The 57,671-nt window shown below is 60.1% G+C and carries 44 protein-coding genes, 3 tRNA genes, 2 other RNA genes and 2 pseudogenes (2 of these 51 cut by a window edge); 14 read left to right on the forward strand and 37 right to left on the reverse strand.

From position 1 onward, the window contains the following. From DES49_RS08290 to ffs, 5 genes are all read right to left on the reverse strand, one after another. Positions 1-87, reverse strand: the start of a protein-coding gene (locus DES49_RS08290) for a ribonuclease D (protein ID WP_133735940.1). The gene continues 1,056 nt to the left of window position 1, outside the view; the window shows 87 of its 1,143 coding nt (coding positions 1-87); it begins with the start codon at positions 85-87; its stop codon lies off the left edge, out of view. Further along, on the reverse strand, positions 87-698 hold the full coding sequence (recR, locus tag DES49_RS08295; RefSeq protein WP_133735941.1) for a recombination mediator RecR: 612 nt from the start codon (positions 696-698) through the stop codon (positions 87-89). The genes DES49_RS08290 and recR overlap by 1 nt, the downstream gene beginning before the upstream one ends. An 11-nt stretch (positions 699-709) precedes the next feature. Next, positions 710-1,033, reverse strand: coding sequence for a YbaB/EbfC family nucleoid-associated protein (locus tag DES49_RS08300; protein ID WP_133735942.1), 324 nt, complete (start codon positions 1,031-1,033; stop codon positions 710-712). After that, positions 1,030-2,838, reverse strand: coding sequence for a DNA polymerase III subunit gamma/tau (dnaX, locus tag DES49_RS08305; protein ID WP_133735943.1), 1,809 nt, complete (start codon positions 2,836-2,838; stop codon positions 1,030-1,032). Before dnaX ends, DES49_RS08300 begins: the two co-directional genes overlap by 4 nt. A 113-nt stretch (positions 2,839-2,951) precedes the next feature. Then, an RNA gene (gene ffs / locus DES49_RS08310) (signal recognition particle sRNA small type) lies at positions 2,952-3,048 on the reverse strand. Between the two features lie 174 nt (positions 3,049-3,222). On the opposite strand from ffs, the gene DES49_RS08315 reads away from it, so the two are divergent. From DES49_RS08315 to DES49_RS08325, 3 genes are read left to right on the forward strand one after another with little or no spacing between them, the layout of a single operon-like run. Further along, positions 3,223-4,095: an ATP-dependent zinc protease family protein gene (locus DES49_RS08315; RefSeq protein ID WP_133735944.1), complete on the forward strand. Its 873-nt coding sequence runs from the start codon at positions 3,223-3,225 to the stop codon at positions 4,093-4,095. A gap of 26 nt (positions 4,096-4,121) precedes the next feature. Beyond that, positions 4,122-5,612: an inactive transglutaminase family protein gene (locus DES49_RS08320; RefSeq protein WP_133736151.1), complete on the forward strand. Its 1,491-nt coding sequence runs from the start codon at positions 4,122-4,124 to the stop codon at positions 5,610-5,612. After that, positions 5,612-6,574 carry an alpha-L-glutamate ligase-like protein gene (locus DES49_RS08325; protein WP_133736152.1) on the forward strand — a complete coding sequence of 321 codons (963 nt, stop codon included), beginning with the start codon at positions 5,612-5,614 and terminating at the stop codon, positions 6,572-6,574. The genes DES49_RS08320 and DES49_RS08325 overlap by 1 nt, the downstream gene beginning before the upstream one ends. On the opposite strand, the gene mgtE is transcribed toward DES49_RS08325, so the two are convergent. The 6 genes from mgtE to DES49_RS08355 form a co-directional block, all read right to left on the reverse strand. Further along, on the reverse strand, positions 6,564-7,856 hold the full coding sequence (gene mgtE, locus DES49_RS08330) for a magnesium transporter (protein WP_133735945.1): 1,293 nt from the start codon (positions 7,854-7,856) through the stop codon (positions 6,564-6,566). The genes DES49_RS08325 and mgtE overlap by 11 nt on opposite strands. After that, positions 7,853-8,677: a magnesium transporter MgtE N-terminal domain-containing protein gene (locus DES49_RS08335; RefSeq protein WP_166646038.1), complete on the reverse strand. Its 825-nt coding sequence runs from the start codon at positions 8,675-8,677 to the stop codon at positions 7,853-7,855. The genes mgtE and DES49_RS08335 overlap by 4 nt, the downstream gene beginning before the upstream one ends. A 4-nt stretch (positions 8,678-8,681) precedes the next feature. Beyond that, positions 8,682-9,446, reverse strand: a complete 765-nt coding sequence (locus DES49_RS08340; protein ID WP_133735947.1) for a mechanosensitive ion channel family protein — start codon at positions 9,444-9,446, stop codon at positions 8,682-8,684. Positions 9,447-9,572: 126 nt separating this feature from the next. Then, positions 9,573-9,713: non-coding RNA, RtT sRNA (locus DES49_RS08345), on the reverse strand. A gap of 36 nt (positions 9,714-9,749) precedes the next feature. Further along, positions 9,750-9,838: transfer RNA gene (locus DES49_RS08350), tRNA-Ser, on the reverse strand. A 118-nt stretch (positions 9,839-9,956) separates the two neighbouring features. Then, entirely contained in the window at positions 9,957-10,697 is a 741-nt protein-coding gene (locus DES49_RS08355) for a cyclic di-GMP-binding domain-containing protein, MshE-related (RefSeq protein WP_133735948.1), read from the reverse strand. A 99-nt stretch (positions 10,698-10,796) separates the two neighbouring features. On the opposite strand from DES49_RS08355, the gene mnmC1 reads away from it, so the two are divergent. Beyond that, a complete protein-coding gene (mnmC1, locus tag DES49_RS08360) occupies positions 10,797-11,912 on the forward strand; it encodes an FAD-dependent 5-carboxymethylaminomethyl-2-thiouridine(34) oxidoreductase MnmC1 (RefSeq protein ID WP_133735949.1) in 1,116 nt (371 codons plus the stop codon). 42 nt (positions 11,913-11,954) lie between these two features. Here the strand turns inward: mnmC1 and DES49_RS08365 are convergent, their stop codons facing one another. From DES49_RS08365 to sdhC, 18 genes are all read right to left on the reverse strand, one after another. After that, the gene (locus tag DES49_RS08365) at positions 11,955-14,672 is read right to left on the reverse strand and encodes a hypothetical protein (protein WP_133735950.1); all 2,718 of its coding nucleotides are present in this window, start codon (positions 14,670-14,672) and stop codon (positions 11,955-11,957) included. Between the two features lie 158 nt (positions 14,673-14,830). Beyond that, entirely contained in the window at positions 14,831-16,852 is a 2,022-nt protein-coding gene (gene ligA, locus DES49_RS08370) for an NAD-dependent DNA ligase LigA (protein WP_133735951.1), read from the reverse strand. Between the two features lie 14 nt (positions 16,853-16,866). After that, positions 16,867-17,952, reverse strand: a complete 1,086-nt coding sequence (zipA, locus tag DES49_RS08375) for a cell division protein ZipA (protein ID WP_133735952.1) — start codon at positions 17,950-17,952, stop codon at positions 16,867-16,869. 115 nt (positions 17,953-18,067) lie between these two features. Beyond that, positions 18,068-21,562 (reverse strand): chromosome segregation protein SMC, encoded by a 3,495-nt coding sequence (gene smc, locus DES49_RS08380; protein ID WP_133735953.1) that lies wholly within the window; start codon positions 21,560-21,562, stop codon positions 18,068-18,070. Positions 21,563-21,578: 16 nt separating this feature from the next. Then, entirely contained in the window at positions 21,579-22,268 is a 690-nt protein-coding gene (locus tag DES49_RS08385) for a GntR family transcriptional regulator (RefSeq protein ID WP_133735954.1), read from the reverse strand. A 167-nt stretch (positions 22,269-22,435) separates the two neighbouring features. Then, entirely contained in the window at positions 22,436-23,314 is an 879-nt protein-coding gene (gene rluB / locus DES49_RS08390; protein ID WP_133735955.1) for a 23S rRNA pseudouridine(2605) synthase RluB, read from the reverse strand. After that, positions 23,311-23,943, reverse strand: coding sequence for an SMC-Scp complex subunit ScpB (gene scpB / locus DES49_RS08395; protein WP_133735956.1), 633 nt, complete (start codon positions 23,941-23,943; stop codon positions 23,311-23,313). Before scpB ends, rluB begins: the two co-directional genes overlap by 4 nt. 28 nt (positions 23,944-23,971) lie before the next feature. Beyond that, positions 23,972-24,787 (reverse strand): segregation and condensation protein A, encoded by an 816-nt coding sequence (locus DES49_RS08400; RefSeq protein ID WP_133735957.1) that lies wholly within the window; start codon positions 24,785-24,787, stop codon positions 23,972-23,974. Beyond that, positions 24,784-26,001, reverse strand: a complete 1,218-nt coding sequence (locus tag DES49_RS08405) for a tryptophan--tRNA ligase (RefSeq protein ID WP_133735958.1) — start codon at positions 25,999-26,001, stop codon at positions 24,784-24,786. Before DES49_RS08405 ends, DES49_RS08400 begins: the two co-directional genes overlap by 4 nt. A gap of 128 nt (positions 26,002-26,129) precedes the next feature. Then, entirely contained in the window at positions 26,130-27,002 is an 873-nt protein-coding gene (sucD, locus tag DES49_RS08410) for a succinate--CoA ligase subunit alpha (RefSeq protein WP_133735959.1), read from the reverse strand. Continuing rightward, positions 26,999-28,168: an ADP-forming succinate--CoA ligase subunit beta gene (gene sucC / locus DES49_RS08415; RefSeq protein WP_133735960.1), complete on the reverse strand. Its 1,170-nt coding sequence runs from the start codon at positions 28,166-28,168 to the stop codon at positions 26,999-27,001. The genes sucD and sucC overlap by 4 nt, the downstream gene beginning before the upstream one ends. Positions 28,169-28,202: 34 nt before the next feature. Continuing rightward, a complete protein-coding gene (gene lpdA, locus DES49_RS08420; RefSeq protein ID WP_133735961.1) occupies positions 28,203-29,648 on the reverse strand; it encodes a dihydrolipoyl dehydrogenase in 1,446 nt (481 codons plus the stop codon). Between the two features lie 29 nt (positions 29,649-29,677). Further along, positions 29,678-30,967 (reverse strand): 2-oxoglutarate dehydrogenase complex dihydrolipoyllysine-residue succinyltransferase, encoded by a 1,290-nt coding sequence (gene odhB, locus DES49_RS08425; RefSeq protein WP_133735962.1) that lies wholly within the window; start codon positions 30,965-30,967, stop codon positions 29,678-29,680. Positions 30,968-30,993: 26 nt separating this feature from the next. Then, the gene (locus tag DES49_RS08430; protein WP_133735963.1) at positions 30,994-33,831 is read right to left on the reverse strand and encodes a 2-oxoglutarate dehydrogenase E1 component; all 2,838 of its coding nucleotides are present in this window, start codon (positions 33,829-33,831) and stop codon (positions 30,994-30,996) included. Between the two features lie 168 nt (positions 33,832-33,999). After that, entirely contained in the window at positions 34,000-34,704 is a 705-nt protein-coding gene (locus tag DES49_RS08435; RefSeq protein ID WP_133735964.1) for a succinate dehydrogenase iron-sulfur subunit, read from the reverse strand. 15 nt (positions 34,705-34,719) lie between these two features. Continuing rightward, positions 34,720-36,492, reverse strand: coding sequence for a succinate dehydrogenase flavoprotein subunit (gene sdhA, locus DES49_RS08440; RefSeq protein ID WP_133735965.1), 1,773 nt, complete (start codon positions 36,490-36,492; stop codon positions 34,720-34,722). Positions 36,493-36,495: 3 nt separating this feature from the next. Continuing rightward, a complete protein-coding gene (gene sdhD / locus DES49_RS08445) occupies positions 36,496-36,843 on the reverse strand; it encodes a succinate dehydrogenase, hydrophobic membrane anchor protein (protein ID WP_133735966.1) in 348 nt (115 codons plus the stop codon). Beyond that, complete coding sequence (gene sdhC, locus DES49_RS08450; protein ID WP_133735967.1) at positions 36,837-37,211, reverse strand: succinate dehydrogenase, cytochrome b556 subunit; 375 nt, start codon at positions 37,209-37,211, stop codon at positions 36,837-36,839. Before sdhC ends, sdhD begins: the two co-directional genes overlap by 7 nt. A gap of 397 nt (positions 37,212-37,608) precedes the next feature. On the opposite strand from sdhC, the gene gltA reads away from it, so the two are divergent. After that, complete coding sequence (gltA, locus tag DES49_RS08455) at positions 37,609-38,883, forward strand: citrate synthase (protein WP_133735968.1); 1,275 nt, start codon at positions 37,609-37,611, stop codon at positions 38,881-38,883. A 63-nt stretch (positions 38,884-38,946) separates the two neighbouring features. Next, positions 38,947-39,822: an NAD(P)-dependent oxidoreductase gene (locus DES49_RS08460; protein ID WP_208297027.1), complete on the forward strand. Its 876-nt coding sequence runs from the start codon at positions 38,947-38,949 to the stop codon at positions 39,820-39,822. Between the two features lie 3 nt (positions 39,823-39,825). On the opposite strand, the gene topA is transcribed toward DES49_RS08460, so the two are convergent. From topA to fadB, 3 genes are all read right to left on the reverse strand, one after another. After that, on the reverse strand, positions 39,826-42,537 hold the full coding sequence (gene topA, locus DES49_RS08465; protein ID WP_133735970.1) for a type I DNA topoisomerase: 2,712 nt from the start codon (positions 42,535-42,537) through the stop codon (positions 39,826-39,828). Between the two features lie 154 nt (positions 42,538-42,691). Beyond that, complete coding sequence (gene fadA, locus DES49_RS08470; protein ID WP_133735971.1) at positions 42,692-43,867, reverse strand: acetyl-CoA C-acyltransferase FadA; 1,176 nt, start codon at positions 43,865-43,867, stop codon at positions 42,692-42,694. Between the two features lie 33 nt (positions 43,868-43,900). Next, positions 43,901-46,048, reverse strand: a complete 2,148-nt coding sequence (gene fadB, locus DES49_RS08475) for a fatty acid oxidation complex subunit alpha FadB (protein ID WP_133735972.1) — start codon at positions 46,046-46,048, stop codon at positions 43,901-43,903. Between the two features lie 249 nt (positions 46,049-46,297). On the opposite strand from fadB, the gene DES49_RS08480 reads away from it, so the two are divergent. Then, on the forward strand, positions 46,298-47,161 hold the full coding sequence (locus tag DES49_RS08480) for a hypothetical protein (protein WP_133735973.1): 864 nt from the start codon (positions 46,298-46,300) through the stop codon (positions 47,159-47,161). Between the two features lie 31 nt (positions 47,162-47,192). Beyond that, positions 47,193-47,627 carry a universal stress protein gene (locus DES49_RS08485; protein ID WP_133735974.1) on the forward strand — a complete coding sequence of 145 codons (435 nt, stop codon included), beginning with the start codon at positions 47,193-47,195 and terminating at the stop codon, positions 47,625-47,627. Here DES49_RS08485 and DES49_RS15815 read toward each other — a convergent pair whose 3' ends face one another. The 5 genes and pseudogenes from DES49_RS15815 to DES49_RS08500 all read right to left on the reverse strand — a co-directional run bounded on the left by DES49_RS15815 (position 47,628) and on the right by DES49_RS08500 (position 50,429). Then, entirely contained in the window at positions 47,628-48,131 is a 504-nt protein-coding gene (locus DES49_RS15815; protein ID WP_424955228.1) for an ATP-binding cassette domain-containing protein, read from the reverse strand. It lies immediately after the preceding gene. Between the two features lie 21 nt (positions 48,132-48,152). After that, positions 48,153-48,680: pseudogene (locus DES49_RS15820) on the reverse strand (ATP-binding cassette domain-containing protein); the annotation flags it as partial. Next, a pseudogene (locus tag DES49_RS15825) lies at positions 48,666-49,544 on the reverse strand (ATP-binding cassette domain-containing protein); the annotation flags it as partial. The pseudogenes DES49_RS15820 and DES49_RS15825, both read right to left, overlap by 15 nt. A gap of 116 nt (positions 49,545-49,660) precedes the next feature. Further along, positions 49,661-49,736 (reverse strand) — tRNA-Gly (locus tag DES49_RS08495). Between the two features lie 87 nt (positions 49,737-49,823). After that, positions 49,824-50,429, reverse strand: coding sequence for a DUF924 family protein (locus DES49_RS08500; RefSeq protein ID WP_133735975.1), 606 nt, complete (start codon positions 50,427-50,429; stop codon positions 49,824-49,826). A 137-nt stretch (positions 50,430-50,566) separates the two neighbouring features. Here DES49_RS08500 and DES49_RS08505 point away from each other — a divergent pair, with 137 nt between their 5' ends. From DES49_RS08505 to pta, 6 genes are all read left to right on the forward strand, one after another. Further along, positions 50,567-51,469, forward strand: coding sequence for a TIGR01777 family oxidoreductase (locus DES49_RS08505; protein WP_133735976.1), 903 nt, complete (start codon positions 50,567-50,569; stop codon positions 51,467-51,469). After that, entirely contained in the window at positions 51,466-52,047 is a 582-nt protein-coding gene (locus tag DES49_RS08510; protein WP_133735977.1) for a hypothetical protein, read from the forward strand. The genes DES49_RS08505 and DES49_RS08510 overlap by 4 nt, the downstream gene beginning before the upstream one ends. A gap of 72 nt (positions 52,048-52,119) precedes the next feature. Beyond that, positions 52,120-52,194 (forward strand) — tRNA-Glu (locus DES49_RS08515). 136 nt (positions 52,195-52,330) lie between these two features. After that, positions 52,331-54,742 (forward strand): bifunctional diguanylate cyclase/phosphodiesterase, encoded by a 2,412-nt coding sequence (locus DES49_RS08520; RefSeq protein WP_133735978.1) that lies wholly within the window; start codon positions 52,331-52,333, stop codon positions 54,740-54,742. 47 nt (positions 54,743-54,789) lie between these two features. Next, positions 54,790-55,983, forward strand: coding sequence for an acetate/propionate family kinase (locus tag DES49_RS08525; RefSeq protein WP_133735979.1), 1,194 nt, complete (start codon positions 54,790-54,792; stop codon positions 55,981-55,983). After that, positions 55,983-57,671, forward strand: partial view of a phosphate acetyltransferase gene (gene pta / locus DES49_RS08530; protein WP_133735980.1) — the 5' portion only. It continues 447 nt past the right edge of the window; the window shows 1,689 of its 2,136 coding nt (coding positions 1-1,689); it begins with the start codon at positions 55,983-55,985; its stop codon lies off the right edge, out of view. Before DES49_RS08525 ends, pta begins: the two co-directional genes overlap by 1 nt.

Consider the following 57,671-nt stretch of genomic DNA (forward strand, 5'->3'; position numbering starts at 1 on the left):
CGAAGAGAGAGTGTCAAGCCAGGAATCCAGGCTCTCGCCCGTATTCAGCCAGAAGGGATCGACCGGTGGCGCGTTGAAACCACCCATCACTCGAACTGCCCCGTCAGTGGCCGTCGACCACGAAGCGCGTGACTCAGGGTGCCGCCATCAACAACGCCGAGCTCGCCACCAACGGGCAATCCCTGGGCCGGGCGGGTGATGGTAACGACCGACTCATCCACCCGGTCGGCGATGTAATGGGCTGTGGCGTCGCCCTCAACCGTGGCATTGGTCGCCATGATCAGTTCGCGCACGCCGCGCTGACGGATCTGCTCAAGAAGCCGGTCCACGCCGATGTCCTCGGGGCCTATGCCATCAATTGGCGAAAGGTGGCCCAGGAGCACGAAATAGTAACCGCTGAAATCACCGGACTGCTCAATGGCGACCAGGTCCGCCGGGGACTCAACCACACACAACAGCTCCGGATTCCTGGTGTGGTCCTGGCAGACGGGGCAACGATCCGTTTCCGAGAACGTCTGGCACAGCTCGCAGCGCCCGATATGCTCCAGCGCATCGCCCAGCATAGCGGACAGGTGCGCCGCTCCGTCACGATCCCGCTCAAGCAGGTGAAACGCCATACGCTGCGCGGACTTGCGACCCACACCCGGGAGGCAGCAAAATGCGTCAATCAACGCTTCAAGCCGTGGGCTAAGACTCATCTCGCCTCCGCTCAGAACGGCATATTAAAGCCGGGAGGCATACCCATTCCTGAGGTCATACCCGACATTTTTTCCTTCTGGTACTCCTCGATCCGCCGTACCGCGTCATTCACCGCTGCCGCCAGCAGGTCCTCCAGTACTTCCTTTTCCTCCTGCATCAGCGACGGATCAATATCAACGTTGCTGACGTCATGCCGACCATTCATGGTCACTTTCACAAGGCCGGCCCCGGATTCACCGGTAACCTCGGCCTTGGCAATCTCCTCCTGCGCCTTCTGCAGGTCTTCCTGCATCTGCTGAGCCTGCTTCATGATGTCGTTCATGCCACCTTTCATCTCATCACCTCTCTCGATGCCCCTGCCCCCATTCCTGACGGGTCCAGCGGCTGTATGCTGTCTTCAATGACCTGGCCCTCGAACCGGTCCACAATCTGCTGTACCACCGGGTCGCCCCTGATCGCGGTAACGGCGGACTCGCGGCGAGCGGCCGTCTGTTGTTCCTGATAGGCCACCGGAGTCTGCGCTCCGGGGTTCCCTTCGCGGAACGTCACAGGGAAACTTGCTCCCATGACCGCCTGTATAGCCCCCCGAATTCGATCCTCATGACGTTTGTGCATGAGCTGGAAATGGCCACTCTCAAGGGTCAGGATCCAGCCCCCCTCTTCCGCGGCACAACTGGCGTTGGCCGCCAACGTCGCAGGCATTCCCTGCAGTCCAAGCTGTGCAAAATCGCGGCACCAGTCGAAGGCGGCCTCATCCGTGGCGGCTGCGGCGCTGACCGCCTCCTCCGGTTCTGCGGGAGCTTCCGCATCCGAAGGCGGGTCTTCCTCGACCTCGCCAGGTTGGCTCTGCTGCGGTGCCACGTCGTCCTGATGCGGCTCCGACGCCGTATCAGCTTCAGACTCCGTGATCGGATCCAGTGCCTCATCACCCGGTGCTGGCGGCTCCTCGGCTACTCCAGGCGGAACCGATACCTGTTCCGCGCGCGGCGCCTCCTCCTCCAACTCACGCTGCGGCACCTTCGCCTCCGTACCACCGTCCGGAGGCGTACCGCCGGTGCCGGGCCGGAAAGCCAGCATCCGCAGCAGGGCCATCTCAAAGCCCATGCGCGCATCGGGCGTCACTTCCAGGTCACGCCTTGCGATCAGTGCGGTCTGGTAGAATAGCTGCGCGTCCTCGGGACTGAGCCGGGCTGCAATATCACGGATGAAATCCCGGTCTCCCTGGGCATTGTCGGTACTCTCGGGCACCGCCTGCTCCATGGCGATCCGGTGAAACACATCAAGAAGATCGGCGAGTATCGCGCCATAATCCGGCGCAAACTCAGCGATGCGCTCTGTCTCGGCGAGCAATGTCTGACCACCGGACGCAACCAGCGCCTCCAGGAGCCGAAACACATCCGCCCGGTCAATGGTGCCGAGCATCTGGCTGACGCTGGTCCCACCCAGGTCCGCCCCGGTATAGGCAATGGCCTGATCGGTAAGACTGAGGGCATCACGCATGCTGCCATCCGCGGCCCGGGCCAGAAGCCAGAGCGCATTCATTTCATAGTGCACCCCCTCCTCATCAAGGACCTTGGCCAGGTGACCGGTGATGCGCTCCGCGCTCAGGCGCTTGAGATTGAACTGCAGGCAGCGTGAGAGAATGGTGACCGGCAGCTTCTGGGGATCCGTGGTCGCCAGGAGGAACTTGACGTGATCCGGCGGTTCCTCAAGGGTCTTCAGCAGGGCGTTGAAACTGTGCGCCGACAGCATGTGGACTTCGTCGATCAGGTAGATCCGGTAGCGTCCGCGCGTGGGTGAGTACTGGACGTTGTCGAGGAGCTCACGCATATCCTCGACCTTGGTCTGGGATGCGGCGTCAATCTCAATCAGATCAACAAAGCGCCCTTCAAAAATCTCCCGGCAACTGTCGCATTCACCGCAGGGCCTGGAACTGACCCCCTGTTCACAGCTCAGGCACCGGGCAAGGATGCGCCCAATGGTGGTCTTGCCGACACCGCGGGTTCCGGTAAACAGGAAAGCCTGATGCAGGCGATCATTATCGAGGCCGTGCACCAGCGCCTTGAGGACATGCTCCTGCCCAACGAGATCATTGAAGGTTGCGGGCCGCCACTTACGTGCGAGTACCTGGTACGTCATGCGAATGAATCCATAATCGGGTAACTCAGCTTAGCACGAGCCCTATTACGACTGACAAGCGACAATGCAACAGCTCTCTTGGGACAGCAACAGGAGGGATAATAATGGGGGTGGCCTGCTAGCAACACTCCGGCACACGAGGCCACCGCTACGGCTGCTCCCTTCCGGGCCTGACCGGGTTCACGGTTTATCGTTGCGAAGGCACCAGCAGGACCACCACAGCAAACGCAACCGGCGGGACCGCCCGTTGCGTGGCGCAAGTCTACCACTGGGAGAGAACTGGCTTCAATATCAGCGTCACAGTTCCTTTACCGGATCGTCAAAACGGTTCCGAAACCTCTATACTCTCGCGTTACAGTGTTTGACCCCGGGATTCCCAGAATAATGCGAACAACGTCCGCCCTTTTGATCTTCCTGCTGATGCCGCTGCTTGTACTCCCCGGTTGCAGCGCTTTCCAGCAACAGTCGCTTCGCACTGATCTCACGGTACTCAAGACCCAGCTGGCACGCCAGCAGAGCCAGATGGCGGAAGAGCAGGTTCTGCTCCAGGCGCTGATGACCGGCCAACAGCAACAGGAGGCAGAACGGAATCAGCGGCTGAGAGAAATGGAGAGCCAACTGGGCGAACTCGTTGAAGCGTCCCGCAGGGCCCGTGATGCAGATTCCAGCGCAGCAGAAAACCCATGCCCTGTTATTGATCCGGAATCCAACGGACAGCCCGGCACGAATCTCACCATCATCGGCCAGGTTGAGGTAATCCATCTTCAGCCACCGGGGCGCAACCTGGCCGCACGCATCGACACAGGCGCCAATACCTCCTCGCTCGATGCCAGGGATATAGAAATGTTCGAGAGCGATGGCGAAGACTATGTGCGTTTCACGCTTCCACAGTCTATTCTCGCCGAGGGCCAGAAACAGCAGTACGAGCTGCCGGTAAGCCGTTTTGTGCGAATCATCCAGGCCGGAAAGAAGGATGAGCGTCGTGCCGTGATCGAGCTCAAGATCCGCCTGGGCTCGGTTGAGCGGATGGCTGAGTTTACCCTGACGAATCGTGAACACCTCACCTATCGTGCCCTGATTGGTCGCAATATCCTGCGGGATTTCTTTGCCGTCGATGTTGCCAGCAGATTCATAGTTTCGGATAGGGATTCATCGGACGAAACGGCCGGGGAATCCGGGGACAGCGACGAGGACGCGACCGACGAGGAAGCAACCGACGACGAAGAAGCGGAAGACGGTAACGGAGCTGACGGGTGAAACAGAAGACGGTGTTCTACAGCTTTATGGCCCTCTTGATTATTGTCGGGCTCAGTCTGCTATGGCTGCGCTATGAACAGCTGGGTATCCCGTTGATGCCGGAAAAGCAGGTGCGGGTCTGGCTCGTCGAAGCCAGGATCGATTTCAATGCAACAGGGGATGAAACGCTGGTCAACCTTAGCCTCCCCGAGAACCCTCCGGGGTTCCAGCTGCTGTCCGAACAGGCTGCCTCGCCGGGCTACGGTTTTTCCAGGATCTCTTCGCCCGAAGGGCGCCGGGGGGAATGGTCAAAACGGGAAGCGGAAGGCCTCCAGAACCTCTACTACAAGGCTCAGTTCGCCCCCACCAAGGAACGGGATTCACGCCAGCCTGCCGCGGCAGAGTTGCCGGAACCCCAGCAGATTCTGTGGGAGGAACCCGAAGCCACGGCAGCGTCCGACCTGCTGTCCGCGGCATTTCAAAGCTCAAGCACCGAGGCCAGCCTGACCCGGGAGTTGATCAAGACCATCAACAAGGGCGAAGGGGACCAGAATGCCTCTCTGCTGCTGGACGACATGAGCCCGGAACAGCTGCTCGTCCGATTGCTCAATCAGGCGGATGTGCCGGCACGGCTCGCCATGGGGCTCGAGCTTGAGGACGCACGCCGCAACCAGTCCCTGACGCCATTGGTGGACGTTTTCGTGGATGGCCAGTGGCAGATCTTTGATATGGGGCCGGAAGGCGGTAACGGGGTTCCCGAGGATGTGCTCGTCTGGCACCGTTCCGACGGTCCCGTTCTGGAGGTGATGGGCGGCGTGAACTCGCAGGTCCGTTTCTCCATGATCCGCCAGACGGTGCCGGCACTGGGGCTCGCGCAAGGCCAGTCGGGCGGCCGGGGACTCAGTCGTTTCAGCCTCTACCAGCTCCCCATTGAGGAGCAGGGGATGCTCAAGCTTCTCCTGCTGCTTCCAATCGGGGCCCTGGTGGTTGCCTTTATGAGGATTATTGTCGGCATCCAGACATCGGGCACCTTCATGCCCGTTTTGATCGCCCTCGCCTTTATACAGACCACCCTGGTGCCCGGGCTTATTGCCTTCCTGACCATTGTTGGCCTGGGGCTTGTGCTGCGTGGTTACCTCTCACGGCTCAACCTCCTTCTGGTGGCGCGGATCGCCACCCTGATTGTGCTGGTGGTCCTTCTGACCGCGCTTCTCAGCGTATTCGGCCACGAGCTCGGTATCGACCTGGGCATGACCATCACCTTCTTCCCCATGATCATTATCGCCTGGACGATTGAGCGCATGTCCATTCTCTGGGAGGAGGAAGGTGCCTGGGAGGTACTGATTCAGGGCGGTGGCAGCCTTGTCGTCGCCATCATTGCCTATGCGGCCATGCAGCTGCCCCTGGTTACGCACCTGACGTTCAACTTCCCGGAGGTGCACCTGATCATCCTGGCCCTCATCCTCCTGACCGGCCAGTACACGGGCTACAAGGTATCCGAACTCTACCGTTTCCGGGTAATGGCGGACGACCGATGATGCTCATCAGGCCTTCCGAGCTCAAACGCCGGGGAATCCTCGGCATGAACCGGCGCAACCTTGATTACATCGGGCGCCACAACGCCCGGCATCTCTTCCCGCTGGTCGATAACAAGATCAAGACCAAGCGCCTTGCCCGAGAGTACGGAGTGCCCACCCCCACGCTTCGCCATGTCATTGATACACAGCATTCCATAAGGGATCTGGGTGAACAGCTCAGGGGGCTCGACGGCTTTGCGATCAAGCCCGCCAAGGGTGCAGGCGGCAAGGGAATCATGGTCATTCGAAAGGTAACGGACGGCCTGTTCGTCAAGGGATCGGGCCAGACCATCGACCTGGAGGGTCTGAAGCGCCATTGCTCCAACATCCTGGCTGGGCTCCATTCCCTGGCGGGCAGCCCGGATTCGGTGATAATCGAAGACCTGATCGACCCTGACCCCTACTTCAGGGACCTGTCCGTCGAGGGGGTTCCGGATATCCGCGTCATCATTTTCCGGGGCATCCCGGTCATGGCCATGCTCCGGCTCTCAACCCATGCCAGCGACGGCAAAGCGAACCTGCACCAGGGCGCGATCGGTGTCGGCCTGGACCTTGCGACGGGGCACTGCGTCCACGCGGTCCAGTACTCCAACCGCGTGCTCACCCATCCGGATACGGGCGTCACCCTTGACCGCATTGCGATTCCCGACTGGGAAAACCTGCTGACACTGGCGGCAAGCTGCCATGATCTTGCGGGGCTGGGTTATCTGGGAGCGGATCTGGTTGTTGACCAGACCAGGGGGCCCCTCCTCCTGGAACTCAACGCACGCCCGGGCCTGGCCATTCAGGTCGCCAATGGTGAAGGCCTGCTGCCGCGATTGCAGCGTGTTGAGAACCTCGAGCGTGTCTCTCCGGATGCAGCCGAGCGTGCTGGCTTTGCGATGACGCATTTTGCCCGCCAGCCAGCCCGGCCTACAGCATAAAGGCGAGTATCGTCGCTGTACCCAGGAACGAGAAGAAACCGGCCACGTCGGTAACCGTCGTGAGGATAATTGACGACGCCGTTGCCGGGTCCTGCCCCAGACGGGTAAGCACAATGGGCACCAGTGACCCCGAAATACCCGCGGCCAGCATGGACATGACCATGGCCACGGCAATCACCAGGGCAAGGCCGAAACTGGCACTCCAGAGGTAAACCGCGATACCGCAGGTTATGGCGAGCGCCACACCGTTGAAGAGTCCGACCATAACCTCCTTGCCCAGAACCAGGCGCCACTGGCGAATACCAATCTCCCTGAGCGCCAACCCGCGCATGGTGACGGCCAACGCCTGGGCACCGGCATTGCCGGACTGCCCTGCCACTACGGGTAGCAGTACCGCCAGCGCCGTGAATTGGGCGATAAGGCCTTCGAAAAGGCCAACAACCGATGCCGCCAGAAAGGCGGTAAGCAGGTTGATGTGCAACCAGGGAAGACGGCGCTTTATGGCGAACCCCGGCAACGAGAGGGCCCTCTCTTCCGGGCTGACACCAACCATCTTCTGGAGGTCGGCCGTGGCAACATCCTCGATGGCGTGGAACAGGCTCCGGTAACGCACCACACCAACCAGATGGCCCTCCAGGTCGACGACCGGCACCGAATCCAGGCGCGAGCGCTCAAGGAGCTCCACAAGCTCCTCACGATCGGTTTCAGTGGTTACCGCCTCATCAACGCGCTGAACGTGGTCCGCCAGAGACTCTTCCCCGCTTGCCAGAGCCAGGTCCTGGATATCGACACGACCTTCGAGGCGACGCTCAGTGCTGACCACGAATACCGAGCGCGCGCCCCTGAGGGGAGATTGCTGGAGCCGTTTCAGGGCCTGACCAACGGTCAGTTCCGCCTGGACAGCAAGATAGGACCGGTCCATCAGTCGGCCCGCGGAATTCTCCCGAAACGCCATCAGGCGCCTCAGATCCTCCCGGCTGACGGATCGCAACCCCTCCAGCAATTGTTCGCGCCGACTGTCGTCCAGCTGTGCCAGTAGTGTTACCGCAAGCCGTGGCGCGGCCCGCTCCAGAATCTCGAGCTGCGCTTCCCGGGGAAGCACCTCAAAAACCTCGATCGCCTTGGGCGGGCTCAGGTACTCCATGGCGATACCCAGGGCCCTGGGGTCGAGCGAGCCAACAACCGGCTCAAGCTCAGGATCCGGAATGGTTTCGAGCTGTTCAGCGGCATCAACAGGATGACGCCTCAGATATTCGTTTTCCACGCCGTGACTGACGTTCATCGTTTTCTCCCCTGTAAACCAAAGAGGTCATCAAGGCAGATTCCCAAAATGCGGAAATACTGTCTGGCAAGATCGTTGACCCCTTCGGCAACCCCATGATTCGCGGGTTGTGTCCCCTGCAGGGCAGCCATCAATCGCTGACGCGTCAATTCCCCCAGAAAACGCCCCCCATGGTCAGTCACCGCAAGCCTGGGGTGACGCAGCCACTCCGGGAAATCCCGCGCATCCCTCAGCGTCGTATCCGCCTGCAGAGCGCGCGTCTGCGTCAGGAGCCGCCTCAGCGGAACCTGACCTGAGGATGCGACGAGTGCGGAGCGCAGATCGAGCAGCCCCAGATAGGCGTCGTCTTCCCCAACCAGCCAGACCACTTCCTTGCCTCTGTGATCGTCGCTTCGCAGGATTGCAACAGCTTCTTCCAGCTGAATGTCAGCATTCAGGCGCGTAGCGGTGGGGTCCACCAGCGCGCCCACCGTCGAGCGTGGATAGACCAGGAGACGCTCAAGGGTACGTCGCTTTCTGCGGCTGGAAATCCTGCCAAGAATCCGTGGCCGGCGCGCCTCTTCAAGGTGCAGCAGTAACGACAGCGCATGGTCCGGCGTCGCTGCATCCAGCCAAAGCGCCAGCTGATCATCACTCTCTCCCGCCAGGGTGCGCAGAAGATGCCCCTGAGGTAGCCGCGCCACCACGGCCACGGCCGTTTCCGGTGGAAGTCCATCAAGGGCGTCCGACACAGCCTCCTGCCCCTGGGTTGCCAGATAGTGGGCAAGCCCGGACGGTTGCTCCCGGGCGTAGGCAAGCTTGAGTGGATGGACAGCACCCATATCCCTACTCCCCGGCCGGTTTCTGGGACACCTGGACCACCCGACCATTGGCAAGGCGTGATGCCGGAATGGAGACGATGCCCTCGTCAGTGGTCAGCGTGAGGCCGGTTCGGTAAATCTCGACAATGACCCCCTCATCCCCGTCAATACGCAACCGATCCCCGGTGGCATACCGCGACAGTTCGGATTGCGCCATCAGGTTGGCCACGTGCTGGCGGGCACCAAGCGCGAACGCCAGGGACAGGGCGCCCAGAAGGGCTGCCAGTACAATCAGCGCCAGTTGGGTCACAAAGGAGATGTCGATCCCCATCTGCTGCAATCCGGTTATCACCGCAACCGCGATAATCCCGACATGTACGAGGCGTGGCAACAGCGCATTACCGTCGCCGCCGGTCATTACCCCGGCGGTCAGGTTACGAAGCAGGGCACCGACCACATTACCGACGCCGATAATGAACAGGCCGACCAGGAAGCGCGGCACATAGGCAAGAACAGCGTCCAGCCAGGCGGTGAGTTCAGCGATATCCAGCAGTCGTACGGCAACCACCGCTGCCATGACCAGCACGGCCGCAAAAACCAGTAACGAAAAGCCCTGCTGGAACACGGGGGAAACAAGGTGGCGATGCCGCGTTCCATATCGACTGACCAGCCGGTCAGACAGCGAAAGAGCGCGGCGCACCAGCACCTGGGCCAGCTTGCCCAGAAGGACACCAACCACGAGAACAAGTACCGCTGCAATTTCCGGATAGGCCTGTATCAGATCGCGCAAGGGGCTCCTCCCTGTCCTCTCGGGACGCTTCAGTTTCAGTTATTCAGTCAAGGCTGTATACGGAAGGTAGCATGAGAAGAGTTCAGGGAATAAAAAAACCCGGCATGGGCCGGGTTCTCTTATGTATGGCGGAGAGGGAGGGATGATTCGGCGCTTCGCGCCTCACCCCTTCGGGGCCGCCTTCACTGCGTTCAGGCGTTCCTCAGCACGCGGAGCGTGCTTCGGTCGAACCCGCGAGGTTTCTCACCCTGCCCTCTGGGCCATATATAAAAAAACCCGGCATGAGCCGGGTTCTTTTATGTATGGCGGAGAGGGAGGGATTCGAACCCTCGGTACGCAGTACGTACACGCGCTTTCCAGGCGCGCTCCTTCGGCCGCTCGGACACCTCTCCTGAAAACGGGCATCGCTGCGGTCTCGATGATGGGCGCAGACTTTACTTAACTCGGCACGTGAACGCAATACTCATTTGGCCCCAATGGATAATACGGGGCGGGCGAACGTCTGGCGCCTTACCGGTGGGCGCGAATCGTCAGTTGCGAATCAGCGGAAAAGCGCAGGTTGCTGACACGAATTGACCCCATCGAGGCGGAAGCAGGACTTCCTTCCACCCGGATATGGTCCATCCGGATTTCCTCAATACGCTGAGGCATGTTGAGACTCAGGGCCCCGTTATCCATGATCCGGTACCCTGGGCCCTGATCACCAAATTCCACGCCTGAAACGGTTACATCGGTGTCCAGAAAGTTGAGAACCGGAATAAAGGTCTTTGCGGTGATCTCCAGCGCATCAAGCGCCTGGTCCTCGGCACCCTGATCCGAATCAGGCGCGCCCTGAATGGCATCAGCCAGGGTTGCGAGGTCATCACTGCCCTGCCCTGAAACCTGCCCCATCTCAGCCTCAGAGAGGGCTCTCATGCCGGTGCTCAGGGACTGCTGTTGACCAGCGGCGGGCACGGCCACCGTTGGCAGGGCAGGAACAGGCGATGCAAGCGCTGCAACCGGCTGAAGTGGCGCAACAACCATGGCCGTGACGGCGACCCTATAACGATAGCGGTTCTGGTGCTTGAGCGTGCGATCCAGCTCACGCTGAGTGATCCAACCCGCCCGGGTGAGCACTTCCCCGAGACGCATACCGCTTTCGCGCTGCTCGCCCAGCGCCTGCGTCAACTGCTCATCGGTGATATAACCCCGGTTGACGAGTAATCGACCAAGACGGCTTTTCTCGAGCTGTTGCTTATTCGGTGTCACCATGGTGGGCAATGTTCCGCTGTTTAATGTCAGCTCCAATAGTGGGTCCGGCAGCACCCCATGTACAGAAATTAACCTTTATGAAAAGTTACGGAATGTGAAATGGTTCAAAGACAGGAAGCGAGTTATCCGTTACAGGTCGTGGTCATCGGAGCCGGCATCGCCGGTACCCTGGCTGCGAGGGCTCTCGCAGAACGCAGCATGGATGTGGCGGTAATTGAGCCCGACCTGCCGCGGGAAGGTCAGGATCCGGCACGCCGGGGCGCGCTCTACGTGAAACCTGCCGTCGAGTATTCTCCGGAAACGCGCTTTGCCCACCAGGCTTTTCTCCACGCAGCGGAATATTATTCGTGGTTACAGTCGCAACATCCCGGCTCAGGGTTCTGGTATCAGACCGGAACGCTCCAGGTTGCCTGGAACGAACGCGAGGCGGAACGCCAGGAGAAACTCATTGCGCGGAACGACTACAGTCCGGATTTCCTGCAACCGGTCTCAAGGGATACCGCCAGTCAGCTGGCAGGAATCGACGTGCCTGGTGGTGGGCTCTGGTTTCCGCGGGGCGGGCACCTGTTTCATTCGGGAATGCGACGCGCCGCCCTGGATCATCCCAGAATCCGCACCGTCCAGGCAAAGGTCACCGGTCGGCCTGTCAAATCCCAGACAACCGGTAACTGGCAGGTCCCAATCGATACCGACGCCGCCCTGGAGACCCGGCACATCGTGGTTGCCGCTGGGGCGTCAACAGCCGACTGGTTCCCGCAATTGCCCCTGGGGCGTATCCGGGGCCAGATTACCCGAATCAATGCCGTGGAACCCGCCCTGCGGGCGACCATATCGGGCGCAGGCTATGCACTACCACCGCTGGACGGTGCCCAGTCCATCGGGGCAACTTTTGACCGGGATTGCCAGGATCCGCAGGTTCGTGATGAGAGCCATAGACTCAATCTCCAGACCCTCAATGACTGGTTCCCCACGCTTGGCAGTCGATTTCACAGCACGGATATCAAGGATGGCTGGGTGGGCTTCAGAAGTACAACGCCGGATCACATGCCCATCACAGGTGTCTGCGACGGGCTGCACCTGATCGCCGGCCTGGGCGGCAAAGGTTTGGCCTACGCACCCATCCTGGCCCAGGAAGTCGCCCATTCAATCTGTGGGCAACCGTCCATTCTTGACCCGGACCTCGGCAACCGGGTTTCACCAAAGCGGTTTCTATGACACGGCTCACGGGCTCCACACCACGATCCAGCCGATTATGCTTTAAGGCTGACTCAATTGGTTTCCGTGTAGATCATAGAGGCGAATCAGGGTCTTATCGCCACTGCGGTACGCCACAAAAATCTTGCGCTCGTCAAAGAAACTCAGGTCCAGAACCTCATCAGCGCCTTCGATGGGGATTCGCCAATCCAGGGTGATTCCCTCCGCGCTGCTGCCGTGGGTGAGCCGGCTGAGATACGGCGGCTGGGAATCCTTAGAGGCTCCCGCGATAACGGCTGTATCGCCTTCCGCAACCAGAGCATCGACAGTCGCAGGAACAGGTTCTGTCTCGCTTCCGGCAAAATTGCGCACGGCCTCGACGCTGTCGCCTCGGTTCGAGGTCACTATGAGGAACGCATTGCCTGGCTCCGCTGGCGAATTGGGGTCAATGCTGTTGGAGCCTTCCAGCTCGTACCGGACTCCGTCACCACCGAGCCATACACGGGTAGCGCCCCCATCGGCCACGGACAGGGTATCTATCTCATCCGTACCGATCTGGGCCCGATTACTGATGGAACCGTCCATCTCGACGCCCAGGAAGAAGAAGTCCTCAAGCCCTACTGCATCGTCCGCCTCTATCGTTCCCTCCGAGAACCCCACTACCGTGAAGCCCGCAAGCCCCGAGGAGAGCAGACCAACCACGTTATTGGGCAGGCTGGTGGTTTCAGACTGTTTCCAACGCAGTTCAGGCTGGGGCGCAGCACCATCCGTATTGTTGTCCAGTTGGGCGAGGCGTACCGGATCACCATCCTGGCCAGTTCCCCCGATGGACAGGTCACCCTCATTCGATATGGAAAGTCCCCTGACCACAAATGCGCCCAACCCATCGTCAGCCGTTCCATATCGCCACTGCAAATCGTCAGATCCCGGTGATCGGGATAGAGTCCCGTCATCATCCTGGATGACAGAACTGAAGAGAGCCAGTTGCCCCTGCACTGCCGCATCCTGGCCCGAACTGTAGCCAAGGCCCAGATAGCGGGTCAGCTCCGGGGAACTGCTGGTGTTTGTATCCCGGCTGCTGAAATCCAACTCAAGCCCGCCGCTAGGCGTCGGCCAGGTGTCATTGTCACTGACGAAGTTGACTACATCCTGCTTCGAATAGTCCGTTTCCCCGAGCCGGTTAATGCTACGCAGCCGTAGGTCATCGTCGTTATCGCTATTCGTCCCGGCCGCGTAAACCTCGCCGATCGCGCCGGCAACCAGGGTGTCCATGTCAAAGTCAGTGACCACATCCGTCGCCCACTCGTTGACCGTTACCTTGCTGGTTGTATCGGAAGCGATGGCTGCATAATCCCGGCCAAACTGAAATTCTTCTGAAAAGCCAATTTCGAAGGTCTCGTCCGAATCCAGTGGGTCCAGACCGCCCGCTGTCGCAGCATGGGTCTTGACCACAAATTCCGTCTCCTGCTCATCCGGTGCGAACTCAATCGTCAATGATTCACTACCCTTTTCCTCCTCAGGAGCATCGCTATCGTAGATGGTGGAGCACACATCCGAAGGGCTGGGCCAGCAAGCCTCTACATCGGCAAGAGGTTCTTCGCCCTGATCATCCACCCACTCCACTGCGGCACGCACCACCTCGCCGGTGTTATTAGTTCCGTCCAGCTCGGCGGTCACGGACCGGAATTGATCACGGCTCACTACAATCCGCTCTTCTTTGATGGAAACCGTGGGCGCATCATCCTCAATCTCTATGCTGGCCTCGGAATTGGCCCCTGAGCCATCAAGTGTTGCCAAACCCTCGGTGACCTCCACCAACTCCAGGTCAAACCGTTCGGTGCTTTCTGCCAGGTTGTCATCGTGAACCCATACAGGGATGAAACAACTGGTCTTACCGGGCTCGAACGTAAGCACACCGGTGCCGCGCTCGTCGTTTTCGTCAATAAAATCGATATAGTCCGGCGGTTCGGGAAAGGTTGTGCTGTAGCCGTAATGGTCGGAGTTCCCGTTAAGCAGGAGATCCTCGCCAAAAATCGCCTTGGTGCGGTTACCTTCCTCATACTCACAGGCGTCACAACTATCATTCACCTCCTCCCTGGGCTTGTTCTCCGACACCCGGAACCGGACAGATACGGCCTCAACCGAGGGCTGATCCAGATCAACGCGAAGGAGCGCCGGGCGTGTGATGTAGGGGCGGGATGCTGACGAGAAGGAATCGCCATCACTGCTGCGAAGATTCTCATGGCGGACGTTGATCTCCCGGGACACACTCATGTCCGGAATCTCACAGACGGCTTCGTCATCCTTGTCCACATCCGGTGTGAATGCACGACCTTCGGTAATGGGCTCGCTATCAATCGTCAGGGCATTGTGCTCTACCTCAATCTCGAACTCCCGGTCCCCCAGCAGTGAGCCGTCATTGCTGGTAATCCGGATGGACTCGTTCAGCCCCAGGTCCGCTTCCCCGTTGTCTCCTCCACTGATGCCGGGCTGCCCCCTGAGCACGATGCCGGGGCGCGCTTTGTTGGTGGTCTTTTCCAGCGAGAGCCACGAGGGATTGTTGGACAGCGAATAGTTGAGAAGTGCATCGCCGCCGGCTGCGCCGAAATTGTAGGAGTAATCCACGCCCAGGTAGGCGGTATCAGGCGGCACACCAAGGATGGTGGGATCCTCGGGCGACTTGCTGGTATCACCGCAACCTGTGGACAGCAGTATCAACACCGCAAGGATCAGCCCACGACGCGCTCCGGGGCTGGACAGGATGGCTTTAGGCAGACTCACGGATAACACTCTCCCGGGCCGGGTTCCTTTCCCGGTCCTCTGTGTTGTTGGGCTCAATACAGAGACTTAGGAACGATCATCATGGTAGGCGATTGGCGAGCTGTTCGATCTGCACTGGTTCTCAGATTGGGGGCCGGAGTGCCCATTTTGTGACACAGTCAGCCAGCGGCAAGCTGCTCCAGAAACTCGGCTTCGCTCAGGACGGGCACACCCAGGTCGCGGGCCTTGTTCAGTTTCGAGCCACCCCCCTCGCCCGCAATCACATAATCCGTCCTGCTGGATACGCTGCCGGCAACCTTCGCGCCACGGGATTCGAGGGCATCCCGCGCCTCATCCCGGGAATATTCCGAGAGCGTACCGGTGAGAACAACCGTCTTGCCGGCAAAGGGGGAACTCGCCGTTTCCGGTTCCGGGGGTGGCCGATACGTCACACCGGCATCCTTGAGTCTGCGGATGATCTCGCGGTTGTGGGGTTCCGCGAAGAATCCCCGGATATGGGCGGCGACAACCGGTCCGATGTCGGCCACTTCCTGCAGACTGTCCTCGTCCGCCTCCATGAGCGATTCCAGGCTCCGGAAGTGCCTTGCCAGCGCCCTTGCCGTCGCTTCGCCGACTTCGCGTATCCCGAGTGCGTAGATCAACCGCTCAAGATCGGGCTCGCGACTCTCCGCGATGGCGTTAACAAGGTTCGCGGCGGACTTGCTACCCATGCGATCAAGCCTGACCAGGTCCTCTTCCCGCAGATGGTAGATATCGGCCACGGTCTCAATCATGCCCTCATCCACCAGGACATTGACCCACTGCTCCCCCAGCCCCTCAATGTCCAGGGCACGCCGCGAGGCATAATGGCGGATTGCCTCCTTGCGCTGGGCGGGGCAGAAAAGTCCGCCCGAGCAGCGGGCCACAACCTCGCCTTCCGGCTGATCAATCGCCGAACCACACTCGGGACACTCGGACGGCAGGCTGATCTCCCGGGTATCCGCCGGACGTTTGTCGGTAAGCACCTTCACCACCTGGGGAATGACATCACCGGCACGCCGCACCATGACCCAGTCGCCAATACGCAGCCCCAGACGTTCGATCTCATCCATGTTGTGGAGGGTGGTGTTGCTGACCGTGGCACCGCCGACGAAAACCGGATCCAGTCGGGCAACCGGCGTAATGGCGCCCGTGCGCCCAACCTGGAATTCCACATCCCTGACCCGGGTCATTACCTCATGGGCCGGGAACTTGCTGGCAATCGCCCAGCGGGGCGCCCTTGATACGAAGCCGAGCCGTTTCTGGAGGTCCAGGTCGTTCACTTTGTAGACGATGCCGTCGATTTCATACCGGAGATTCTCGCGTTTAGCCAGAAGCTCCCGGTAGTAATCGATGCACGCATCAATGCCCGTAACCAGCCGCACCTCCGGGTTGATTCTCAGCCCCCAGTCACGCAGCTTCTGGAGCTGCTCGAAGTGTTTTGCCGGGAGGCCGGTATCGTCCGGAACGGCAACGCTGTAGCAGCACATCTCCAGGGGGCGGGCCGCGGCCACATGCGGATCCTTGTTGCGCAGGCTGCCTGCGGCCGCATTGCGGGGATTGACGAAGGTCTTCTCGCCGGCCTCGGCGAGCGCCCGATTCAGACGCTCGAACCCATCAAGGGGCATATAGACCTCGCCCCTGACCTCGAAGGCATCCGGGTAGTCACTGCCCATGAGTCGAAGCGGCACGGTTTCGATGGTGCGCACGTTCGCGGTGATATCTTCTCCGGTATACCCATCCCCGCGCGTCGCAGCGCGGTAAAGAACGCCGCCACGATAGAGAAGGCTGACCGCGAGCCCGTCGAGCTTCGGCTCGCAGGCGTACTCAAGGGCATCCTCCTGGCCCAGCCGCTCCCTGACCCGCCGGTCGAAGTCCCGCAACTCGTCTTCATCAAAGGCATTTTCAAGAGACAGCATCGGGGTCTCATGGGGCGCCTCCCGGAACAGCGTGTCCGGGCTGGCCCCGACCCGTTGGGTGGGCGACTCGGGCGTTACGAGCTCCGGATGCTCGGCTTCAAGATCCTGAAGCTCGCGCATGAGGCGGTCATAGGCCTCATCGCTGACTTCGGGATCATCCAGGCTGTAGTAACGGTAATTGTGATACTCAATCTCACGGCGCAGGTTTTCGGCACGCTCAGTGAGGCTGGTGTCTGAAGTCACGGAGATGGGCCCCTTCAGGCTTTGATGGCGGATCGCCTCTTACGCTCGTATTCGCGTATGCGCTGGCGACAGTGTTCAATTGTCTGGGTTGTCATGACACTGTGGTTCTCGTCGCGCAATTCACCACCCAGATTACGTGCCAACGCCTGTGCGGTTTCCAGCATGAAATCGAACGCCTGGACCGGATCACGCGGACCGGGAAGGCTCATGAAGAAACTCACCCCCGGGGTTTCCAGGGTTTCCATCTCCTCCGGGCGCAGGGTGCCGGGCGCAACGGCACTGGCAACGCTGAACTGCACCGGGGAGCGCGTATCCGGCTCCTCGTGGCGGTGATAGATGCCAAGATCCCCGAACTCCATCCCACAGGCATCCAGAAGTTTCTGCAACGCGCGTCCCTGGTAGCGGTCCTCACCCCGGCAATGCACATTCACCACGACAACCTCCTCCGCTTCCGGACGGTTGGCACCAGCAAGTGGAGGCTCATCGGACGATGCCGGGGCGGTTGCCTGCTCGGGCTCTGTTGCAGAGGATGCCTCCTGGCCAGTCGTGGCCTCCGGGGATTCCTTTTCGGAGGGCATGGCAGCCTCGCCTACCCGTGCCGCGCCATCCCGGATCTTCTGCCACAGTTGCCCGGCATTCGTGCCGGAGGCGGCCGAGCGGGCGCCGTCATCCCCCGTCTCCGGATCAGAAGCCGTTTCAGATGCTTTATGGACACGCGCTGGCCCGAGAATACCATCGTCATCACTGGCGGTTATCGATTCCGTCTCAGCCGTTGCGCCACCGGACGACTGCCGAGGGGAAGTCGCTGTGGAGGCCTCTGTCGCATTCGCAGAAGGCGCCTCAACGTTATCAGACAGTGTCGGTTCCCGCCTGGGTTCTGACGCCGATGGCCTGTCACCACCAACGGGCCGGGCGCCGCCATTGGGCAGCTCCGAGTTGTAGTCATCGTCAATCGGCGTCTGGCCAATATCACCACTGCCCATGCCCCGGGCAATTTCCAGCGATTCCTGGCGAGCCCTGTGCATGCGCCGCAATCCATCAACGATTACGCCCAGAATCAGCAGCGCCCCGATGATAATCAGCCATTCTCTGAGACTCATAGTCCTGTTCTGTCCTCATGGGTTGAGATAGGCGCATCCCGGTGCGCCGGCCCGTATTCTTTACTTTATGCAATGACCCGGAACAAGACAATGGCCGCGGATTGCGGCTCGTTCATCAGGCGCCCGCAAGGAGGGCCGCTTCGTCCACATCCACGGACACCAGCCTGGAAACCCCGGGTTCGTGCATGGTAACCCCCATAAGCTGGTCGGAGAGCTCCATCGAGATCTTGTTATGGGTAATATAGATGAACTGAACCTGTTCGCTCATCTCCTTGACCATACGGGCATAGCGGCCAACGTTGGCGTCATCGAGAGGCGCATCCACTTCGTCGAGCATGCAGAACGGCGCCGGGTTGAGCTGGAAAATGGAGAATACCAGTGCAATGGCTGTCAGCGCCTTTTCACCGCCTGACAGCAGGTGAATGGTCGTGTTCTTTTTGCCCGGGGGACGGGCCATGATCGCAACGCCGGTTTCAAGCAGATCCTCGCCGGTCATCTCCAGGTGTGCGCTGCCACCACCGAACACTTTCGGGAACAGGGCCTGGAGTTTCTGGTTGATCGAGTCAAAGGTCTCGCGGAAACGGTGCCGTGTTTCGCGGTCGATGCGCTTCATCGCCGATTCCAGCGCCTGAAGCGCTTCCTGCAGGTCCTGATCCTGCTCATCCAGGTAGGTCTTGCGTTCACTCTGGACCCGGTATTCGTCAATCGCCGCCAGGTTGATCGCACCCAGTCGCTGTACGCGGTTCCCGATGGAGGTCAGCGCTTTCTCCCAGTCTTCCTCTGTGGCGTCCTCAGGAAGAGTATCACGGACGCTGTCCAGCGACACCTCAAGCTCATCGAGCTGTTCCAGGTACTGCTTGCCCCGCAATTCAAGAGCCTGGGCATCCATGCGTAACTGCTCCAGGCGCTCCCGGGCTTCCTGGACCTGTTGCTCTGTCCGGCTGCGACTTTCTTCACGCTCGCGCACCTGCTGGTCGATCTGTTCCAGGGCGTCCCTGGCTTCGCCAAGCTTCTCCTCTTCCTGGACCCGCCGGTCAAGGAGCCCCTCGAGCTCCAACTCCAGGTCCTGGATCGGTGCCTCCGCGTTCTCCCGGGACTCCTTGAGCACCTCGACACGCTCATCAAGGCGCTCACGCTGCACCCGCATCCGCTCAAGGGTCTGCTCCAGCCCCTCCCGCTGGTTCTTCAAAGTCTGGACCTGCAACTGCAGCTGGTGCTGATGATCACGGGCATGGCGGGCCTGCTGACGCCAGTCGTCGAGTTGCTCACGCAGCTGGTCCCGCTCCCCGAGCAGGGTTTCCTTCTGGTCGGCGTTGTCATTCATCCGGTCCATGGCTTCCTGCCAGCGCGCCCGGGCTGACTCCAGGGTCTCCCGCTCATCCCCCTCCTGGGATTCCAACTCAGCGAGATCCTCGCGAATACGGCTCGCCCGCTCCCTGACCTGCTCCATTCGGGCCCGCAGGGCACCCAGCCGGGACTCCGCGGCACTGAAGGCATCACGTGCATCGCTGAGCTCGGTGCGCGCCTCCGCCAGGCGTGTTTCGGATTCGTCGCGCGCTTCGCGGAGCCCATGCAGTTCGTCGTCAATACGGCTGACGGCTTCCTGGAGAGATCCGGATTCCGATTCGAGGGCTTCAATCCGCTTCTGGCGCTCGATCATGCCGGTATCGTCATGATGTTCCGCGGGAAGCCTTACCCAATGCCGACCAACCCAGGCGCCTTCCGGCGTTACCAGTGATTGATGATCGGCCAGCTGCTCACGCCGCGCCATGGCCTCTTCAAGCGTTGCCGCCTCATAGACGGTCGCCAGCACCGACGCAGCGCCACCGGCGTGACGGACCCGCCGCGCGAGGCTGCCAGCATCGCCGGTGACCTCAGCACGGGAATCCACCAGGGCGATACCAGCGGGTGCGCCGTCAAGACGGTCCGGACCATAGTCGCCAGGGGCGAGCGTCAGCCCCTGGGCAAAGGGCCCGAGCACGGCTTCAACGGCCTTCTCCCAGCCGGCATCCACGTCCATGGCCTGCACAACGCGGGGCCGATCTTCCCAGCCTGCCTGGCGGATCCACTCCCGGATACGCTCGTCACTGTCACCCATCTGGTCTTCAAGCAATGCCCGTTCCGAGGCCAGGCGACCGTTGATTTCCTGCAACTTCGCCCGGTTGGCATTGAGCTCAGGCTCCAGGCTCTCGATCCGGGCCCGCTGTTCCTCGAGCTGCTCCGTGAGCGATTCGACATTCTCGCGGGCGGTTTCACAGCGCATGCCCTGCTCTTCCCGCTCCGCTGCCAGGGCCTCTTCTTCGCCGGCATCCTCCTGTTCATCAAGGCCGGCACGCTCTTCCTCCAGCTTACGCCGCCGTTCCTGGAGCTTCGTGAGGGCGTCTTCACTCGCCTTGATCCGCGACTGCTCCACCTCGGCCTGCTGCCGGTCATCGGCGGAACGCTGGCTGAAATCCTCCCAGCGCTGCTGCCAGTCGCCCATCCGGGTTTCCGCTTCCGCCAGCCGTTCACTGCTCTCGGAAGCTTTCTCTTCCGCTTCTTCCAGCTGGGGCTCCAGCTCGGCCAGCTCCCCGCTGACCCGCTCGAGCTTCTCCTCGTCCTGCTCCAACTCGCGGACAATCTCGCGCCGGTTCTCGTGGGCCTGCTCCAGATCATTGGCGGTCTGGCGGGCGTTCTGGCGCTGGTTATCCAGATTCTGTTCAACCCTGGCAATCTCCGCACCCGCCTCGTAGTAGCGACCCTGGGCACGGTTGAAGCGCTCGCTGCGGTCACTGTGATCCTGGCGAAGGGTTTCAAGCGCTGTCTCAAGGGAGGTGCGTTCACTCAAGGCCTTTTCCAGAGCGGTTTCCGCCTCGCTGATGGCACTCCGGTGCGACTGCAGCGAGCCGTCGATGCTGAGCCATCGCAGTACTGCAAGCTCCGCCTGTTTCTGCCGCTCTTCCTGCTTCAAGGCCTTGTATTTCTCAGCCGACTCTGCCTGCTTTTCCAGGTGTTGAAGCTGGCGATCAAGCTCATCACGCAGGTCGGTGAGACGATCGATATTCTCAAGGGTTCGCCGCATCCGGTTTTCGGTTTCCCGGCGCCGTTCCTTGTAGCGTGAAATACCCGCCGCTTCTTCAATGTAGTGGCGCAGTTCCTCGGGCTTGGCCTCGATCAGCCGGGAAATCATGCCCTGCTCGATGATGGCGTAACTGCGCGGGCCGAGCCCTGTCCCAAGGAACAGATCGGTAATATCCCGGCGCCGGCACTTGGCCCCGTTCATGAAATAGTCGGACTGGCCTTCACGGGTCACGCGGCGCTTGACCGAGATCTCCGTGAACCGGCCGTACTCGCCGGGCGCAGTGCCGTCACTGTTGTCAAAAACCAGTTCGATGGACGCCTGCCCGACCGGCTTGCGGCTGGTCGAGCCATTGAAGATCACATCGCTCATGGCTTCGCCGCGCAGGTACTTGGCGGAGCTTTCACCCATCACCCAGCGCACGGCGTCGATCACGTTCGACTTGCCGCAGCCATTGGGACCGACAACAGCGGTCATATTGGAGGGGAACGGGACCGTGGTGGGTTCCACAAAGGACTTGAAACCGGCGAGCTTGATGGATTTCAGCCGCATGAGAGGGGCAACACCATCAGTTTGCCGTTTCGAGTGACAGGGACTCGTCTTTCTCGAGGGCATCCAGTGCCACACGGCGCTGATGCTCCCCGAAGTCCCGTATTGCCGCCGTAACCCCCTGCCGGTCATCGGCCCCCACCCGGTCACCAATCCGGGCAAAGAACTCGTCCGTTACCAGCGTTTCCTCGCGGCTGCGCTCGAGCACCAGATAATAGGTGCGACTGATCGCTGGACGGAAGTTTTCCAGGGTTTCCTCAAGGTAGGGGTTATTCACGATGGGGTAGCACTTGCGCATGATGCCCATACCGCCTTCGATAACCTCCTCGATCGAGGCGTCGGCGGCGGTAATCCGGCGGCGCAGGTCCCGGACGGCCTGGAGCAGGGGCTCAAGATCGGAATTACCCCGCTGCTCCATGAACTTGTCCGCAAGCATCAGCAGGAGCTGGATATAGATATCGTAAAGGTTGTTGACCAGATCAGGCGTGAGGGCGGACACCACGGCCCCCTTTCGGGGGAAAATCTGAATCAGGTGACGCCGCTCAAGGATAAGCAGGGCCTCGCGGACGGAACCACGACTCACATCAAGATCGCCGGCAACCTTCAACTCCTGAATACGCTCTCCCGGACGCATTGTGCCCGTAATGATCTGCTGCCCGAGGTGTTGGGCGATCTGTTCAGAGAGACTTTCCGGCGCCTGGAATCGCATAGTGTGCTACTCGTTCCCTTCTTCGAAGCCGTGGCATTCTAGCATACCGATTGGCTGTTTTGACACGACACAGCCCCACAATCCAGGTATACCGGCCCGGAACCGTGTTCATCTGATGTGAACGGGCTGATGCTACACACTGGAGCGAGGCATGGGTAAAGCATTGATCACCGACGGGAACGTCCGCCGCGCCCGGGGCGCCCTTTTTCAGCCGGTTTGGCCGGCCGTTTCTTGCGTTGCAGACGCTTCAGGCTGTGCTTCTCAGTGGGCGTGGGGGGCTGCACCGGAACGGATTCAAGCCCCACGGCCTCACTCAGGGTGTCCACATCCTTCTGACCGAGTTCCTCCCAGCGCCCGACGCTGAGCCGGCTTGGCAGAAAAACGGGACCGTGGCGAACGCGTTTCAGGCGTGAAACCTGGACCCCCTGGGATTCCCAGAGGCGCCTGACCTCGCGATTACGACCTTCCATGATGGCCACGTAATACCAGTGGTTATGGCCACTGCCTCCCCAGTAGACGACATCGCTGAAACGGGCCATGCCATCATCGAGCTCCACGCCCTCGCGCAGGCGCTCGATCATGGCGTCGTCCACCTCCCCGAAAATGCGCACCGCGTATTCCCGGTCCACCTGCCAGGAGGGGTGCATCAGCCGGTTCGCCAATTCGCCGTCCGTGGTGAACAGCAGCAGGCCGCTGGTCGTTATATCCAGCCGTCCGACCGCAATCCAGCGCTGCCCCGTCAGCGCCGGCAGGCGCTCAAAGACGGTGGGCCGGCCTTCCGGATCATGCCGGGTGGTGATCTCGCCCTCGGGTTTGTTGTACACAATGACCCGACGGGAGGGCGTCTCCACGGAACTCAGGTCAACGGTGCGGCCATCAACCTCGACTTTGTCTGCGGCGGAAACGCGGACGCCAAGTTCAGCGGGCTCGCCGTTGACGTTGACACGCCCTTCGGAAATCAGCGATTCCACGCCCCGACGCGAACCAACGCCCGCCCTTGCCAGCAGCTTCTGAAGGCGTTCTTTTCCGGATGATGTTTCACTCATTCATTGGTCTCCGGGGTCTGATCCCCTGCCTGTGTCTGTTCATCCAGTGCCAGTTCTTCCTGCAGCCGGTCTTCCACTTCACGGCTGATCGTGTCCAGGTCCCGCACGTCGGAAAGCGGCGGCAACTCATCCAGTGACTGAAGATTGAAATAATCCAGAAAGCTGCGGGTTGTTGCATACATCGCCGGTCGCCCGGGAACGTCCCGGTGACCGACAACCCGGATCCACTCCCGATCCAGAAGCGTGCGGATGATCCCGGTACTGACGGTGACGCCGCGGACCTCCTCGATGTCGCCCCGTGTGATCGGCTGACGATAGGCAATCAGGGCCAGGGTTTCAAGCAGCGCCCTCGAATAGCGCTGTGGCTTTTCTTCCCAGAGTCGTCCCACCCAGGGTGACAGCTCTTCGCGCACCTGGAAACGAAAGCCGGACGCCACCCGTTTGAGCTCGAACCCCCGCCCCTCGCAACCGGCCTCGATGCGCGACAGGACGTGTTCAATCACCGTGCTTGTCGGGCGCTCATCCTCACCAAAAACCGCCATCAGCTTTTCCACCGACAGCGGCTTGTCAGCGGCAAGAAGCGCCCCCTCGACAATCTTCTGGACCTGATCGATGCTGTCTTCATTCATGATTCACATCCATCTGCACACGTCATGTTCATTCACTTCCCCGCGCCCGGAGATGCAGCGGCGCAAGAGGCTCGCTCTGGACCACTTCCACAAGCTGCTCACGAATGAGCTCCAGCATCGCGATGAAGGTGACAACCACGCCCAGGCGCCCTTCAGACGGGTCGAAAAGCGTCTCGAAACGGCAGAACTGATCGCCGGAGAGCCCATCAAGGATTGAGGACATGCGCTCGCGCGTGGACAGCTGCTCGCGTTCAACATGATGGTGCTCGTAGAGATCCGCACGCACCAGAACCTCGCGCAGGGCCAGCAGCATCTCCCTCAGGCTGACATCCGGGTGCACTTTGCGCTCCGGCAACTCTGGCGGCTCCGCCGTGGCCACATGGAAATCCCGCTCCTGGCGCGGCATGGTGTCGATTTCCTCCGCCGCCACCTTATAGCGCTCATACTCCTGGAGACGGCGAATCAGTTCGGCCCTGGGGTCCGTCTCCTCTTCCTCGCTGTCGGTCTGGCGGGGCAGCAGCATCCTTGATTTGATCTCCGCCAGGGTTGCCGCCATCACCAGGTACTCGGCCGCCAGCTCAAAGCGCATGGCCTCCATCAGTGTGATGTACTCGATGTACTGATCCGTGATGGCACTGACATCGACATCCAGAATGTCCATGTTGTGCCGGCGGATCAGGTACAGGAGCAGATCCAGCGGCCCCTCAAAAGTATCCAGGAATACTTCCAGGGCATCCGGGGGGATGTACAGATCCTGGGGAAGGTCATGCACCGGCTCACCGGCGACCAGCGCCAGTGCCGCCTGTTGACCTTCTCCTGGTACGGCCTCCCCGGTTGTTGTCATCGCCGGTATTCCAGACCCATGACGCGCCTGACTTCCTGAAGGGTATCCCGTGCCTGAACCCGGGCGCGATCACAGCCCTCATCCATGATGGACCGAACCAGGTCCGGATTGTTTTCATACTCCCTGGCGCGGTCGCGGAAGACCTTCTGCTCCTCGATCACCTTCTCTTCAAGCGGTTTCTTGCAGTCGAGGCAACCGATGGTCGCGTTGCGGCAACCATGCTGCACCCAGTCCTGGGTATCCTGGTCCGAATAGATCGCGTGCAGCTGCCAGACCGGGCACTTATCCGGATCACCGGGATCGCTGCGCCGCACCCGGGCCGGGTCGGTCTGCATACGGCGGATTTTCTGGCTGACGGAGTCCGGCTCCTCCCTGAGGAAGATCGTGTTGTTGTACGACTTGGACATTTTCTGCCCGTCCGTACCCGGCAACCGGGCCTCCGGCGTCAACAATGACTGGGGCTCGGGAAGGATGACCTTGCCGCCGCCCTCGATGTAGCCATACAGCCGTTCGCGATCCCCAATGGAGATGTTCTGCTGCTCCTTGAGCAGCGCGCGTGCCGTATCCAGGGCTTCCTCATCGCCCTGCTCCAGGAAGCGCCGTCGCAGGTTCCGGTAGAGCTTGGCGTTCTTCTTCCCCATCTTGGCAATAGCGGCCTCTGCCTGCTCCTCAAAGCCCGGGTCACGCCCGTACAGGTGATTGAACCGCCTTGCAATCTCCCGGGTGATTTCCACATGGGAGACCTGGTCCGCGCCCACGGGCACATGGCCGGCGCGATACATCAGGATATCGGCGCTTTGCAGCAGCGGATAACCCAGGAAGCCATAGGTCGCCAGATCTTTTTCCTTGAGCTTTTCCTGCTGGTCCTTGTAGCTGGGAACCCGCTCCAGCCAGCCCAGGGGCGTCATCATTGAGAGCAGCAGATGGAGTTCGGCATGCTCCGGGACCCGGGACTGGATAAAAAGCGTTGCGGAGCCCGGATTGACCCCCGCCGCCAGCCAGTCAATGACCATATCCCAAACGTTCTCCTCAATGGAAAACGGATCGTCGTAATGGGTGGTCAGCGCGTGCCAGTCCGCGACGAAGAAAAAGCACTCGTATTCATGCTGGAGTCTGGTCCAGTTACTGAGCACACCATGATAATGGCCCAGATGGAGTCGGCCCGTAGGCCGCATTCCGGAGATAACGCGCTGTTGGGGTTCAACGGAGGTCAAACCTGTCTCCTCATTGATTCAGGGTTCAGCGCCGGATTATACGCTGGAAATCGTTCCGGGTTAATCAGACGCAAAAAGCCGACCCGAAGGTCGGCTTTTATCCATGGGGCGGCGCTGGCGCCGCTCTGTCACCAGCCGGTGGCTTCCTTGAGGGCCTTACCGATCTCGGCCAGGCTGCGCACAGTGTGCACGCCCGCATCCTGGAGTGCAGCAAACTTCTCATCAGCCGTACCCTTGCCACCCGCGATAATGGCGCCGGCATGGCCCATGCGCTTACCGGGAGGCGCGGTCACGCCAGCGATGTAGGACACGACGGGCTTGCTGACATTGTCCTTGATGTAGGCCGCGGCCTCTTCCTCGGCCGTACCACCGATTTCGCCGATCATGACAATGGCCTCGGTATCCGGGTCCTTCTCGAAGAGCTCAAGCATATCGATGAAGTTGGACCCGGGAATCGGGTCGCCCCCGATGCCGACACAGGTGGACTGGCCATAACCGTAGTCGGTCGTCTGCTTCACGGCTTCATAGGTCAGGGTTCCGGAGCGGGAAATAATACCGACCCGACCCGCCTGATGAATGTAGCCCGGCATGATACCGATCTTGGATTGATCCGGTGTGATGACGCCCGGGCAGTTGGGGCCGATCATGCGCACGCCCTTGCGATCCACGTACTCTTTCACATAGAGCATGTCGAGCGTCGGGATACCCTCGGTGATGCACACCACCAGCTCGATGCCGGCATCCGCCGCCTCAATCACCGCATCCTTACAGAAGGGCGCGGGAACATAGATGACGGAAGCCGTGGCGCCGGTTGCCTTGACCGCTTCGCGCACCGTGTTGAATACCGGCAGGCCCAGGTGCTCGGTACCGCCTTTTCCGGGACTCACACCGCCGACCATCTGGGTTCCGTACTCAAGTGCCTGCTCGCTATGGAAGGTACCCTGCGCGCCGGTGAAGCCCTGACAGATAACCTTGGTTTCTTTGTTGATCAAAACACTCATGCTTCACCTCCGGCTGCAGCAACAACTTTCTCGGCAGCTTCCGACAGGCTGCTGGCGGCAATAATGTTCAATCCGCTCTCGGCCAGTTTCTGGCGCCCGTTCTCGGCGTTATTGCCTTCCAGGCGGACCACGACGGGCACGGTCACACCCACCTGCTCGACGGCCCCCATGATGCCCTCGGCGATCATGTCACAGCGGACGATGCCGCCAAAGATGTTAACCAGGACGGCCTTGACCGTATCGTCGGACAGGATGATCTTGAACGCTTCGGCAACCCGTTCCTTCGTCGCACCACCGCCCACATCCAGGAAGTTGGCGGGCTGGCCGCCATGCAGCTTGATGATGTCCATGGTGCCCATGGCCAGACCGGCACCATTGACCATGCATCCGATGTTGCCTTCAAGGGCCACGTAGTTCAGGTCCCATTCATCGGCGTGCGCCTCGCGCTCGTCCTCCTGGGAAAGATCGCGCATCTCGGCCAGCTCTTTCTGGCGATAGAGGGCGTTGCCGTCGGTCCCGACCTTGGCGTCCAGGCAATGAAGATTACCCTCGCCAGTGATAACCAGCGGGTTGATCTCGATCAGTGCCAGGTCCTTGTCCTCGAAGAGCTTCGCAAGGCCCAGGAAAATCCTGGTGAACTGCTTGATCTGCTCGCCCTGGAGGCCGAGGGCAAAGGCAAGTTCACGGGCCTGGTAAGGCTGGGCGCCGACGAGGGGATCAACCGTCGCCTTCAGGATCTTGTCCGGCGTTTCCTCGGCCACTTTCTCAATCTCGACACCACCCTCGGTGGAGGCCATGAAAACCACCCGGCGGGTGCCACGATCAACCACGGCACCCAGGTAGAGCTCCTGATCGATGTCCGTCAGGGACTCAACCAGGATCCGATTAACCGGCTGACCCTTGGCATCGGTCTGGAACGTCACCAGCCGCTGACCGAGCCACTTCTCCGCGAACTCGCGGATTTCTTCCTTGGACTTGGCCAGCTTCACGCCTCCGGCCTTGCCGCGGCCGCCAGCGTGAACCTGGGCCTTGACCACCCAGCCCTCGCCGCCAATCTTGTCCGTGGCGGCGACAGCTTCATCGGCGGTTGCGCAGGCAACGCCCTCGGAAACGGGCAGCCCGTACTCCCCGAAAAGCTTCTTGCTTTGATATTCGTGCAGATTCATAGATCACAACCTGTCGTATGTTGGAACCCGCCGGTTACTTGCTCTTCCGGCGCCGGTTTGCCTTGTGGATTGCCATGCCATCGACCCCCAGGGCTGCCTCGTGGACAGATTCGGAAAGCGTCGGATGGGCAAAACATGTCAGTGCCAGATCTTCGGCGCTGGAACCGAACTCCATGGCAATAACGCCCTGGGCGACGATCTCAGAGGCCTGGGGACCGACCACATGCATTCCCAGGATGCGGTCGGTTTCCTCGTGCGCCAGGATGCGCACCTGCCCCTCGGTCGCATTCGCCGCCATCGCGCGTCCGTTGGCCGCAAACGGGAAGCTGCCCACCTTGTAGGGCTCGCCCTCGGCCTTCAGATCCTCTTCTGTGCGTCCAACCCACGCCAGTTCGGGATGGGTGTAGATCACATTGGGAACGCAGTCATAGTTGACTTCGGTTGCCTTCCCGGCAATCCGGTCAACCACCATGATGCCTTCCTCGGATGCCTTGTGCGCCAGCATTGGGCCCCGCACCACATCACCAACGGCATAGATGCCGGGAACGTTCGTCTGGCACTGATCATCAACCGCGACAAAGCCGCGTTCGTCCAGATCAACACCGGAATCGGAGGAAAAGAGCTTTTCCGTATTCGGCGTACGGCCCACGGCAACGATCAGCTTGTCGCACTTGATCTGCTGCTCGTTGCCGTCCGCGTCCTCATAGGTAACGTAAACCAGATTGCGCTTGATCTCGGTCTTTGTCACGCGGCACTTGAGACGGATGTCGAGGCCCTGCTTCTTGAAGCTCTTGAAGGCATCCTTGGCAATGGCCTGGTCCACACCGGCCAGGAAGGTCTCCTGGGCTTCCAGCATGGTGACCTCGGAGCCTAGCCGATTCCAGACACTGCCAAGCTCCAGCCCGATGACACCGGCGCCAATGACACCAACGCGCTTGGGCACCTCATCAAACTCCAGTGCCCCCTCGCTGTCGACGATCTTGCCCTCTTTCATGGGGGCCGGAGGGATCTCGATCGGACGCGAGCCCGTTGCGATTATGATGTTCTTCGCGCCGTAGGTGGTCTTCTCTCCCTTGAGATCCGTCACCTCAACCTGCTTGCTGTTCAGGACACGCCCCCAGCCATGGATGGAGGTAACACCATTGGACTTGAACAGACCTGCAATACCCCCCGTGAGGTTATTCACGATCTCGTTCTTGTTGGCCATCATCTGGCCCACGTCCACATCCAGGCCACTGACCTTCAGGCCCTGCTTCTCAAACCCGTGTTTCGCCTCCTCATACTTGTGGGAGGTCTCCAGCAGGGATTTGGACGGGATACAGCCTATATTCAGACAGGTACCGCCAAGTACCTGGCCTCCCTTGTCATCCTGCCAGCCCTCAACACAGGCGACTTTCATTCCCTGCTGCCCGGCCCGGATGGCGGCTACATAACCGCCCGGGCCAGAGCCGATGACAATTACGTCGTAATCTTGGGACATAATGATTCCTGCTTACCGGTCTATCGTTATTAAACGTCGAGAAGAATCCGTGCCGGATCCTCCAGCAATTCCTTGATGGTGACGAGAAACTGAACCGCCTCCTTCCCGTCAATCATACGGTGATCGTATGAGAGTGCCAGATACATCATCGGCTGCACCACCACTTCCCCATTAACAGCCATGGGCCGCTCCTGGATCTTGTGCATACCAAGGATCGCCGTCTGGGGCGGGTTGAGAATGGGCGTGGACAGCAGCGAACCAAAGATGCCGCCGTTGGTGATGCTGAAGGTCCCACCGGTCATCTCATCGATGGTCAGTTTGCCGTCACGCGCTTTCTTGCCGAATTCGGTGATTCCCTGCTCGACATCCGCAACGGAAAGGGCATCCGCATCCCGCAGCACCGGGACGACAAGCCCGCGTTCCGTGGATACGGCAATCCCGATGTCCTGATAGCCGTGATAGACCATGTCGGTCCCGTCGATAGAGGCATTCACTGCCGGGAAACGTTTGAGGGCCTCGCACGCCGCCTTGACGAAGAAGCCCATGAAACCGAGCTTGATGCCGTGCCGCTTCTCGAAGGTGTCCTTGTAGGACTGGCGAATGTCCATGATCGGCTTCATGTTGACCTCGTTGAAAGTGGTCAGCATGGCCGTGGTCTGTTGCACGTCCACGAGTCGGCGCGCAATGCTTGCGCGCATACGGGTCATGGGGACCCGTTTTTCAGGCCGCTCTCCGGCAGGCATGGAGGCTTCCGGCGGCTGCTGGGGTTTACCTTGCTCCGCAGTTTTGCCGCTGCCCTGAGGAGTGCTCTCCTGGGGACCCTGTTCCAGATGGCGGAGAATATCCTCTTTCAGAACCCGGCCGTCGCGCCCCGTGGCCTCAACCTGTTTCGGGTTGACCCCCTTCTCTTCGGCCAGCTTTTTGGCCGCGGGGCTCAGCATCGGCTCTTCTCCGCTGCTCTCAGCTGCGGGCTCACTGGTTTTACCGCTATCGGACTCGGCTGGCTCTGACGCCTCCGTCGATGATGCCTCGGCCTCTTTCTCAGGGGCTTTTTCTTCACCGCCACCGCTGCTTCCGGACTCGCCCTCGGCGAACTTCCCGATGACTTCCCCACTTTCGACCGTGTCGCCCTCACCCTTGACCACCTCCGAGATGACACCGTCAGCGGGAGCAACCACTTCCAGCACGACCTTATCGGTCTCGATGTCCACGATCAGCTCATCCCGCTCGCACTGCTCCCCCGGCTGTTTGTGCCAGGTTGCGATGGTGCCTTCGGCGACAGACTCAGGGAAAACCGGAGCTTTTATGTCTGTTGTCATTGCCTTTCCTTTCTGGTTGTTGCTCGTCAGACAGAGAACGCGTCTTCAACGAGTTGTTTCTGTTCTTGCGCATGGACACTGGCGTGGCCCGCAGCCGGCGCTGCAGACGGCTTGCGTCCGGCATACTGGAGCACCAGCTTAGGATTCAGCTGGTTGAGCGCCTGGCGCATATGGTGCTGACTGCAATACCAGGCGCCCTGGTTCATGGGCTCCTCCTGACACCAGACCGCCGTCTTGATCTTGCGGTAGGGAGCCAGCACCGCATCCAGGTCATCGTGTGGGAAGGGATAGAGCTGCTCAATACGTACAATCAGCGTGTCTTCCCGGCCGTCGCTGCGAAGCTTTTCCAGCAGATCGTAATAGACCTTGCCGCTACACATGATCAAACGGTTAACCTTGCGCGGGTCCGGCATCTGCTTGGGCGGAAGGACGGTGCGGAAGGTCCCCTCACAAAGGTCATCAAGCGAGGATACCGCCTCCTTGTGCCGCAACAGACTCTTGGGTGTCAGTGCAATCAGCGGCTTACGCAGCGGCCGCTTGACCTGGCGCCGGAGCATGTGGAACACCTGAGACGGCGTGGTCGGAACACAGACCTGGATATTGTGTTCCGCGCAGAGCTGAAGGAAACGCTCCAGGCGTGCCGAGGAATGCTCCGGCCCCTGACCTTCATAACCGTGGGGCAGGAGCAGGGTCAGGCCGCACAGCCGCGCCCACTTGTGCTCACCACTGGTGATGAACTGGTCAATGACCACCTGGGCGCCATTGACGAAATCACCGAACTGGGCCTCCCAGATCGTCAGCGTCGCCGGTGTCGTGGTCGAATAACCGTATTCGAACGCCAGCGCCGCCTCCTCGGAAAGCAGCGAGTCATAGATTTCGAAGCGTGGCTGGTCCTCCCGGATATGTTCAAGGGGAGCGTACTCGGAACCATCCTTCTGGTTGTGCAGCACGGAATGACGATGGGAAAAGGTCCCCCGCCTGGAATCCTGGCCAGAGAACCGGATCGGGTGTCCCTCGTGAATAAGCGTGGCATAGGCCAGGGTCTCCGCGTATCCCCAGTTGAGCGGCAGCGCTCCCTGGGTCATCTTGCCCCGATCTTCCATGATCTTCTTGACCTGGCGCTGAATGCTGAACCCCTCGGGAATAGTGGAAATCTTTTTCCCCAGCTCCTGCAGCGTCTTCATGGGCACGCTGGTCTTGCAGCGGGCAGTCCACTCGTGGCCCAGGTAAGGCGTCCAGTCCACGTAGAGTTCAGTGTTGGGCTCCTTCACCAGAGCATCGACCACATGATCGCCCCGGTCGAGTTTGTCGCGGTACTCCTCGAAGAACTTCTTGGCGTCATCATCGGAGATCTCACCGTCCTCGATAAGCTGCTTGACGTAGAGATCCCGCGTTGTCGGATGCTTGCGGATCTTTTCATACATCCGCGGCTGGGTCGCCGCCGGTTCGTCGGCCTCGTTGTGGCCACGACGGCGGTAGCACACCAGATCAATGACGACGTCCTGCTTGAATTCATTGCGGTAGTCCATGGCCAGCTGCGTGACGAAAAACACCGCTTCGGGGTCATCGCCGTTCACGTGCAGGATTGGCGCCTGCACCATCTTGGCCACATCCGTGCAGTACTCGGTTGAGCGCGCATCGTCCTGGTAGCTGGTGGTAAAGCCAATCTGGTTGTTGACGATGATATGGACGGTCCCGCCAACGCCGAAGCCCCGGGTCTGGGACATCTGCAGGGTTTCCATGACCACGCCCTGACCGGCGAAAGACGCATCACCATGAATGGCAATCGGCAGCACCTGCTGGCCGATGGTGTCTTCGCGACGCGCCTGCCGCGCCCGCACCGAGCCGCTGACCACCGGGGTAACAATCTCCAGATGCGACGGGTTGAAGGCAAGAGCCAGATGGACCTCGCCGCCGGGCGTCATGACGTTGGACGAGAAGCCCTGGTGGTACTTAACGTCACCCGAGCCTTCCTCCATGGTGATCTTGCCGTCAAACTCGTCGAAGAGCTCGCCGGGATTCTTGCCCAGGGTGTTGACCAGGACGTTCAGTCGGCCCCGGTGGGCCATGCCGATCACAATCTCGCGCGCGCCATAGGAGCCGCCACGCTGGATCAGTTCACTGACACAGGGCGTCAGCGACTCGGCGCCCTCCAGCCCGAAACGTTTGGTTCCGGGATACCGGGAGCCCAGGTATTTCTCCAGCCCCTCTGAGGCATTCAGGCGTTCCAGAATATTGAGTCGAGTCTTTTTCTCAAACGTCGGGTGGGATTTAACCGTTTCGAGACGCTGCTGGAACCAGCGCTTAACCGCGGTATCCACGATGTGCATGTATTCCGCGCCCACCGTACTGCAGTAGGTCCGCTGCAGGCCATCAATAATATCGCGCAGCTTCATGCGCTCGGCGCCGAAACACAGAGAGCCGGTCTGGTACTCCTCCTCGAGGTCGTCCTCATCAAGACCGTGGAAACGGTAATCCAGATCCTGGACTTCCGGCCGCTGAAGCAGACCAAGCGGATCCAGGTTGGCTCTCTGATGGCCACGGACTCGATAGGCGTTGATCAGCTGGAGGACGCGAACCTGTTTCTGTTCGGCGCTTGAGATGGTGGCGGGAGTACCCTGAGTGGGCGTGTAGCGGCGTTGATTCTGGGATATGTAGCGGAATTGTTCTCGTATGTCTCGGTGCGGAACGTCGGGGCGGTGATCACCTGGAATACCGGGAAGTTGATCAAAGTACCGCCGCCATTCCTCCGGTACGCTGTTGGGGTCCGTCAGATAGGTCTCAAACAGATCCTCAACGTAGGCAAGATTCCCCCCTTGAAGGTGAGAGGTCCGCCACAACTGCTCCATTACGCTTTCATGCATGGCAATAGCTCGCCTTTGACTGAACATCTTGTCAGCAAAATGCAGCCAGGGCCTTGTGAGCGCCGGCCACATTCCCGTGCGCGACTCCGGTATTGCCGGAGCGCGCATTATTGAAACGGAAACGGGTCCGCTTCAGAGCGTCTTCTGGCGTTTACAGTGTCGCAATAATCAGGTTGTTCGCTGCATCAGCATAGTACGAATGTGCCCGATTGCGCGCGTCGGATTCAGCCCCTTGGGACAGACGCTAACACAGTTCATGATGCCGCGGCAGCGGAATACGCTGAACGGATCGTCCAGATTATCAAGACGGTCCGCCGTCGCCGTGTCACGGCTGTCGGCCAGAAAACGATAGGCCTGCAGCAGACCTGCCGGCCCTACAAACTTGTCCGGGTTCCACCAGAACGAGGGGCACGCCGTGGAGCAACAGGCACAGAGAATGCACTCGTAGAGCCCGTCCAGCTTCTCCCGATCCTCGGGAGACTGCAACCGTTCTATCGCCGGTTCCGGATTATCATTGATCAGATAGGGCTGAATCCGTTCGTACTGGCGATAGAAAATGGACATATCCACCACCAGGTCCCGGATTACCGGCAGCCCCGGCAAGGGCCGCACCACCAGTTTGCCCTTGGGTGCAACTTCCGATACCGGCGTGACACAGGCAAGCGCGTTCTTGCCATTGATGTTCATGCCATCGGAACCGCAGACACCTTCCCGGCAGGAGCGCCGAAAAGCAACACTCGGGTCGTCCTCCTTGAGCATGTGGAGAACATCAAGAACCATCAGATCCTTCCCCTCCGGAAGCGTTACCTCAAGGTCCTGCATGTAGGGCACATTGTCCGTTTCCGGGTTATACCGATAAAGACTGACTAACATTACATCACCCCTTGATTAATACTTCCGGACGGTTGGCGGAAGCGCTTCCATGGAACGCGGCGCAAAGTTGACCTCGCGCTGCCCCAGCCGTTTCTCGGTTGGGAAATACAGGGAATGCTTCAGCCAGTTCTCGTCGTCCCGTTCGGTGTAATCATTACGGGCATGGGCGCCCCGACTCTCTTTCCGCTCAACAGCGGATACAGCCGTTGCGTACGCCACCTCGTAAAGGTTTTCCAGTTCCAGCGCTTCGACACGTGCGGTGTTGAATGCGTTACTCGTGTCTTCCAGTTTGGTGTTCTGGATCCGCTTGCCGATCTCATCAAGCAGCTTGAGCCCCTTGTCCATTGGCTCGCCATCACGGAAGACGCCGAAATAGAGCTGCATGGTATCCTGCAGATCCTTCTTGACGTCGGCCACGCGCTCCGTGCCCTCGCCACTGTTGAGCCGGTCCAGCCTTGCCATGGCATTCTGGATGTCACTTTCACTGGCTTCCATGCTTTCACCGCCTTCCCGCAGCTGCTTCTCGATCTGCAGGCCGGCGGCGCGACCGAAGACCACGAGGTCGAGCAGCGAGTTGCCGCCCAGACGGTTGGCGCCATGCACAGAGACGGAAGCTGCTTCGCCACAGGCAAAAAGCCCCTCAATCGGTTGATCATTACCGTTCGAATCCTGGGTCATCACCTGTCCGCCGATGTTGGTGGGAAGCCCACCCATCATATAGTGACAGGTTGGAACCACCGGGATGGGCTCCTTGACCGGATCCGCGTGGGCGAAAGTACGGGAAAGCTCCAGGATACCCGGCAGACGGAGGTTAAGAGTCTCCTCACCCAGGTGATCCAGCTTCAGATAGACATGGTCCTTGTTGGGACCGCAGCCGCGGCCCTCAAGAATCTCAAGAACCATGGAACGGGCAACCACGTCCCGCCCCGCGAGATCCTTGGCGTTGGGCGCATAGCGCTCCATGAAACGCTCGCCTTCACCGTTGACCAGATAGCCGCCTTCACCACGGCACCCTTCGGTGACGAGGGTTCCGGCGCCATGGATACCGGTGGGATGGAATTGCCACATCTCCATATCCTGAACGGGAATACCCGCCCGCAGCGCCATACCGACACCATCACCGGTATTGATCAGGGCGTTGGTGGTCGAGGCATAAATGCGTCCCGCACCGCCGGTAGCCAGCACCGTTGCCTTGGCCTTAATATAGACCACTTCGCCGGTCTCGATCTCAATGGCTACGACACCAACTACCTGACCATCCTGATTCTTGACCAGATCGACGGCATACCATTCGTTCAGGAAGGTGGTTCCACCCTTGAGATTCGCCTGGTACAGCGTATGGAGCAACGCGTGGCCGGTACGGTCGGCCGCGGCACAGGTCCGGGCGGCCTGGCCACCCTTGCCGTAATCCTTGGACTGGCCGCCGAAAGGACGCTGATAGATGCGGCCATTCTCAAAGCGTGAAAACGGAAGCCCCATGTGCTCAAGCTCATAGACCGCCCTGGGTCCCACGGAGCACATGTATTCGATAGCTTCCTGGTCCCCGATATAGTCTGACCCCTTGACGGTGTCATACATATGCCAGCGCCAGTCATCATTCGGGTCGGCGCTGGCAATGGCGCAGGTAATACCACCCTGGGCGGAAACCGTGTGGGAGCGGGTCGGGAAGACCTTGGAGATGCAGGCGGTTTTAACCCCCGACTGCGTCAGCTGCTGCGCCGCCCGCAGACCGGAACCACCGCCACCGATAACCAGCGCGTCGAAAGACATCGTTCTAAGATTCGACATAACTCAAAGCCCCCAGAGAATCTCAACACCCCAGACGAGGTAGACAAACATGATCAGACCGCACACCGCCTGAATAAGAAATCGCAATGCGGTTGGCTTGATGTAATCCGTGGTAATGGTCCAGAGACCAACCCAGGCGTGCAGCCCCAGGGAAATCAGCGCCAGAAGGCTGAAGATCCGCATCCACATCTGATCAAAAAGCCCTGCCCACTGGGCATAATCAAGATCGGGCGACGCCAGCAGGTAACCCGCGAGAAAAAGCGTATAGACGCCAAGCACCACGGCGGAGACCCGCTGCATGAGCCAGTCGAACGCGCCGGTGCGTCCAAGGTTGGTGACACTTGTTACCATATCCAGACTCCCAGAAGAATGATCAGCACAATGGAGACCCCGAAGGTAATCTTGGCGCTCAGCCGTCCGCCCTCAAGCGTTTCACCCACCCCCATATCCATGATCAGGTGGCGAATTCCAGCGACAAGATGATAGGCAAGCGCCGCAAGGATGCCCCATACAACCAGCTTGGCCAGAGGATGCCCCATTACGTCGGCAACGGAACTGAAATCCGCCCGACTGGATAACGACATATCCAGCCCGTAAAGCAGAAACGCAATTCCCACAAACGCCACAATACCGCTGATGCGGTGAATGATGGAGGCGATGGCGGGAATCGGGAAATGGATCGTGCTGATTTCGAGATTGACTGGTCGTTTCGAGTTCACAGCTTAGTCACACCCCTGTCTGGTGCTCCGAGCGTCGGCGGAAACAGAGCGACGTCGTGCACTGTGTATTGGTGGTCGCCTACTGGCGTCGGGAAGGCAAGTACCGCCGTCGTTGGCAGGCTCCCGTCTTCGGCGTTCGAATTATAGAGACTACCCCTTGTGATTACAAACGGGTAACAGCCTCTCCGATCGACCCTCGGTAACAGCCGGATTGACAATCCGTAACGTGGGCCTATATTTTTCGTCCACGACGTGCGCCGCCCCTCCCGGGATCAACCTCTCCCACCCGGCCTTTTGGGGCGTTAATCCGTGACGACCGGGGCAAACTTTTGCGATACTTGGCGCCGGTTGTGCGTAATCTCCAGCACTATGTTTGCTGAACTGACAGGAGAACACCATGTCCAACGAGAAAGCAACGCTTTCAGTCGGTGGCCGAACCCTGGAACTTCCGGTCTACTCCGGTACTGAAGGACCGGATGTGATCGATATCCGCAGCCTGGTCCAGGAGGGCTGGTTCACCTATGATCCGGGCTTCGTTTCCACCGCTGCGTGCGAATCCAAGATCACCTTCATTGATGGCGCCAACGGTGTTCTCCTGCATCGCGGCTATCCCATCGAACAGCTGGCGGAGAACGCGGACTACCTTGAGGTCTGTTACCTGCTTCTGCATGGCGAACTCCCCTCCGCCAAGGAAAATGAGCGTTTCCGGAACACCGTGAATAATCACACCATGATCCATGACCAGATGGGGCGCTTCTTCAATGGTTTCCGGCGCGATGCCCACCCCATGGCCATCATGGTGGGGGTCGTGGGCGCCCTCTCCGCGTTCTACCACGACACCATGGACCTGACCGACGAGCGTGAGCGCGAGATTGCCGCCTTCCGGCTCATTGCCAAGATGCCCACGATCGCCGCCATGTGCTACAAGTATTCCATCGGCCAGCCCTTCATGTACCCCCGTAACGATCTGGGCTACGCCGAGAACTTCCTGTATATGATGTTCGGGGTGCCGTGCGAGGAGTACAAGGTCAACCCGATCATCGCCAAGGCTATGGACCGGATCTTTATCCTGCACGCGGACCACGAGCAGAACGCCTCCACGTCCACGGTGCGCCTTGCCGGCTCCACCGGCGCCAATCCCTTTGCAGTCATCGCCTCCGGTATTGCGGCGCTCTGGGGACCCGCTCACGGTGGCGCCAACGAAGCTGTGCTGAACATGCTCAACGAGATCGGCGACGAATCCCGTGTTGAGGAGTGCGTCGAACGCGCCAAGGACAAGGACGACCCTTTCCGCCTGATGGGCTTCGGCCATCGGGTCTACAAGAACTTCGACCCGCGGGCGCGCGTGATGCGTGATACGGCCCATGAAGTGCTGAAGGAACTCGGCATGGAGAATGATCCACTCCTGCGCATTGCCCAGCGCCTGGAGCAGATCGCACTGGAGGATGAATACTTCATCGAGCGCAAGCTCTACCCGAACGTTGACTTCTATTCCGGGATCATCCTCAAGGCAATCGGCATCCCTACTTCCATGTTCACGGTGATTTTTGCGATGTCGCGCACTATCGGATGGTTCGCACACTGGAATGAGATGGTGAGCGGGTCCTACCGGATTGGACGCCCCCGCCAGCTCTATACCGGGTACAGCAAGCGCGATTATCCGAACAAGTAACCGGCACCCTTAAAAACCCGCTTCGGCGGGTTTTTTGATGCGCTAACAGCAGGGAGAATCCTGATGAACATCACCTTTATCGGGCTGGGCGTCATGGGTTATCCCATGGCGGGGCATCTGGCGAAGCGTGACGGCTTCGAGGTTACCGTCTACAACCGCACTGCCTCAAAGGCCAGGCAGTGGACCAGCGATTATCCCGGGGCCATGGACGAAAGCATTGCCGGCGCCGTCAGCAATGCGGACGTCGTTATCACCTGCGTAGGGGCGGATCCGGACCTGCGGTCACTTTTCAGGGGCGACGGTGGCATTATTGCCAATACGCCCGAAGGCGCTCTGCTCCTGGATCATACAACCGCCTCCGCGACCGTCACCCGCGAGCTGGCCGAAGCGGCTTCATCACGGAACCTGCATTGGGTCGACGCCCCTGTCTCCGGCGGGCAACAGGGTGCCCAGAACGGCCAGCTCACGATCATGTGCGGCGGGGATAAGGCGAGTTTTGAGCGCGCCCAGCCGGTGCTCGACTGCTACGGCAAGGTGAGCCATTACATGGGCGAGGTGGGAAGCGGACAGCTGACCAAAATGGTCAACCAGATCACTGTTGCGGGGCTGCTTGAAGGACTCGCCGAAGGCATCCATTTCGCGGAGCAGGCGGGCCTCGATACCGGGGCGGTCATCGGTGCCATTTCAGGGGGCGCCGCCCAATCCTGGCAGATGGACAACCGTGCGGGCACCATGATCGCCGGCGAGTACAACCACGGATTTGCCGTGGACTGGATGCGAAAGGACCTGGCCATCTGCCTGTCCGAAGCCAGGGACCGTGGCGCCACCCTACCCGCCGCGGCCCTCATCGACCAGTTCTATGGGGACGTCCAGGCCCAGGGTGGCGGCGGCTGGGACACCTCCAGCCTGTTGGAACGGCTTCGAAACCGTTCCCGCTGACGCCTAACTTGCCTTCTTTTTCCGCTGGCCGGAGCCTTTCTTCTGGCCAGTCCCTTTTTTCTGCTGCTTCTCCTGGGGCTCCCATCGCCCGTTGCGATAGAACGCCTGCCACCCCGTCGCCTTGCCCTCCTTTTCGGAGACCAGGTACTGCTCCTTATTCTTGCGACTGAAGCGTACCACCGTGGGATTGCCCTCGGGATCACGCTCCGGCGCCTCGAGAATATAGGCGTACTTGGGATCAAGCTCGTCGGCGTGCGGCTTGATCTCGCTGACCAGCGGCGGCCGGGTTTCGCGATTCTTGGGGAACTTGCTCGCGGCCAGGAAGAGGCCTGACGCCCCATCCCTCAGCACATAGGTATCCTCGACCTTCTGGCATGGCAGCTCCGGCATGGGAATCGGGTCCATCTTGGGCGGTGCCGGCTCGCCATTGCGCAGCAGCTTGCGGGTATTCTTGCACTCGGTGTTCGTGCAGCCGAAGTACTTGCCGAAACGCCCGCTCTTGAGCTGCATCTCGCTGCCGCATTTGTCACACTCCAGAGTTGGGCCTTCATAGCCCTTGATGCGGAAACTGCCGTGTTCAATCTCGTGGCCCGGGCAGTCGGGGTTGTTGCCACAGATATGGAGCTTGCGCCCCTCATCGATGAGGTAGCTGTCCATGGCCGTGCCGCATTCCGGGCAGCGACGTTTCTGGCGCAGCAGTCGTGATTCGCCCTCGCCGTCATCATCGTCAACGCTCACCGCCTCCTCGCCGGAAACCAGGTTGATCGTCTTCTTACACCGTTCCTTGGGCGGCAGCGAGTAGCCGGAACAGCCCAGAAAGACGCCGGTACTGGCGATACGGATCTGCATGGGGCGCCCACAGTCGGGGCATTCGATATCCGTATTGGTGGGAGTATTCCCCCGCATCCCATGCTCCGTGGAGCTGGCTTCCTCGAGTTGGGCGGAGAAGCGCTCATAGAATTCATTGAGCACTTTCTTCCAGTCAATCTGCCCTTCGGCGATTTCATCCAACTCTTCTTCCATCCGGGCGGTAAACCCGTAATCCATCAGGTTGGAGAAGGATTCGTTCAACCGATCCGTGACAATGTCGCCCAGCTTCTCCGAATAGAAACGACGATTCTCCAGGCGCACATAGCCGCGGTCCTGGATGGTGGAAATGATCGAGGCGTAGGTCGATGGCCGGCCGATTCCGCGTTTCTCGAGCTCCTTTACAAGCGAGGCTTCGCTATAACGGGGGGTCGGCTTGGTAAAGTGCTGACTCGGGTACAGTTCATGGAGGCGCAACTGGTCGCCTTCCGCAACCTCGGGCAGCACGACATCCTGTTCCTTTTTGCCACCCGGCGGCTGAACGCGCTGGAAGCCATCAAAGCGGATAATCCGGCCCCGGGTTCTGAGCTCATAATCCCCGGCCTGGACCGTGATCGAACTGCTGAGAAACTCCGCATCCGTCATCTGACAGGCAAGGAACTGGCGCCAGATCAGGTCATAAAGCCGCTCAGCGTCCTTCTCGAGGCCACTGATGTCGCTCGCCTTGCGCTTGACATCCGAGGGTCGGATCGCCTCGTGCGCCTCCTGAGCGCCTTCTCTCGAGGTATAGTAGCGTGGCTTCTCAGGCAGGTAATCCTCACCGAATGATGACTTGATGTAACCGCGCGCCGACTGTATGGCATCCTGACTCAGGTTCGTGGAGTCCGTCCGCATATAGGTGATAAAACCGGCTTCGTAGAGCCGCTGCGCCAACGTCATGGTTTTCTTGACACTGAAACCAAGGCGGTTGCTGGCGGCCTGTTGCAGCGTCGAGGTAATGAAGGGCGCATTCGGGCGCGAGCGCGTTGGCTTGTCTTCCCGCTTGATGACCCGGTAGGTAGCGTCTTCCTCCGCCAACGCACGGAGCCGCGCAACGTGCTCATCGCTCTGCTGTTGATTGGTTGGGCGGTAGTTCTGCCCCTGATGACGCACCACATCAAAGGGGATGGGCTCCTCGCGATGCTCGGGTGCCTTGAGGTCAGCCTCAAGCTCCCAGTACTCCTCAGGGACAAAGGCCCTTATCTCGCGCTCACGCTCAACAATGAGCCGAACCGCCACCGACTGCACCCGACCGGCTGACAGCCCGCGGGCAATCTTGTTCCAGAGAAGCGGCGAGACCATATACCCCACAACCCGATCAAGAAAACGCCGGGCCTGCTGGGCACTGACGCGGTGCTCATCCACGTCCGTCGGCTCGCTGAACGCCTCCTGGATCGCCCGCTTGGTGATCTCATTGAACACCACCCGCCGATACTTGCTGTCATCCTCGCCAATGGCCTCCTTGAGGTGCCAGGCGATGGCTTCCCCCTCACGGTCAAGGTCCGTTGCCAGATAGACGGCATCGGCGTTACGGGCCAGACGCTGCAGTTCGCTGACCACCTTTTCCTTGCCGGGCAGTATTTCGTAGTGAGCCTCCCAGTCGTTCTCGGGATCCACACCCATGCGCCGGATAAGCTGCGCCCGCTGCTTTTGCTGCTGATAGCGGGCCTTGGTCTCGGGGTCCATCTTGCGGGTCTGCGCGGCCTGACGCGCCCGCTCCTTGGGGTCGGTCTTGTTCTGTCCCGAGCCGCTGACGGGGAGATCCCGAATATGGCCAATGCTCGACTTCACAACATAGTCATCTCCCAGATACTTGTTGATGGTCTTGGCCTTGGCGGGCGACTCCACAATAACCAGACTTTTACCCATAACGACGGAACAATCCTCGAAGACTTTCTGAAACCATGGCCGTCACCGGCATGGACGTGGCGACAATATATAGGGATTCGTGTGTACCGGGTCAAGAGGCCCTGACGCAAAAAGCCCGGCGCAGGGCCGGGCTTTTCAGGGTCAGGTGCCGGGATCAGAGCCGCTCGAAGACGGTTGCCGTACCCTGCCCAAGCCCCACACACATGGTGGCCACGCCCAGCGTGCCACTCTTCTGCTGCATGATATGCAGCAGTGTGGTGGAAATACGGGAACCAGAACATCCCAGCGGGTGACCAAGCGCAATGGCGCCGCCGTTGAGGTTCACTTTCTCGTCCATCACATCCAGCAGCTTGAGATCCTTGAGAACCGGCAGGGACTGCCCGGCAAAGGCTTCATTCAGCTCCCAGAAGTCGATGTCCTCGACCTTCAGGCCAGCGCGCTTGAGCGCCTTCTTGGTCGCCGGAACCGGACCGTAGCCCATGATGGCCGGATCCACACCAGCTACCGCCATGGAGCGCACCTTGGCGATGGGCTTGAGGCCCAGCGACTTGGCCTTCTCGGCGGACATCACAATCATGCTGGAAGCACCATCGGTCAGCTGCGAGGAGGTACCGGCCGTTACCGTGCCGTTTTTCGGGTCAAACGCCGGCTTCAGCTGGGACAGGCCCTCGACGGTCGTCTCGGGACGGATCGTCTCATCCTGCTCAATCAGCTTGCGATAGCCATTCTCATCATGACCTTCGATCGGCACGATCTCGTTATCAAAACGCCCTTCTTCCCGCGCCGCGTGAGCACGCTGGTGCGAGCGATAACCAAACTCGTCCTGCTGCTGGCGCTCGATGCCGTGCATCTTGGCGAGCATTTCCGCCGTCAGGCCCATCATGTTGGACGCCTTGGCGGAATACTTGGATGACGCCGGGTTGTGATCAAAGCCGGACTCCATGGGAATGTGACCCATGTGCTCGACACCGCCGATCACGAACACCTCGCCGTTGCCCGTCTGGATCGCCTGGGCGGCAGTGTGGATGGCACTCATGGAAGAACCGCACAGGCGGTTCACCGTCTGCCCGGCCGATTCATGCGGGATCCGGGTCATCAGCGAGATGTGGCGCGCGATGTTCAGACCCTGTTCCTTTGTCTGGTTCACACAGCCCCAGATCACGTCCTCGACATCTTTCGGATCGACCTTCGGGTTGCGATCAAAAAGGGCTTCGACCAGCGCAGCAGACATATTTTCGGCGCGCACATTGCGGAAACAGCCATTCTTGGCACGGCCCATCGGCGTCCGTACGCAATCGACTATGACAACGTCTCTCGGATTAAGGCTCATAGATCTTCTCCGTTCGGAAAACTCATTCAACGATTAGCCGTGAAACTTTTTGCCGGACTTGGCCATTTCACGCATGCCATCGGTCGGATGGTAGAGCGGGCCAAGGTCCTTGTACTTGTCTGCCATCTTGCAGAACTCGTCCAGGCCAATGTCGTCGATATAGCGCAGCGCGCCACCGCGGAAGGGCGGGAAGCCGATGCCGTAAACCAGTCCCATGTCCGCCTCGGCGGCCGTGCCAACGATGTTGTCTTCCAGGCAGCGAACCGTTTCGATGCACAGCGGGATCATCATGCGTTCGATAATCTGCTCGTCGGTGAACTCCTGGCTGTTGTGGACAACCGGCTTGAGCAGGCCGTAGCTGCTTTCATCAACCACCTTCTGCTGCTTGCCCTTCTTGTCCAGCTGGTACTGATAGAAACCCTTGTCCGACTTCTGGCCCAGGCGGTCATTCTCGAACATCACATCAATGGCACTCTTGTGCTCATCCTTCATGCGATCCGGGAAGCCTTCAGCCATGACTTCGTTGGCGTGCTTGGCCGTATCCATGCCAACCACGTCCAGCAGGTAGGCCGGGCCCATGGGCCAGCCGAACTTCTCCATGATCTTGTCGACCTTCTGGAAGTCCGCACCGTCGCGCACCAGGCGCGCAAAGCCGCCGAAGTACGGGAACAGGATCCGGTTGACCAGGAAGCCGGGGCAGTCGTTGACCACGATCGGGCTCTTGCCCATAGCGCGGGCATAGGCGACTGTGGTTGCCACTGCCTTGTCGCTGGTCTTCTTGCCACGGATGACCTCAACCAGCGGCATCATGTGTACCGGGTTGAAGAAGTGCATGCCGCAGAAGTTTTCCGGGCGCTTGAGGTTCTTCGCCAGGCGGTCAATGGAAATGGTGGAGGTGTTGGAGGTGAGGATCTTGTCCTCGCCGATCACGTCCTCGGTCTCACGCAGTACCGCGTCCTTGACCTTCGGGTTCTCGACCACGGCTTCGACAACCAGATCCACATCCCCGAAATCACCATAGTTCAGCGTCGGGTGGATGTTGTTGAGCACGTCACCCATCTGACCGGCGTTCATCTTGCCCTTGTCCACGCGCTTGGTCAGCAGCTTCTTGGCTTCCTCAAGGCCCGCGGTGATGCCATCGCGGTTGATATCCTTCATCAGGATGGGCGTGCCCTTGGACGCCGACTGGAATGCGATACCGCCACCCATGATGCCAGCACCCAGAACGGCTGCCATTTTTACCTGGTTGGCCTGCTTCTCGTAGTCTTTGCCTTTCTTCTTCAGGTCCTGGTCGTTCAGGAAGATCTGGACCAGTGAGGAGGCCGTGCCGGTCTTGGCCATCTTGGCAAAGCCGTTCGCCTCAACCTCGATCGCCTTGTCGCGGGTCATGCCGGCGTGCTTCTGCATCACCTTCACGGCCTCGACCGGCGAGGGATAGTTGGGTCCGGACTGGCCGGCCACATAACCCTTGGACGTCTCGAACACCATCATGCTTTCCATGGAGTTGAGCTTGAGCTTGCCGGTCTTCTCTTCGCGGCGCGCCTTGTAGTCCAGCTTGCCGGCGTTGGCTTCCTTGAGCATGTCGATAGCGGCGTCAACGAGCTGGTCGTTGCCGACAACCGCGTCAACGGCGTTGAACTTCAGCGCCTTGTCCGCCCTGTGCTCACTGCCCATGCAGATCCACTCGATGGCGTTATCCGCACCGATCAGGCGTGAGAGACGCACCGTGCCACCGAAGCCGGGGAAGATCCCGAGCTTGACTTCCGGCAGTCCGACCTTGGCCTTCTGGTCCATGACCCGGAAGTCGGTGGACAGGCACATCTCAAAGCCGCCACCCAGTGCCTGGCCGTTGATGGCCGTCACTGTCGGGAATGGCAGGTCCTCGATGCTGCTGAAAATCCGGTTTGCCTTGAGGTTGTTGTTGACAAGCTCCTCTTCGGGACCGGCAAACAGATCCGTGAATTCAGTGATGTCTGCGCCTACAATGAAGGTGTCCTTGGAGCTGGTAACCACCAGTCCCTTGACCTTCTTGGCTTTTTGAAGCTTTTCCGCGGCTTCTCCAAGCTCTTCGATGGTAAGCTGATTGAACTTATTGACAGACTCACCCTTGAGATCGAAGTCCAGTTGTGCAAAACCGCCTTCAATCTCTTTAACCGTGATGGCTTTACCTTCGTAAATCATCAACTGATCTCCAGGTTGTGATTGGTACGTCGCTGGCCGAAACGCGATCCAAAATTCATACAGTCGTTTGAATGCGGAGCCAACGATGAAAAAAAACCGAGCGTTTGTCAATTTGTTTATTCGAATACATGCTGTGGGGCCAAGCTCCCGGCCTTCTCATGAACCGACATTCGAAGGAACGTCAAAGCTTGCTACACTGTCCTGAGATATCAAGGAAAACAATCCGACAAACGGTGGAGACGAACCCCCATGACGCACCCGAACTTCCGCAACACCCTAGGCTTAGGCATCTGTGCAGCCCTGCTGCTTGCCCTGGCGCTGTTCAATCCGGTGGCCGCGCAGGAGAACAGCAGCGCCGAACCAGAAAATGAAACCCAGTCCATGGCCCAGGATCTCCTGGACACCATCCACCGTTTCCGGTTGCGCAACTTCATGGCGCTCAACCACTACTACAACTATACAACGGATCCCGATGAAGAATTGGTGTCGCAGATCAATAATGACATGGACTCCTCGCAGGAGCTGATTTCCCGGATTGACGAGCTGGCCGGTGAGTCACTGACCGGCACTGAAATGGACGATCTGAGCCAGGCGTACCAGGACTTCTCCGACCTGATGGATACCAGTATCGAGGACGTCCGGTCCTCCGGGTATCCGGATCTGAGGCTGCTGTCGGACATGGCCAACCAGGCGCAGAACCTGAGCGTACTCTCGGAAAAGCTGTACAACCGTGTGGCGGAGCAGGATCAAACCCCAACCGCAGAAAAGGTGGAACTTGCGCGTCAGGCGTCCGTTACCATGGCACTGATGGTCACACGTTACTCAGCCCGCTCCTCATCATCGGTAGCGCAGGTATTCCAGGGCGCAGACACTGAAAAGTCCCTGGACGAACTGGCTCGGCAGTTTGAGGATAACCTTGAGGAATTGCGCAGCGGCGCGAACAGCGACAACCAGCTCGACAGCTTGCTGTCCGACGTCAACAGTAAGTGGCAGTTTATCCGCGAATCCTATATCAATTACGATGAGGAAAATGTCTCGTTCGTGATCAACCGTTATTCCACCGGGATCGTTGAGACCCTTGAAGAGTCCATTGAACGGCTCAAGGCAGCCTGACGGGCTGCCACACCAGTCACAGGAGAGTGAAATGAGTGATTACCAGCGGATCCTTGTCGCCATCGATCTGACCGAGGAAGCCTCAGAGGTTCTGGGCAGAGCAAAGAGACTGGCGGACACCTCGGGCGCACAACTTGAACTGATTCACGTGGTGGAACCCGTCGGTTACGCCTATGGCGGCGACCTCCCGCTGGATCTGAGCGACCTTCAGCAGCAGTTGGAGGACAATGCCACTGCCCGCCTCGCCGAACACGGGGAAGCCTTCGGTATAGGTGAGGCCAACCGGCGGATCGTTGTAGGGCGCCCCGGTTCGGAGATCAAGAAGCAGGCGGAGGCCCTCGGCGCAGACCTGATTGTGATGGGCAGCCACGGCCGTCACGGGATTCAGCTGCTGCTGGGCTCAACAGCCAACTCGGTCCTTCACGGTACCAGCTGCGATGTACTGGCGGTTCGGGTCAAGGACTGATCAACCCGCCATCTCCTCCAGCTCTACCCAGCGCTCCATGGCGGTTTCCAGCTCGCTTTCAGCCTGGGAGAGCCTGCCCAGCACCTGCTGGACCTCTTCCGGATCACCCTCATAGAAATCCGGCGTCGAGATCCGCGCATTGAGGTCTTCAACCTCCTGTTCCAGGCCGCGGATCCGCTCCGGTAACTGTTCAAGCTCACGCTTGTATTTGTAGCTCAGTTTGTTGTTCCTGGGTGTGGCCGGCTTGTCATTGGCACTGCGCTCGGCCGTTCCGGAAGCGGGCCCCGAACGGCCGGCTTTTCCCGCTGGCTGCTCAGTGGGGAAAAGGCCGCCTTCCCGACGCCAGTCACTGAATCCGCCGATGGTTTCGTGCACTCCCCCTTCCCCATCGAGGAAAAAGACGCTGCCGGCCACGTGATCCAGGAATTCGCGGTCGTGGCTGATCAGGATGACTGTTCCGGGAAATTCCACAAGCTGCGCTTCCAGCAGCTCAAGCGTATCCACATCCAGGTCGTTGGTGGGCTCATCCAGAACCAGGATATTGGCGGGTTGACTGAACAGCTTGGCCAGAAGCAGGCGTGCGCGCTCGCCCCCCGAGAGTACACGGACCTGGCTTCGCGCCCGATCCGGCGTAAACAGGAATTCCTGGAGATAGCCCATAATGTGTCGGCTACGGCCGTTAACCTCGATAAACTCCCGGCCTTCACTCAGGTTGTCCAGGGCGGTCTTTTCGGGATCCAACTGACCGCGGAGCTGGTCAAAATACGCCACCTCCTGGCGGGTCCCACGCTTGATCTCACCCGACGTAGGCTCAAGCTCGCCAAGCAGCAGACGCAACAGCGTGGTCTTTCCCGACCCGTTCTCGCCGATAAGGCCGATCTTGTCGCCACGCATCAGCGTCAACTCAAGATCCTGGATCAGTGGCTTGTCAGGTTCATAGGCGAACCCTGCCCCGATGGCTTCCGCAATCAGCTTGCCGGAACGCCCGGCATCCTCAACCTGGATCCGGGCCGTGCCACTGCGTTCCCGCCGCTCACGGCGTTCCTCGCGCATGGCCTGAAGGTGCTTTACCCTGCCCTGGTTGCGCGTACGCCGCGCCTTCACACCCTGGCGAATCCATTGCTCCTCCTGGGCCAGTTTCTTATCGAATTCAGCGCGCTGGCGCTCTTCCTCGGCAATCGCCTTCTCCTTGGCCTCCAGGTAACGGTCATAATTACCCGGCCAGGAGCTGAGGCGACCCCGATCAAGTTCGATAATCCGGGTCGCCATGGCCCGGATAAAGGCCCGGTCGTGACTCACGAACAGCACGGCGCCACTGAACTGGGCCAGTGCCGTCTCAAGCCAACGGATCGCGGGAACGTCAAGGTGGTTCGTGGGCTCATCGAGCAACAACAGATCGGGCTCGGTCACCATGGCCTTGGCCAGCAGAACCCGGCGCTGCCACCCCCCTGAAAGCGTATCCAGACTGACGTCGGGCGGGATCCGGTACTGCTCAAGGGTGGTGCGGATGCGCTGATCGAAACGCCAGCCATCCAGCTCTTCCAGCCGCTCCTGCACGACCTGCAGGCGGTTAAGATCACCCCCATCGCCGGCCGACATGGACAGCGCCTGGAATTCATCCAGAAGGCGGGCGGTCTCTGGAAAGGCGTCCGCCACCACGTTGTAGGCGGTTCGGTTACGGATTTCCGGCAACTCCTGGGGAAGCACGGCAACCCTCACGCCATCAGGCACCGAAACCTCGCCGGCATCCGGCGTCATCTCCCCGGTAATCAGGCGCAGAAGTGTGGATTTCCCCTCACCGTTACGGCCGAGCAGACAGATTCGCTCGCCGCGCTCGATCCGGAGTTCGGCGCCATCAAGTAGCGGCTGCATGCCGAACGCCAGCTGGACTGATTCCAGCGTCAGTACTGTGGTCATAGTGTCCTGTTCATTGGTTCATCAGGTTACGTCAGCGCCAAGTATAACTGAGCGCGACGCCTTTCGGGGGGCGGGAACGTAAAAGCCCGACCACAAAGGGCCGGGCTTTCGGAATCTGGAGCGGGAAACGAGATTCGAACTCGCGACATCCACCTTGGCAAGGTGGTGCTCTACCAGCTGAGCTATTCCCGCGTTGACAGTGCCTGCGTATTCTACGAATTGTATTGGGCGCGTCAATACCCTTCCCCGAAATTCAACCCGCAACCCGGCTGAGCCAGGCTATTGCCCGAAGGACTGTTCGTTGCCGGCCAGGAACGCCTTCTCAGCCGTGCTGCTGGTCCGCTTCATGGTTGCATTGCGGTGCGGGAAGCGACCAAACCGCTCAATGAGTGCCTGGTGGCGCTGGGCGCTCTGGTAAAAGCCGTCCAGTACGTCCCGCAGGCGTCCGGAGGCGGTTCGCACCAGTTGCTCGTAAAGCGCGACGGATTCCTGCTGCAGGGTGCGATTCTCCGCATGTTGATAGGGCATGTAGAAAAACGCGCGCTGAATCAGCGCCAGACGCACATCATCACCCCGCTCAACCCCCTCCCGGGCCAGGCGCTGTGCCAGCGAATCATTCTGGAAGGCCATGGCGGTCCGCCGGTATATGTTGCGCGAGAACTGGTCCAGCAGAAGGATCTCCGCCAATGCGCCACCGGGCTCCCTGCGCCAGTGATCCAGTCCCTCTTCCGAGGCCAGCAACACCATGGATGAGAAACGCCGCCTCAGCCCCCAGTCGAATCGTCGGTTTACAGAGAACCACTGTTCGCGGTATGACTTCCCGGGAACGCCGTCGTCATCCAATGGACCGAACCAGAAATCCAGAATGAAGGGCCATTCGAACATAACAGACAGCATCCTGATATCAGCGGAGCGAAGCGTAACAGATTCTCATTGCACCCAACGGAACCTCAAGGGAGAGTTTCAATGGGTACAATGAAGGTTATACACTCAGGAGTATCTGCACGGGAAATCGTTTCAGTATGAGCAGACATATTGTCATTACCGGTGGAACCGGTTTCATAGGGCAGGCCCTGTGCCATCGCCTGCAAAACCAGGGGCACCGCCTGACCGTCTTCAGCCGGCGCAATGAGGAAGAGGTTGAGCGCCTCTGTGGCCGTGTGCGCGTCATTAACCGGCTGTCCGCTATTCCCGGCCTTGGTCCGATCAATGCGGTCATCAATCTTGCCGGCGAAGGCATCGCCGAGAAACGCTGGACCAGGAAGCGCAAACAGGCCCTGTGGGACAGCCGGGTTGCGCTCACGGAGGAGTTGGTCAGCCATCTGAAACGCTGCCCGGAAGCCCCGGAAGTTCTGATCTCCGGCTCCGCCGTGGGCTACTATGGTGACCAGGGTGATGCAACCGTGACCGAAAGCACCGCGCCAACGGATGAGTTCACCCACCGCATGTGTAATGCCTGGGAACAGGCCGCGCTGGCGCTTGAGGGCAGTTCCCGGGTCTGTCTCTCTCGCACCGGCCTTGTAGTGGGGCGCGGCGGGGGCTTCCTGCAGCAGATGCTGCCACTGTTCCGGATGGGCCTGGGAGGACGGCTCGGCAAGGGTACCCAGTACATGCCATGGATTCATCGCCAGGATATGGTTGAGGCGCTGGTTCATCTGCTCGAGAACCCGGAGCTTACCGGCCCCGTCAACATGACCGCCCCCAACCCCGTCACCAACGCCGAATTCACCCGGGTACTGGGCAATGTTCTCAATCGCCCGGCCATGCTTCCGGCACCCTCGCCGGCACTCAAGCTGGCTCTGGGAGAAATGGCGCGCCTGCTGCTGACCGGTCAGAAAGCGATCCCTGAAAAGCTTCTGAATACGGGGTATGAATTTCATTACCCACAGCTGGAAGCAGCACTGAAGGAGGCCATCCAGTCTTGAGGAATCCGTGGCGAATACTGCTCATGGCGACGCTGGCGCTGATGGCTGCCCTTCCCCTCCAGGCCCGGGAGGGGGCCGGGTTTCCCTCCGGGGCCAGTTACGAGGCCTGCAGCATGATCGCCAGCCAGTACCTGACCACGATACAACTCCTCCAGAAAGGTTTCGATCCCGAGGTTCTCAGGGAAACCCTGCCAGGATTGACCGACCCGGGCGCCCGCCGGATCGACTCGCTCCAGAAACAGATTGAGCGCAGTGGCATCATCGAAACCTACTCTGGCGTCAACGCACGCTACGCGCGCTGCGCTTCGAAAGTCCATGAGCAGCGGGGACAGCCCGAGCCCGGAACCCGGCAACACCATTTCTATGTATGCGCGGGTGAGAACAAGGTCCGGTACGAAATCCTCCTGGCTGCCCTGGCCGGCGGGCAGCCTGACGAAATCCGGGAACAGCTGGCGCCGCCTCACCGCGAGGTCGCCACCCGGATTTTCCAGCGACTGCGTGAAAGCAATACTGACGTCGTGTTCAGTGAACTGGCTTCTGAGCTCAAGGTGTGCCTGAAGAATGACCCCGCCGGATGATCCGGCGCAAAAAATTGTTGACAGGAAAGCGCCCCTTCTCTAAAGTTCGCGCCCTGTAACGCATTGCACAGCGTCCCGTTCGTCTAGTGGTTAGGACACCGCCCTTTCACGGCGGTAACAGGGGTTCGAGTCCCCTACGGGACGCCATTTTCCTCCCCGGCAATGGCGTCAATCTCCGCTGCATCTATCGGTTTTTCCCGCATTTTATGCGACGCTCTCCCGCTTCACTGCTATATTAACAAAACAAAACCAAATCGTTTCCTACAGCCAGAGCCCCAACCTGATGCGAAACCCGTTATCATGGCCCGCTCGCCTCAGAAAACAGTCCCCACTGTCATTCCGCTTGCTGGGTTATATCATCCTGTGCAGCTCAGTGTTTACCCTTGTGGCATCCGCCGCCCAGGTCTACGTCGATTATCAGGCAGATGTGAGTGCCATCCGGGAACGGCTCAGCGACATCGAGGATGGTTACAAGAGCAGCCTCGCAGGCAGCGTATGGGCCATTGACGAAGACCTGATACGACTCCAGCTTGAAGGCATCACCAGTCTCCCGGACATCAGCCGGGCCCGTCTCAGAATGTACCCGGATGCCGAACTGACCGTGGGTGATGTCCCCGCCGACGCCGGCACTGCAAGCCATTCATTCACACTCAGCCGAAGTGCAGAGCAGGACTACCAGCTTGGAAGGGTGACAGTAACGGCGAGCCTCGAAAGCGCCAACGAGAACCTGCAGCGCAACATACAGGTTATCTTCACGACCCAGGCACTGCGTACCTTTTTCATTTCACTGCTGATCCTGTGGATTTTCCAGTATTTCGTCGCCCGTCACCTGGGTACCATGGCCCGCTATACGCGACAATTCACTCTGAGAAACCTGGACACCCCGCTTCGCCTCGACAGAAACCGGCGGGGAAAGAGCGTCAGTGACGAACTGGACCAGGTTACTGACGCCATCAACAGCATGCGGGAACGGCTCCGCAGCGATCTGGAGCGCCAGCAGCAGGATGCCCGGGAAATCCGCAAGCTGTCACTTGCCCTGGAGCAGAGCCCATCCTCGGTCATCATTTGTGACCGGGACTGGCGCATTGAGTATGTGAACAATAAATTCCTGCAACTGACGGGGTTGAGCCGGGATGATGTGCTTGGCCAGTATCCCGCCTATCTGACGCAGGACACCCTTTCAGGGGACCAGAATCAGGAACTGTGGAAGAACGTCCGGCTTCAGGCGCAGCGGGCCGGTGTCTGGCAGGGTGAGATGCAGCGTACCCGGGAGAACGGTGAGCGTTTCTGGGAGCAGGTCGTGGTCACGCCCATCAAGGACGAGCGGGACATCCCCTCGCACTATCTGATCCTGGGCGAGGACATCAGCATCCGAAAACGCTACGAACAGCAACTGCTCAGGCAGGCCAATTACGATACGCTCACCGGGCTGCCCAACCGGATGCTCGCCCTCGATCGCCTCAAGCTGGCCCTGGCCCAGAGTCGCCGGGACGGGAGCATGGTGGGCGTCATGTTCCTGGATCTGGACAACTTCAAGCACATCAACGACACCCTGGGCCACGAAGCCGGCGATAACCTCCTGATCGAGGGTGCCCGGCGCATCTCCGCCTGCCTGCGCGGCACCAGCACGGTTGCCCGCCTCGGCGGTGACGAATTTCTGGTGATTCTGCCCTCACTCAGCTCACCGGCGGCCGTGGAACAGGTCGCCGAACGTATTCTCCAGACCTTTGTGCCGCCGTTTCACCTGGCGGACCAGGAAGTGTTTGTCAGCACTAGTATCGGCATTGCCCTCTACCCCGGTGATTCGGACGACAGCACCAACCTGCTCCAGAACGCGGATGCCGCCATGTATGAGGCGAAGCACCGCGGCAAGAGCGCTTACCAGCGGTTCCAGCCGGAAATGAAGGAGGTTTCCCAGGAACGCCTGCAGATGGAAAGCCTGCTTCGCCGAGCCCTGGAGATGCAGGAATTTGAGCTGCATTTCCAGCCCATAATCCGCATGGACGATCGCCAGTTGGTGGGTGCGGAAGCCCTCCTGCGCTGGGAGAGTCCGACCCTGGGGGAAGTATCACCAGACCGGTTCATACCGTTGGCCGAGGAAACCGGCCTGATCATTTCCATTGGCCGCTGGGTCCTCCAGCAGGCCTGCCAGGCGGTCAGTCGCTGGAACCAGGAACGCGAGGAGCCGCTGTGCATGGCCATCAACGTATCGCCCCGCCAATTCCGCGACCCGCATTTCGTGGAGACCATCCGTGCAGCGCTCGACGAATCCGGTCTTGGCGGGGAATCACTGGAACTCGAAATCACCGAACGCCTGATTCTCGACAACAATATTGATACGGACAGGGTGCTGGCGGAGCTGGACGCCATGAACGTGCGCCTCTCAGTGGACGACTTTGGCACCGGCTACTCCGCGTTGGGCTATATCAAGAAGTACCCCTTCGACACCCTCAAGATCGACAAGTCCTTTATCCATGACATGACCACCAAGGCCGATGATTCCGCGCTGGTGCGCGCCATCATCCAGATGGCGCACAGCCTCAGCCTCCAGGTGATTGCCGAGGGCGTTGAGGCGCCGGAGGAATTTGAGTTCCTGAAAAAGGAGAACTGTGATTACGCCCAGGGCTTTCTGTTCACGCCACCCCTGCGCGAAGACAGCTTTATTACCTGGCTAAACGGGACCATGGACCGGTAATATCACGCTGACACATCGATACCACGGCCCGGCCACGGAGAGCCCGCATGGGAGACCACCAGATTCTCATCGTCAATTCAGGAAGTTCATCCCTGAAGCTCAGCATCGCGAGCCTGCCGCCATACCAGGTACTCGCCAGCCTGGTGGCGGAGCGGCTCGGGACAGAAAAGGCCATCCTGCGCATGGAAGCGCCCCATCAGATCGAGCAGCCACTGCGCACCAACGCGACTCACCGGACTGCCCTGGAGGCCTGCCTCACCCTGTGCCAGAAACAGGGACTGCTCACCCGTGCGCCGGATGGCGTGGGCCACCGCGTGGTCCACGGAGGGGAAACCTTCACCCAATCAACGAGGGTCACAGACACGGTCATCAGTGCCATTGAGGAGTGCGTGCCACTGGCGCCGCTGCATAACCCCGCCAACCTGGAAGGCATTCAGGCCATGCGCGCCATCTACCCGGATGTTCCGCAGGTTGCCGTTTTTGATACCGCCTTTCACCAGACCCTGCCCAGGCACGCCTACCTGTACGCGTTGCCCTACGCCCTTTATCAGGATCAGGGTGTGCGTCGATATGGCTTCCATGGCACCAGCCATCGTTTCATGGTCCGTGAGGCGGCTCGCATGGAAGGACAGAGCGAGGACGATACCTGCCTGATTTCCGCGCATCTCGGGAATGGCTGCAGCATAACCGCGATCCGCCATGGCCGGAGCGTGGATACCAGCATGGGGCTGACGCCACTCGAGGGGCTGGTTATGGGAACCCGCAGCGGCGACATCGACCCGGGAGTGTTCGACTTCCTGTACCATCGGGGCTGGTCCCCGGACCAGATCAACGGGATGCTCAACCGCGACAGTGGGCTCAAGGGCCTGTCCGGGCTCAGTAACGACATGCGCACCCTCACCGAGGCCGCCGATACCGGCAACGACCGGGCCGCGCTGGCCGTGGAGGTGTTCTGTTTCCGCCTGGCACGCTACATCGGCGCCATGATGGCATCCCTGCCCCGCCTTGACGCCCTGGTATTCACCGGTGGCATCGGCGAGAACAGCGCCACTGTGCGTGCGCGGACGCTGTCACACCTTGCGTTGCTGGGCTTCGGTCTGGACGAAAGCGCCAACCAGTGTCATGGCGCGGAACACGGCGGAGCAATCCATGCCCATGGGCAACATCCGGTTCTCGTCATCCCGACCGATGAAGAACAGGTCATCGCAATGGACACGGCACAGATTACAAGGAGCACCTGATGCCAAAGAACCTCTTCGTCGTTTCCACGGAGCTTGAGTCAGGCCTCACCTCCGTTTCCATGGGTCTTGTGAGGGCGCTGGATGGGGTGGGTGTGCGCGTTGGCTTCTACAAGCCGATCGCCCAGACCTCAAACCGGGACCGCATGGACCACTCCGTGAATTACATCCGTGCCCGCACCACACTTGATCCCTCCGATCCGATCCCACTCAAGCAAGCCCAGGAGCGCGTCAACCAGGGCGAGTCCGGTCAGCTGATGGAAGACATTATCGAGGGCCACCATAACGCGTCCAAAGGTTGTGACGTGGTTGTGGTGGAAGGTCTCGTTCCGGATCGCCAGGAAAGCTACGTGCAGCGGCTGAATGTGGAAATCGCACGCAACCTGGATGCACAGATCATTCTTGTCAGTGCGCCGGGAGAGCGGACTCCGAAGGAAATGGCCGAACACCTTGCATTCAGTGCACGGATCTTCTCGGAATCCTCCCAGCCGGAAGTGCTGGGGGTGATCCTCAACCGCCTCAACGAGCCGGCGAACCGGAGTCTTCCACTGTCGGCCGCGAACCCACCGCCCGTCCGGGGATTTGACTGGGAGAATGAATGCGATGTTTTCCGGGATGGCCGGCTGCAACTGATCGGGGCCATCCCCTGGCGCCAGGAGCTGATCGCGCCACGAGTCCGGGACGTGGCGCATGAGCTGGACGCGAATATGATTTTCAAAGGCAGCCTGGACACACGTCGGGTCCACCAGCTGAGCATCGTGGCCAGAACCATCCCCAACATGGTGGATAGCCTCCGCCCCGGGACCCTGGTTGTGACGCCCGGGGACCGGGAGGACATTGTGATGGCTGCGGCACTGGCGGCACTCAGCGGTGTGCCACTGGCCGGCCTCGTCCTTACCGGTGGACTGATCCCGGACAAGCGCACCCAGAACTTCTGCAAGGCGGCGCTGGATACCGGTGTGACGGTTTTGACCACCACCATGGACACCTACTCCGCCACTCATTGTCTCGCGAACATGGACACATCCGTGCCCATCGAAGATACCGAAAGGGTTGAGAAGGTTATGCAGGCGACGGCCGAAGGCATTGACGCGGAATGGCTTCGCCAGCACCTGAGCGTGGACCGTGAACCGCGCCTCTCACCGCCGGCATTCCGCTACCTGCTGACGCAACGGGCCCGTGAGGCGGATAAACGGATCGTGCTCCCGGAAGGCGATGAGCCCCGCACCCTGGCCGCGGCTGCCCGCTGCCAGGAACGGGGCCTCGCCCGATGCGTGCTCATCGGCTCGCCAAAGGAAATCCATGCGGTCGCCGAATCGAAGGGCATCAAGCTGCCGGAGGGTATTGAGATCATCGACCCGGATGAGGTTCGGGACAGCTACATCGACGCCATGGTTGAACTGCGCAAGCACAAGGGGATGAAGCCGGACATGGCGGAGGCCCTGCTCGAGGACAACGTCATGCTGGCGACACTGATGGTGGCTCTTGATGAGATGGATGGCCTGGTCTCCGGCGCGGTGCACACCACCGCGAACACCATCCGGCCGGCCCTGCAGCTGATCAAGACACACGAACAGGCCCGGATCGTCTCTTCGGTATTTTTCATGTGTCTCCCCGATCAGGTCCGGGTTTACGGGGACTGTGCTGTCAATCCCGACCCGGACGCGGAGGAGCTGGCCGACATCGCCATA

It is taken from the genome of Halospina denitrificans, assembly GCF_004364635.1.
Taxonomy (GTDB): domain Bacteria; phylum Pseudomonadota; class Gammaproteobacteria; order Pseudomonadales; family Oleiphilaceae; genus Halospina; species Halospina denitrificans.

Bases quoted from the DNA above. Each gene is read 5' to 3' on its own strand.
- recR (WP_133735941.1), bottom strand. From the start codon at position 698: ATGAGTCTTAGCCCACGGCTTGAAGCGTTGATTGACGCATTTTGCTGC.
- DES49_RS08300 (WP_133735942.1), bottom strand. From the start codon at position 1,033: ATGAAAGGTGGCATGAACGACATCATGAAGCAGGCTCAGCAGATGCAG.
- dnaX (WP_133735943.1), bottom strand. From the start codon at position 2,838: ATGACGTACCAGGTACTCGCACGTAAGTGGCGGCCCGCAACCTTCAAT.
- DES49_RS08315 (WP_133735944.1), top strand. From the start codon at position 3,223: ATGCGAACAACGTCCGCCCTTTTGATCTTCCTGCTGATGCCGCTGCTT.
- DES49_RS08320 (WP_133736151.1), top strand. From the start codon at position 4,122: ATGGCCCTCTTGATTATTGTCGGGCTCAGTCTGCTATGGCTGCGCTAT.
- DES49_RS08325 (WP_133736152.1), top strand. From the start codon at position 5,612: ATGCTCATCAGGCCTTCCGAGCTCAAACGCCGGGGAATCCTCGGCATG.
- mgtE (WP_133735945.1), bottom strand. From the start codon at position 7,856: ATGAACGTCAGTCACGGCGTGGAAAACGAATATCTGAGGCGTCATCCT.
- DES49_RS08335 (WP_166646038.1), bottom strand. From the start codon at position 8,677: ATGGGTGCTGTCCATCCACTCAAGCTTGCCTACGCCCGGGAGCAACCG.
- DES49_RS08355 (WP_133735948.1), bottom strand. From the start codon at position 10,697: ATGGTGACACCGAATAAGCAACAGCTCGAGAAAAGCCGTCTTGGTCGA.
- mnmC1 (WP_133735949.1), top strand. From the start codon at position 10,797: ATGGTTCAAAGACAGGAAGCGAGTTATCCGTTACAGGTCGTGGTCATC.
- zipA (WP_133735952.1), bottom strand. From the start codon at position 17,952: ATGAGTCTCAGAGAATGGCTGATTATCATCGGGGCGCTGCTGATTCTG.
- smc (WP_133735953.1), bottom strand. From the start codon at position 21,562: ATGCGGCTGAAATCCATCAAGCTCGCCGGTTTCAAGTCCTTTGTGGAA.
- DES49_RS08385 (WP_133735954.1), bottom strand. From the start codon at position 22,268: ATGCGATTCCAGGCGCCGGAAAGTCTCTCTGAACAGATCGCCCAACAC.
- rluB (WP_133735955.1), bottom strand. From the start codon at position 23,314: ATGAGTGAAACATCATCCGGAAAAGAACGCCTTCAGAAGCTGCTGGCA.
- scpB (WP_133735956.1), bottom strand. From the start codon at position 23,943: ATGAATGAAGACAGCATCGATCAGGTCCAGAAGATTGTCGAGGGGGCG.
- DES49_RS08400 (WP_133735957.1), bottom strand. From the start codon at position 24,787: ATGACAACAACCGGGGAGGCCGTACCAGGAGAAGGTCAACAGGCGGCA.
- sucD (WP_133735959.1), bottom strand. From the start codon at position 27,002: ATGAGTGTTTTGATCAACAAAGAAACCAAGGTTATCTGTCAGGGCTTC.
- sucC (WP_133735960.1), bottom strand. From the start codon at position 28,168: ATGAATCTGCACGAATATCAAAGCAAGAAGCTTTTCGGGGAGTACGGG.
- lpdA (WP_133735961.1), bottom strand. From the start codon at position 29,648: ATGTCCCAAGATTACGACGTAATTGTCATCGGCTCTGGCCCGGGCGGT.
- odhB (WP_133735962.1), bottom strand. From the start codon at position 30,967: ATGACAACAGACATAAAAGCTCCGGTTTTCCCTGAGTCTGTCGCCGAA.
- DES49_RS08430 (WP_133735963.1), bottom strand. From the start codon at position 33,831: ATGCATGAAAGCGTAATGGAGCAGTTGTGGCGGACCTCTCACCTTCAA.
- DES49_RS08435 (WP_133735964.1), bottom strand. From the start codon at position 34,704: ATGTTAGTCAGTCTTTATCGGTATAACCCGGAAACGGACAATGTGCCC.
- sdhA (WP_133735965.1), bottom strand. From the start codon at position 36,492: ATGTCGAATCTTAGAACGATGTCTTTCGACGCGCTGGTTATCGGTGGC.
- sdhD (WP_133735966.1), bottom strand. From the start codon at position 36,843: ATGGTAACAAGTGTCACCAACCTTGGACGCACCGGCGCGTTCGACTGG.
- gltA (WP_133735968.1), top strand. From the start codon at position 37,609: ATGTCCAACGAGAAAGCAACGCTTTCAGTCGGTGGCCGAACCCTGGAA.
- DES49_RS08460 (WP_208297027.1), top strand. From the start codon at position 38,947: ATGAACATCACCTTTATCGGGCTGGGCGTCATGGGTTATCCCATGGCG.
- topA (WP_133735970.1), bottom strand. From the start codon at position 42,537: ATGGGTAAAAGTCTGGTTATTGTGGAGTCGCCCGCCAAGGCCAAGACC.
- fadA (WP_133735971.1), bottom strand. From the start codon at position 43,867: ATGAGCCTTAATCCGAGAGACGTTGTCATAGTCGATTGCGTACGGACG.
- fadB (WP_133735972.1), bottom strand. From the start codon at position 46,048: ATGATTTACGAAGGTAAAGCCATCACGGTTAAAGAGATTGAAGGCGGT.
- DES49_RS08480 (WP_133735973.1), top strand. From the start codon at position 46,298: ATGACGCACCCGAACTTCCGCAACACCCTAGGCTTAGGCATCTGTGCA.
- DES49_RS08485 (WP_133735974.1), top strand. From the start codon at position 47,193: ATGAGTGATTACCAGCGGATCCTTGTCGCCATCGATCTGACCGAGGAA.
- DES49_RS08500 (WP_133735975.1), bottom strand. From the start codon at position 50,429: ATGTTCGAATGGCCCTTCATTCTGGATTTCTGGTTCGGTCCATTGGAT.
- DES49_RS08505 (WP_133735976.1), top strand. From the start codon at position 50,567: ATGAGCAGACATATTGTCATTACCGGTGGAACCGGTTTCATAGGGCAG.
- DES49_RS08520 (WP_133735978.1), top strand. From the start codon at position 52,331: ATGCGAAACCCGTTATCATGGCCCGCTCGCCTCAGAAAACAGTCCCCA.
- DES49_RS08525 (WP_133735979.1), top strand. From the start codon at position 54,790: ATGGGAGACCACCAGATTCTCATCGTCAATTCAGGAAGTTCATCCCTG.